This window comes from Nitrosococcus halophilus Nc 4 (genome assembly GCF_000024725.1).
GTDB lineage: Bacteria > Pseudomonadota > Gammaproteobacteria > Nitrosococcales > Nitrosococcaceae > Nitrosococcus > Nitrosococcus halophilus.
In genome coordinates this window covers 2659075-2716745 of record NC_013960.1, presented here as the reverse complement: position 1 = coordinate 2716745, position 57671 = coordinate 2659075, and the positions used below count along the sequence as shown (strand labels likewise).

General features: G+C 48.6%; 57 protein-coding genes (1 of these 57 running past the window's edge). 8 read left to right on the top strand and 49 right to left on the bottom strand.

The features are described from left to right. Positions 1 to 712, bottom strand: partial view of a lipopolysaccharide assembly protein LapB gene (gene lapB / locus NHAL_RS12815; RefSeq protein ID WP_013033579.1) — the 5' portion only. The gene continues 452 nt to the left of window position 1, outside the view; the window shows 712 of its 1164 coding nt (coding positions 1–712); its start codon is at positions 710 to 712; the stop codon falls past the left edge of the window. A gap of 2 nt (positions 713 to 714) precedes the next feature. Continuing rightward, positions 715 to 1008, bottom strand: coding sequence for a LapA family protein (locus NHAL_RS12810; RefSeq protein WP_013033578.1), 294 nt, complete (start codon positions 1006 to 1008; stop codon positions 715 to 717). A gap of 213 nt (positions 1009 to 1221) precedes the next feature. Between NHAL_RS12810 and fdxA the strand changes: the two genes are divergently transcribed. After that, positions 1222 to 1560 carry a ferredoxin FdxA gene (gene fdxA, locus NHAL_RS12805; protein ID WP_013033577.1) on the top strand — a complete coding sequence of 113 codons (339 nt, stop codon included), beginning with the start codon at positions 1222 to 1224 and terminating at the stop codon, positions 1558 to 1560. Between the two features lie 244 nt (positions 1561 to 1804). Continuing rightward, entirely contained in the window at positions 1805 to 2782 is a 978-nt protein-coding gene (rpoS, locus tag NHAL_RS12800) for an RNA polymerase sigma factor RpoS (RefSeq protein ID WP_013033576.1), read from the top strand. Positions 2783 to 2810: 28 nt separating this feature from the next. Here rpoS and NHAL_RS12795 read toward each other — a convergent pair whose 3' ends face one another. The 14 genes from NHAL_RS12795 to NHAL_RS12730 form a co-directional block, all read right to left on the bottom strand. Further along, positions 2811 to 3251: an Mth938-like domain-containing protein gene (locus NHAL_RS12795; RefSeq protein WP_013033575.1), complete on the bottom strand. Its 441-nt coding sequence runs from the start codon at positions 3249 to 3251 to the stop codon at positions 2811 to 2813. A gap of 34 nt (positions 3252 to 3285) precedes the next feature. Then, positions 3286 to 3576, bottom strand: a complete 291-nt coding sequence (locus NHAL_RS12790) for an integration host factor subunit beta (protein ID WP_013033574.1) — start codon at positions 3574 to 3576, stop codon at positions 3286 to 3288. Positions 3577 to 3638: 62 nt separating this feature from the next. Next, on the bottom strand, positions 3639 to 5321 hold the full coding sequence (gene rpsA, locus NHAL_RS12785) for a 30S ribosomal protein S1 (RefSeq protein ID WP_013033573.1): 1683 nt from the start codon (positions 5319 to 5321) through the stop codon (positions 3639 to 3641). Between the two features lie 111 nt (positions 5322 to 5432). Next, positions 5433 to 6134, bottom strand: a complete 702-nt coding sequence (gene cmk / locus NHAL_RS12780; RefSeq protein WP_013033572.1) for a (d)CMP kinase — start codon at positions 6132 to 6134, stop codon at positions 5433 to 5435. Between the two features lie 93 nt (positions 6135 to 6227). Continuing rightward, positions 6228 to 6899, bottom strand: coding sequence for an HAD family hydrolase (locus NHAL_RS12775; protein WP_013033571.1), 672 nt, complete (start codon positions 6897 to 6899; stop codon positions 6228 to 6230). 18 nt (positions 6900 to 6917) lie between these two features. Beyond that, entirely contained in the window at positions 6918 to 8249 is a 1332-nt protein-coding gene (gene aroA, locus NHAL_RS12770; RefSeq protein ID WP_013033570.1) for a 3-phosphoshikimate 1-carboxyvinyltransferase, read from the bottom strand. Between the two features lie 33 nt (positions 8250 to 8282). After that, a complete protein-coding gene (locus NHAL_RS12765; protein ID WP_013033569.1) occupies positions 8283 to 9143 on the bottom strand; it encodes a prephenate dehydrogenase in 861 nt (286 codons plus the stop codon). Beyond that, entirely contained in the window at positions 9140 to 10252 is a 1113-nt protein-coding gene (gene hisC, locus NHAL_RS12760; RefSeq protein WP_013033568.1) for a histidinol-phosphate transaminase, read from the bottom strand. Before hisC ends, NHAL_RS12765 begins: the two co-directional genes overlap by 4 nt. A gap of 21 nt (positions 10253 to 10273) precedes the next feature. Further along, positions 10274 to 11359: a prephenate dehydratase gene (pheA, locus tag NHAL_RS12755; RefSeq protein WP_013033567.1), complete on the bottom strand. Its 1086-nt coding sequence runs from the start codon at positions 11357 to 11359 to the stop codon at positions 10274 to 10276. 78 nt (positions 11360 to 11437) lie between these two features. Beyond that, positions 11438 to 12601 carry a 3-phosphoglycerate dehydrogenase family protein gene (locus NHAL_RS12750; RefSeq protein WP_013033566.1) on the bottom strand — a complete coding sequence of 388 codons (1164 nt, stop codon included), beginning with the start codon at positions 12599 to 12601 and terminating at the stop codon, positions 11438 to 11440. Positions 12602 to 12663: 62 nt separating this feature from the next. Next, a complete protein-coding gene (serC, locus tag NHAL_RS12745; RefSeq protein WP_013033565.1) occupies positions 12664 to 13746 on the bottom strand; it encodes a 3-phosphoserine/phosphohydroxythreonine transaminase in 1083 nt (360 codons plus the stop codon). Positions 13747 to 13785: 39 nt separating this feature from the next. Next, positions 13786 to 16326 (bottom strand): DNA gyrase subunit A, encoded by a 2541-nt coding sequence (gene gyrA, locus NHAL_RS12740; RefSeq protein ID WP_013033564.1) that lies wholly within the window; start codon positions 16324 to 16326, stop codon positions 13786 to 13788. 136 nt (positions 16327 to 16462) lie between these two features. Further along, on the bottom strand, positions 16463 to 17095 hold the full coding sequence (locus NHAL_RS12735) for an ABC-type transport auxiliary lipoprotein family protein (protein ID WP_013033563.1): 633 nt from the start codon (positions 17093 to 17095) through the stop codon (positions 16463 to 16465). A 5-nt stretch (positions 17096 to 17100) separates the two neighbouring features. Then, positions 17101 to 17385 carry a hypothetical protein gene (locus NHAL_RS12730; RefSeq protein ID WP_013033562.1) on the bottom strand — a complete coding sequence of 95 codons (285 nt, stop codon included), beginning with the start codon at positions 17383 to 17385 and terminating at the stop codon, positions 17101 to 17103. A 48-nt stretch (positions 17386 to 17433) separates the two neighbouring features. On the opposite strand from NHAL_RS12730, the gene NHAL_RS12725 reads away from it, so the two are divergent. The 3 genes from NHAL_RS12725 to NHAL_RS12715 all read left to right on the top strand — a co-directional run bounded on the left by NHAL_RS12725 (position 17434) and on the right by NHAL_RS12715 (position 18613). Next, positions 17434 to 17949 carry an adenine phosphoribosyltransferase gene (locus NHAL_RS12725; RefSeq protein ID WP_013033561.1) on the top strand — a complete coding sequence of 172 codons (516 nt, stop codon included), beginning with the start codon at positions 17434 to 17436 and terminating at the stop codon, positions 17947 to 17949. Between the two features lie 134 nt (positions 17950 to 18083). Continuing rightward, positions 18084 to 18293, top strand: a complete 210-nt coding sequence (locus tag NHAL_RS12720; RefSeq protein ID WP_013033560.1) for an antitoxin MazE family protein — start codon at positions 18084 to 18086, stop codon at positions 18291 to 18293. Further along, a complete protein-coding gene (locus tag NHAL_RS12715; RefSeq protein ID WP_013033559.1) occupies positions 18290 to 18613 on the top strand; it encodes a type II toxin-antitoxin system PemK/MazF family toxin in 324 nt (107 codons plus the stop codon). The genes NHAL_RS12720 and NHAL_RS12715 overlap by 4 nt, the downstream gene beginning before the upstream one ends. Positions 18614 to 18794: 181 nt before the next feature. Here the strand turns inward: NHAL_RS12715 and NHAL_RS12710 are convergent, their stop codons facing one another. The 5 genes from NHAL_RS12710 to NHAL_RS12700 all read right to left on the bottom strand — a co-directional run bounded on the left by NHAL_RS12710 (position 18795) and on the right by NHAL_RS12700 (position 23217). Beyond that, a complete protein-coding gene (locus NHAL_RS12710) occupies positions 18795 to 19184 on the bottom strand; it encodes a MarR family winged helix-turn-helix transcriptional regulator (protein WP_162010829.1) in 390 nt (129 codons plus the stop codon). 526 nt (positions 19185 to 19710) lie between these two features. Beyond that, positions 19711 to 20031 carry a quaternary ammonium compound efflux SMR transporter SugE gene (gene sugE / locus NHAL_RS12705; RefSeq protein WP_013033556.1) on the bottom strand — a complete coding sequence of 107 codons (321 nt, stop codon included), beginning with the start codon at positions 20029 to 20031 and terminating at the stop codon, positions 19711 to 19713. 472 nt (positions 20032 to 20503) lie between these two features. Continuing rightward, a complete protein-coding gene (locus NHAL_RS21220) occupies positions 20504 to 20650 on the bottom strand; it encodes a hypothetical protein (protein WP_013033555.1) in 147 nt (48 codons plus the stop codon). An 80-nt stretch (positions 20651 to 20730) separates the two neighbouring features. Next, the gene (locus NHAL_RS22260) at positions 20731 to 20865 is read right to left on the bottom strand and encodes a hypothetical protein (RefSeq protein ID WP_275260968.1); all 135 of its coding nucleotides are present in this window, start codon (positions 20863 to 20865) and stop codon (positions 20731 to 20733) included. Positions 20866 to 21408: 543 nt separating this feature from the next. Next, positions 21409 to 23217 carry a M61 family metallopeptidase gene (locus NHAL_RS12700; protein ID WP_013033554.1) on the bottom strand — a complete coding sequence of 603 codons (1809 nt, stop codon included), beginning with the start codon at positions 23215 to 23217 and terminating at the stop codon, positions 21409 to 21411. A 183-nt stretch (positions 23218 to 23400) separates the two neighbouring features. Between NHAL_RS12700 and nhaD the strand changes: the two genes are divergently transcribed. Then, on the top strand, positions 23401 to 24864 hold the full coding sequence (nhaD, locus tag NHAL_RS12695; RefSeq protein ID WP_013033553.1) for a sodium:proton antiporter NhaD: 1464 nt from the start codon (positions 23401 to 23403) through the stop codon (positions 24862 to 24864). Between the two features lie 81 nt (positions 24865 to 24945). Beyond that, the gene (locus NHAL_RS12690) at positions 24946 to 26073 is read left to right on the top strand and encodes a 3-deoxy-7-phosphoheptulonate synthase (protein WP_013033552.1); all 1128 of its coding nucleotides are present in this window, start codon (positions 24946 to 24948) and stop codon (positions 26071 to 26073) included. Positions 26074 to 26253: 180 nt separating this feature from the next. Here NHAL_RS12690 and NHAL_RS12685 read toward each other — a convergent pair whose 3' ends face one another. Continuing rightward, positions 26254 to 28299, bottom strand: coding sequence for a TonB-dependent receptor (locus NHAL_RS12685; protein ID WP_238985352.1), 2046 nt, complete (start codon positions 28297 to 28299; stop codon positions 26254 to 26256). 210 nt (positions 28300 to 28509) lie between these two features. Between NHAL_RS12685 and NHAL_RS12680 the strand changes: the two genes are divergently transcribed. After that, positions 28510 to 28848 (top strand): hypothetical protein, encoded by a 339-nt coding sequence (locus NHAL_RS12680; RefSeq protein ID WP_013033550.1) that lies wholly within the window; start codon positions 28510 to 28512, stop codon positions 28846 to 28848. Positions 28849 to 28910: 62 nt separating this feature from the next. Here NHAL_RS12680 and NHAL_RS12675 read toward each other — a convergent pair whose 3' ends face one another. The 27 genes from NHAL_RS12675 to NHAL_RS12550 form a co-directional block, all read right to left on the bottom strand. Continuing rightward, positions 28911 to 29234: a cytochrome C oxidase subunit IV family protein gene (locus NHAL_RS12675; RefSeq protein ID WP_013033549.1), complete on the bottom strand. Its 324-nt coding sequence runs from the start codon at positions 29232 to 29234 to the stop codon at positions 28911 to 28913. Next, on the bottom strand, positions 29231 to 29875 hold the full coding sequence (locus NHAL_RS12670; protein ID WP_013033548.1) for a cytochrome c oxidase subunit 3: 645 nt from the start codon (positions 29873 to 29875) through the stop codon (positions 29231 to 29233). The genes NHAL_RS12675 and NHAL_RS12670 overlap by 4 nt, the downstream gene beginning before the upstream one ends. 38 nt (positions 29876 to 29913) lie before the next feature. Continuing rightward, entirely contained in the window at positions 29914 to 31518 is a 1605-nt protein-coding gene (gene ctaD / locus NHAL_RS12665) for a cytochrome c oxidase subunit I (protein ID WP_013033547.1), read from the bottom strand. A gap of 29 nt (positions 31519 to 31547) precedes the next feature. Then, positions 31548 to 32171 (bottom strand): cytochrome c oxidase subunit II, encoded by a 624-nt coding sequence (coxB, locus tag NHAL_RS12660; RefSeq protein WP_013033546.1) that lies wholly within the window; start codon positions 32169 to 32171, stop codon positions 31548 to 31550. A gap of 60 nt (positions 32172 to 32231) precedes the next feature. Beyond that, positions 32232 to 32633, bottom strand: a complete 402-nt coding sequence (locus tag NHAL_RS12655; protein WP_013033545.1) for a hypothetical protein — start codon at positions 32631 to 32633, stop codon at positions 32232 to 32234. Continuing rightward, positions 32623 to 33795: a hypothetical protein gene (locus tag NHAL_RS12650; protein ID WP_013033544.1), complete on the bottom strand. Its 1173-nt coding sequence runs from the start codon at positions 33793 to 33795 to the stop codon at positions 32623 to 32625. Before NHAL_RS12650 ends, NHAL_RS12655 begins: the two co-directional genes overlap by 11 nt. Further along, positions 33792 to 34406 (bottom strand): c-type cytochrome, encoded by a 615-nt coding sequence (locus NHAL_RS12645; RefSeq protein ID WP_013033543.1) that lies wholly within the window; start codon positions 34404 to 34406, stop codon positions 33792 to 33794. The genes NHAL_RS12650 and NHAL_RS12645 overlap by 4 nt, the downstream gene beginning before the upstream one ends. 52 nt (positions 34407 to 34458) lie before the next feature. Further along, positions 34459 to 35004: a DUF3341 domain-containing protein gene (locus NHAL_RS12640; protein WP_041355713.1), complete on the bottom strand. Its 546-nt coding sequence runs from the start codon at positions 35002 to 35004 to the stop codon at positions 34459 to 34461. 80 nt (positions 35005 to 35084) lie between these two features. After that, a complete protein-coding gene (gene nrfD, locus NHAL_RS12635) occupies positions 35085 to 36407 on the bottom strand; it encodes an NrfD/PsrC family molybdoenzyme membrane anchor subunit (protein ID WP_013033541.1) in 1323 nt (440 codons plus the stop codon). 2 nt (positions 36408 to 36409) lie between these two features. Further along, positions 36410 to 39388 carry a TAT-variant-translocated molybdopterin oxidoreductase gene (locus NHAL_RS12630; protein WP_013033540.1) on the bottom strand — a complete coding sequence of 993 codons (2979 nt, stop codon included), beginning with the start codon at positions 39386 to 39388 and terminating at the stop codon, positions 36410 to 36412. 14 nt (positions 39389 to 39402) lie between these two features. Further along, positions 39403 to 40047, bottom strand: a complete 645-nt coding sequence (locus NHAL_RS12625) for a cytochrome c3 family protein (RefSeq protein ID WP_013033539.1) — start codon at positions 40045 to 40047, stop codon at positions 39403 to 39405. 419 nt (positions 40048 to 40466) lie between these two features. Further along, a complete protein-coding gene (locus NHAL_RS12620) occupies positions 40467 to 41558 on the bottom strand; it encodes a glycosyltransferase (protein ID WP_275260967.1) in 1092 nt (363 codons plus the stop codon). Between the two features lie 106 nt (positions 41559 to 41664). Continuing rightward, positions 41665 to 42405, bottom strand: a complete 741-nt coding sequence (locus NHAL_RS12615; RefSeq protein ID WP_013033537.1) for a glycosyltransferase family 2 protein — start codon at positions 42403 to 42405, stop codon at positions 41665 to 41667. A 29-nt stretch (positions 42406 to 42434) separates the two neighbouring features. Next, on the bottom strand, positions 42435 to 43286 hold the full coding sequence (locus NHAL_RS12610; RefSeq protein WP_041354939.1) for a glycosyltransferase family 2 protein: 852 nt from the start codon (positions 43284 to 43286) through the stop codon (positions 42435 to 42437). After that, positions 43270 to 46401: a sulfotransferase gene (locus NHAL_RS19870; RefSeq protein ID WP_013033535.1), complete on the bottom strand. Its 3132-nt coding sequence runs from the start codon at positions 46399 to 46401 to the stop codon at positions 43270 to 43272. Before NHAL_RS19870 ends, NHAL_RS12610 begins: the two co-directional genes overlap by 17 nt. Further along, entirely contained in the window at positions 46401 to 47108 is a 708-nt protein-coding gene (locus NHAL_RS12600; protein WP_013033534.1) for a sulfotransferase family 2 domain-containing protein, read from the bottom strand. Before NHAL_RS12600 ends, NHAL_RS19870 begins: the two co-directional genes overlap by 1 nt. Then, complete coding sequence (locus tag NHAL_RS12595; protein WP_013033533.1) at positions 47105 to 47731, bottom strand: sulfotransferase family 2 domain-containing protein; 627 nt, start codon at positions 47729 to 47731, stop codon at positions 47105 to 47107. Before NHAL_RS12595 ends, NHAL_RS12600 begins: the two co-directional genes overlap by 4 nt. Before the next feature lie 14 nt (positions 47732 to 47745). After that, the gene (locus tag NHAL_RS12590; RefSeq protein WP_013033532.1) at positions 47746 to 48357 is read right to left on the bottom strand and encodes a sulfotransferase family 2 domain-containing protein; all 612 of its coding nucleotides are present in this window, start codon (positions 48355 to 48357) and stop codon (positions 47746 to 47748) included. A 3-nt stretch (positions 48358 to 48360) separates the two neighbouring features. Then, positions 48361 to 49596 (bottom strand): ABC transporter ATP-binding protein, encoded by a 1236-nt coding sequence (locus tag NHAL_RS12585; RefSeq protein ID WP_013033531.1) that lies wholly within the window; start codon positions 49594 to 49596, stop codon positions 48361 to 48363. Positions 49597 to 49607: 11 nt separating this feature from the next. Next, a complete protein-coding gene (locus NHAL_RS12580) occupies positions 49608 to 50426 on the bottom strand; it encodes an ABC transporter permease (protein WP_041355709.1) in 819 nt (272 codons plus the stop codon). A gap of 19 nt (positions 50427 to 50445) precedes the next feature. After that, the gene (locus NHAL_RS12575) at positions 50446 to 51414 is read right to left on the bottom strand and encodes an FAD:protein FMN transferase (RefSeq protein WP_013033529.1); all 969 of its coding nucleotides are present in this window, start codon (positions 51412 to 51414) and stop codon (positions 50446 to 50448) included. Positions 51415 to 51494: 80 nt separating this feature from the next. Further along, the gene (locus NHAL_RS12570; RefSeq protein WP_238985351.1) at positions 51495 to 54053 is read right to left on the bottom strand and encodes a DUF3570 domain-containing protein; all 2559 of its coding nucleotides are present in this window, start codon (positions 54051 to 54053) and stop codon (positions 51495 to 51497) included. Beyond that, positions 54040 to 54288 carry a DUF4266 domain-containing protein gene (locus NHAL_RS20540; protein WP_013033527.1) on the bottom strand — a complete coding sequence of 83 codons (249 nt, stop codon included), beginning with the start codon at positions 54286 to 54288 and terminating at the stop codon, positions 54040 to 54042. Before NHAL_RS20540 ends, NHAL_RS12570 begins: the two co-directional genes overlap by 14 nt. A gap of 125 nt (positions 54289 to 54413) precedes the next feature. After that, positions 54414 to 54929 (bottom strand): TlpA disulfide reductase family protein, encoded by a 516-nt coding sequence (locus tag NHAL_RS12565; RefSeq protein WP_013033526.1) that lies wholly within the window; start codon positions 54927 to 54929, stop codon positions 54414 to 54416. Between the two features lie 135 nt (positions 54930 to 55064). Next, positions 55065 to 55532, bottom strand: coding sequence for a hypothetical protein (locus tag NHAL_RS12560; RefSeq protein WP_013033525.1), 468 nt, complete (start codon positions 55530 to 55532; stop codon positions 55065 to 55067). 21 nt (positions 55533 to 55553) lie between these two features. Next, on the bottom strand, positions 55554 to 56450 hold the full coding sequence (locus NHAL_RS12555; RefSeq protein WP_013033524.1) for a HEAT repeat domain-containing protein: 897 nt from the start codon (positions 56448 to 56450) through the stop codon (positions 55554 to 55556). A gap of 126 nt (positions 56451 to 56576) precedes the next feature. Continuing rightward, positions 56577 to 57311: a hypothetical protein gene (locus tag NHAL_RS12550; RefSeq protein WP_013033523.1), complete on the bottom strand. Its 735-nt coding sequence runs from the start codon at positions 57309 to 57311 to the stop codon at positions 56577 to 56579. Positions 57312 to 57671: the final 360 nt, after the last annotated feature.

Here is a 57671-nt window from a genome sequence, read left to right as displayed (position 1 = left end):
GCAAGCAGCGAATAGCCATCTTATAATCGCTTTGCTCCATTGCCAAATGGGCCTGTAGCAGGGTAGCACGAACACAACGCCAATCTGAAGCCAAGGCTTGCTTGATAAACTGAGCCGCTTCCATTATTTGTTTCCGGGCCCATCGTTGCTCAGCAAGCTCACAATAAAAATGAGCGATCATGGGCCCTGTCGCCTCACCACTTTCCTCATGGAGCTGTTGAGCTATGGCAATCGCCTGGGACCAGTTCTTTTCCTGCTGATAAATATCAAGCAACTGGCGTAAGGCAGTGCCCACATGACTTTTTCGCTTAAGGGCCTCGAGAAACAAGCTTTCAGCTCGATCCAACATTCCCGCACGCATATAATCCAGACCCAGCTCCAAAAGGGCTTGTTCTCTTTGCAAGCTGCTCAAGCAAGGTTTCTCGATAAGATTCTGGTGAACCCGAATCGCCCGGCCAACCTCCCCCCGACGACGGAACAGGTTGCCCAAAGCTAAGTGGGGCTCCACCGTATCGCTATCCACCTCCAAAACATCCAGCAAAGTATCAATCGCTTTGTCAGGTTGCTCATTTAGCAGGTAGTTCAAACCAGCAAAATAGGCAGAATTTAGTTGGGAATGACTGCTTCCATGTGCTGATTCTGCGCTGCGCCTACCCGCTAACCATCCCGAGGCTGCTGCCACGGGCAATAGGAGCAACAACCACTCGACCACGTTTATTGCTCATGCTTAACAGAAATTGCCCTCAGGTTGGCATTCTCTTTCTCAACCCACTTAATTGATTTACGCAACCTCCCATTCTCACGTTTTAGCTTCATGATGGTCCCTAGGCTCGCGAACATGCCGATCATCGCTCCTACCATTAGGATAAGTGCTAGAAGCAAAGATAATGGAACATGTAGTTGGCCAAAATGGTAATCGATCATAACCGGCTCGGCATGACGCCCTGCAAAGGTAAGTCCTAGGACAAAAACCACAACAAAAATCAAGAAATAAAAAAGTCTTCGCATGCCTCCTCCACGTAGACACTATGGCCCAAGTCATACATCATACCTGAATTCTTTAATAAACTGCGCAATGTTTTGGTCTCGTCAGGGTCGGAAATTGAGATTAAAATATTGAAGCTATCACTGAGTACAGACAACACTATTAAATTTTTTACTAATCTTTTGTGAATCTCAGAACACAGGCACGGAATGTTGTGCTGAGAGGAGAGAGTCCTTATGACATTTGTGGTAACTGAAAACTGCATCAAATGCAAATATACCGACTGCGTTGAAGTCTGCCCGGTCGATTGCTTCCATGAAGGCCCTAACTTTTTGGTCATTGATCCGGATGAATGTATTGATTGCACCTTATGCGAACCGGAATGTCCGGCCGAGGCCATCTTTTCCGAGGACGATTTGCCTGAAGAACATCGAAATTATCTAAAACTCAATGCCGAATTAGCAAGGAATTGGCCAGTCATTACCGAAAGCAAGGAACCCCCGTCAGATGCGGACCAATGGGATCGTATCAAGAACAGCGAGATTGAAGACAAATTGCAGCACTTAGAGAAATAGCGCTGATCTTCCATTAAGGGATTCTCCCTATGTCATCCATTGAACACTGAGGTTACCATACGAAGAAATCATAAACCGTTTCTATGCATCCGATGAAGGTGATGCTGTCAATTCAATATCAAGCTGTTAGATAACGACTAACAGCAGCAGGAGTGACAGCCGAGGATGTTTAGGTAACGGCTTCTGTAGTTTTTCTCAGTTAGGGACGGGCTCGCTGCCTACACCGGGTACTAACCTTCAAAAAATGGTGGGCATCGGGCACGTCCGCAGTGAAATAGGGGGAAACGCCTTGTCTACAAGCAAATCCGAGACAATACTGCTGGAACCTGCACCCCAGCAGTTACCCATTGACCCTGAGGAAGTGCAGGAAAACCCACCCTACAATGAGCAAGAGCTTGACGCCACACGCCTCTATCTAAGTGAAATTGGCTTCGCACCTCTGTTGACAGCAGAAGAAGAAGTCTATCACGCACGCCTTGCCCAAAGAGGAGATCCCGCCGGGCGCAAACGCATGATTGAGAGCAATCTGCGGCTTGTCGTTAAGATTGCCAGGCGCTATATGAACCGAGGGTTGGCACTCCTTGATTTAATCGAGGAAGGCAACTTAGGTTTGATCCATGCCGTAGAGAAATTCGATCCCGAGATGGGCTTTCGCTTCTCTACTTATGCCACGTGGTGGATACGGCAAACTATTGAACGGGCCCTCATGAACCAAACCCGTACCGTGCGTCTACCTGTGCATGTGGTAAAAGAAATCAAAAGTTATCAGCGGGTAGCCAGTAAACTTGCACAAGAATTAGAGCACGATCCAACCTTCGAAGAGCTAGCTCAGCAATTAGATAAGTCCGTCGAAGAAATTAAGCGCATGTGGAGCCTTAAAGACAATATTGCTTCGATGGATACAGGCTACCGAAGTGACCAGGAAAAGACCTTGCTCGACACTCTACCCGATGAGGGGACACCTGATCCAACTACCCTACTGCAAAACGACGATATGCAGTCCCGGCTTGAATTATGGTTGAGCCAACTTAATAACAAGCAGCGAGAAGTCGTTATTCGGCGCTTCGGTCTCCAAGGTTACGAGTCACAAACCTTAGAACAGGTGGGTCAAGCCATTGGCGTGACTCGAGAGCGAGTTCGCCAGATCCAGCTTGAAGCCCTCAAACGGCTGCGCCGTATCATGGCTAAAGAAGGCATTTCAGTCGAGGTCTTATTCAAATAAAACGATAACCTGGTAGGGGGAGAGTACCTTAATCATTAGCGATCATTATTAGCGCAGCAATTACCCGCCGCCCTTCACCGACAAGGATATTGTAAGTCCGACAAGCGGCTGCAGTATCCATAAATTCCACTCCTACCTGGTGCCTTACTAAAGGCTCTACCAGGTAGGGGGCGGGAAAACGAAGCCGCTCCCCCGTCCCCACCACCACCACTTCCGGCTTCAGCTCCAGAAGAGATTGGAAATGGGATTTTTCTAGCTCAACGAAGGAGGCAGGAGGCCATTCCTGCAATTGACTCGGCAAAACTACAACACTCTGGGATATCTTTTGCCGGCCCTCATCCTGCTTTAACCCTTCTTTCAAAAGCTCAGCATCTTCTCCAAGATAGTTCGGTATGCTGAACTCCACATATCCAGGACCGTAGGCACTTACCGTATAAACATCTAGTCTCTCATCCAGACTGAATTTCATAAGCCACTGCCAATATCCACCCTTCTAAGCTAACTTAAGCATGGGCACTACGATCAACCCGTTCTCTGAGCTCTTTACCAGGTTTGAAGTGTGGGACATATTTAGAGGGCAATGGCACGGCATCACCCGTCTTTGGGTTGCGCCCGGTCCGCGGTGGGCGATAATGCAATGAGAAACTCCCAAACCCCCGTATCTCAATGCGCTCACCCTGCGCTAAAGCCTGGCTCATCACTTCTAGCAGCGTTTTAACCGCTAGCTCTACATCACGATAAGACAAAAGCGCCTGACGCTGGGCAAGTCTTTCGATTAACTCCGACTTGGTCATAAATATTACACTCCCGAAGCCACACCAGGACCGGATGCAACCATCAATAGAAGAAAAATCTGCTAGCTTTCCTCTTCTTGCTTTTCCATCTGCTCCTTGAGGATATCCCCCAATGTCGTTGAAGCAGCGGCACTCTTACCTGAGTATTCTTTAATAGCTTCCGCCTCTTCCTCTTCATCCTTAGCGCGAATAGAGATAGTAATCACTCGATTCTTACGGTCGATCCCGGTAAATTTAGCCTCTATTTCGTCACCAACATTGAGAAAACTACGGGCATCATCTATGCGCTCACGAGAAATTTCCGAAGCTCGCAAATGCCCTTCTACACCCTCAGCCAGCTCAACAACCACGCCTTTAGCGTCAACCACCTTGACAATCCCTTTAACTATGCTGCCTTTAGGACGGGCAGCGATATAGCTGGAAAAAGGATCCTCTTCAAGCTGTTTGATTCCTAGAGAAATACGTTCCCTCTCCGGATCAATGGCGAGAACAACCGCTTCAACCTGATCGCCTTTCTTATAATCACGGATGGTCTCTTCGCCAGAGGCCGACCAAGAAATATCTGAAAGGTGAACCAGACCATCAATGCCGCCCTCCAAACCGACAAAAATACCAAAGTCAGTAATGGATTTGATCTCGCCAACGACGCGATCACCTTTATTATATTTTTGGGCAAACTCTTCCCAAGGGTTAGGCTGACATTGCTTCATCCCCAAGGAGATACGGCGGCGCTCTTCATCAATATCAAGCACCATCACCTCAACTTCATCGCCCACTTGGACGATCTTCGAAGGGTGAATGTTCTTATTGGTCCAATCCATCTCAGACATATGGACCAAACCTTCTACGCCTTCTTCGATCTCCACAAAACAGCCATAATCCGTCACATTCGTGACTTTGCCAAAGAGACGGGTGTTGTCAGGATAGCGCCGCGCCAAATCTTTCCATGGATCTTCTCCCATCTGCTTGAGGCCAAGGGAGACACGCTGGCGCTCTTTATCAAACTTGAGCACCTGAACGGTGATCTCATCGCCAATATTAACGACCTCAGAAGGATGCTTGATCCGTTTCCAGGACATGTCCGTGATATGGAGCAGCCCATCTAGCCCCCCCAAGTCCACGAAGGCACCGTAGTCGGTGAGGTTCTTGACAATACCCTTGACTGTTTTACCTTCCTCCAGACTAGAGAGAAGGGCCTCTCGTTCCGCGCTGTACTCAGCCTCCATCACTGCTCGGCGAGAAACGACAATATTATTGCGCCGGCGATCCAACTTGATGAGCTTAAATTCAAGCTCTTTGCCCTCAAGATAGGCGGTATCCCGTACCGGACGGACATCGACCAATGATCCCGGCAAGAATGCCCGGACACCGCTTAAATCTACCGTGAAACCACCTTTGACCTTGCCAGTGAGCATACCCGTGACGGTCTCAGCGGCTTCAAAGGCCTTCTCAAGCTCGTTCCAAACCCGAGCTGCTTTAGCCTTTTCATGGGAAAGGCGGGTCTCACCAAAACCGTCCTCAACGGATTCCAGAGCGACCTCGACTACATCACCCTCGGAGATACTCAGATCTCCTTTCTCATCGCGGAATTGTTCAACAGGGATAACCCCTTCGGACTTAAATCCAGCGTTGACAATCACCACGTCGGGACGAATTTCCATGACGGTCCCCGTCACAATAGAGCCCGGCGCCATCGGCGTATTCGCCTGGCTTTTTTCAAACAACTCTGCAAAGCTTTCGCCCATTGACTCACCAAAACCCTTGGTTAGCGGATATCCCCACCAACCAGTTAATACCCCGCAACTTGCGGAGCGATTGTCTATCTTGGCCCGTGGCGTTAAACACCTCGGACTACCCTAATTACGTAACTTGCTCGGCAACCACAATAGCACTTGCTGGAATACATCATTAATAGCAAGTTTTGTAGAATCCAATATTATAGCATCATCGGCCGGCTTAAGCGGCGCAGCATTACGCTCACAGTCGCGTACATCCCGCCCAGCAATCTCTTGCTCTAAACGATTGAGATTAGCATCTATGCCTTTTTCCTTCAACTGCTTATAACGTCTCCGCGCACGCTCTTGAGGGCTCGCAGTAAGAAAAATTTTCAATGTCGCTTCTGGAAATACCACGGTCCCCATATCCCGCCCATCAGTGACCAATCCTGGGGCTTTACGAAAAGCCCGCTGCCGCCTCAGCAAAGCCTCCCGCACTTCGGGTAAGGCAGCAATCTTTGAAGCAGCATTGCCGCAGTCCTCGCTGCGGATAGCGTTGCTCACATCTAGGTCCTCTAGATACACCCGATACACCCGCGCCGAAGTTTCTCCGAGTTCCGAGACAAACCGGACATCCAAATCATGAGCCAAAGTTTTTAGCCTTTTAGGATCATTTTTTGTAATGCCGTGCTTGCTCGCTGCTAAAGCCAAAACACGGTATATAGCACCACTGTCCAAATAGTGCCACCCTAAATGCTGAGCCAATTGCTGAGCCAAAGTGCCTTTCCCGGAACCACTAGGCCCATCTATGGTAATTACAGGGATTCCCTTATCCTCCCCCATGTCCCTTGTCCCTAAGCCGAGAAATGTCAAAAAAGAAAGCCGTGCTGATAGTCATTGCCGGAATCCCATCACCTTTTATCATCCATGGTGCACTTATACATACGCCCTAGGAACCGACTTTAACAACCAGCCTTGTAAGGCCTCAATGGAATCGACGCAATCAATGGGGCCACAGCGCTGCAAACGGGTTTTTTCGTGAACGCCATAGCTTACGGCCAAAGCATCGGTCCCCGCATGTTTCGCCATGAGTAGGTCGTATTCCGTATCGCCAACCATCAAGGTTTCCCCGGCCGAGACCTTTGTCTGGGCCATAATCTCCAGTAACATGCGAGGATCGGGTTTTGACGCTGTTTCATCGGCACAACGACTGGTACAAAAATAATGGGCAACCCCCACCTCGGGTAAGACCCGATCTAAACCGGCACGCCCCTTCCCGGTAGCAATGGCCATTAAATATCCCTGCTCCTGCAATTTTTCCAATAGCAGCTTTGCCCCCTCGAAGAGTTGGCTGGGGGTTGGATCTGCATTCAGATAATAGTGACGATAGCGCTCGACTAAGGCGTTTTTTAACAATCTGTCGCCCTCCGGATAGAGCGTGGCTAAAGCCTCTTGTAAGCCTAAGCCAATCACGTTGCGCAACGCATCATCCTCGCGGGGTGGGAGGTCAAGATCACGGATGGCCGCGCGCATGCTAGCGACGATACGGGCTTCCGAGTCCATTAAGGTTCCGTCCCAATCAAAAACTATCAGCTTGTAAGGTAGCATAAAAATCAGATACTTAACTTATCCAGTGCAATGAATTTTCAGGCCTGCCCCTGAGGCCAGTTCTAAAAATCCGGGGAAAGAAGTGGCCACATTGGCACAATCGTGAACAGTCACCGTATCCTTAGCAGCTAAGCCAGCCATAGCGAAGGCCATCGCACAGCGGTGATCTCCATGGCTATGGACTTCTCCCCCTTGCAACGCGCCTCCTTGGATAATGATTCCATCTGGTGTCGGCTGGGCAGAGATCCCCAACCTTTGCAGACCGTCAGCCATGACTTGGATACGGTCGCTTTCCTTGACCCGCAGTTCTTCAGCGCCCGTCAATACGGTCTCACCCTCGGCACAGGCAGCAGCAACAAACAAGGCCGGGAATTCATCAATTGCCAGCGGGACGAGCTCTTCAGGAATATTAATCCCCTGCAACCGACTAGCGCGGACGCGGATCGCCGCTACCGGCTCGCCACCGACGACACCCGTTTCCTCTATCTCAATCTGCGCTCCCATACGCCCAAGGATCTCGATGACTCCTGTCCGGGTTGGGTTGATCCCCACATGTTCCAGTAAAATGTCCGAGCCTTGACTAATCGCGGCCCCCACCATAAAAAAAGCCGCCGAAGAAATATCGGCTGGAACTTCAACCGCAGTACCGCGCAATACTCCCGTTCCTTTGACACAAACTTTTGCACCCTCTCGCTCAACCGGATAGCCAAAGCCCATTAACATTCGCTCGGTGTGATCCCGGGTCGGCGCAGGCTCGATGACGCAAGTGGATCCGGTAGCGTAAAGGCCGGCCAATAACAGACTGGATTTCACCTGAGCGCTCGCCACTGGCATGGCATATTCAATCCCCTGCAGAGACTGTCCACCATGAATATGCAAGGGTGGCGTGCCTTGGGCGGTCGCTTCAATCAAGGCGCCCATCTGGGCCAAGGGGTCACAGACTCGCCCCATAGGACGACAAGAAAGAGACCGGTCACCCACCAGGGTGATATCAAAGGGTTGCCCAGCAAAAAGACCGGCAAGCAACCGCATTGAAGTTCCCGAATTACCTAGATAGAGGGGTTTCTCCGGCGCCTGCAACCCCTGCAAACCTACCCCATGGATTTTTACCCGGCCTTCCTCAGGCCCCTCAATATTGACCCCCAGAGCCCGAAAAGCCTGGAGAGTTGCCAGGGTATCTTCCCCTTCCAAAAAACCTGTGATTTCAGTGATGCCCTCGGCCAAAGCGCCAAAAATAATGGCCCGATGGGAGATGGATTTATCTCCTGGAACCCGCAACTGAGCCGCCAGGGAACCCCCGGGCTCAACAACGAAGGCTATAGAGTCTTGTGATAATTCGGCAGACTGCATGCTATTGTCCCTGCATCCCAGAATACTCCCCCCTCAAGCGTTATAATGGATATCTCGGGCGGCCTTGGCCCGAGCGAAAATCTCTACCAGCTTGCCCCCATCACCGCGGCGAAGGGCTTCGCCTAAGGTGTGAAGTTCAGCCTCAAATTGCTCCAAAAGCGCGAGCAAAGGCTCCCGGTTGGCAAGACAAATATCCCGCCACACAGTAGGATCGCTGGAGGCAATACGAGAAAAATCTCGGAACCCCCCTGCGGCAAACTGTAAGGTATCTTGCGGTTCCCCCACTTTAGCCAACAGGTCCATTAGAGCAAAAGCTAATACATGGGGAAGATGGCTAACCCCCGCCAGCACTCGATCGTGATAAGTGCTGCTGATTTCAACAACTTCAGCGCCAACCCGATGCCACATCATCCTAACCGTTTCCACTGCCTCAGGACGGTTCTCGGGTAAAGGAGTCAGAATCACCTTATGGAGGTAAAACAGGTCGGCAAAAGCAGCCTCCGGACCACTTTTTTCCGTCCCAGCGAGAGGATGACCTGGCACAAAATCCACAATTCGTGCTCCCAACGCAGCGCGGGCCGCTGTAACCACGCTATCCTTGACGCTACCCACGTCAGTCACCACCATCTCTGGTTTCAAGAGGGGAGCCATTTCTTGAAACAGTCCTTCCATGGCCCCAAGCGGCACAGCTAAAACGACCACCTCCGCCCCCCTGAGCGCATCTGCAAGACCAGATTCAGCCCGGTCGATGATACCCAAGGAAAGCGCCTTAGCCCTACAAAGTGGGTCCCTTTCGTAGCCGACAATTTCACCGACAGCTCCTGACCGCTTAAGGGCCAGGGCCAAGGACCCCCCAATCAACCCGACGCCAAGAACACAGAGACGTTGGATCACCTAAGCTCCTTGAGAATGGCCTCAAGGGCTTGAATAAAACGCCCGTTTTCCGCCTCTTGACCCACCGTTACCCGCAAGTGCCCCGGTAGGCCATATCCTGCCATCGGCCTTACAATGACCCCCTGCCCCAGGAGGGCTTCATAAACTTTCTCGGCCGGCTGGCCCACATTGACGGTTACGAAATTGCCCACCGAAGGAATATAATCCAAGTTCAAGGTCTTAAAAGCCGCCGTTAACTGTGCCATTCCAGCACGATTCACCTCCCGACTGCGTTGTAAATGCCCTTGGTCCTGGACCGCGGCAGTGGCCGCAGCCAGGGCTAAACTGTTGACATTAAAGGGAGGGCGAACCCTATTCATCAAATCAGCTAAATCCCGGTGAGACACCCCATAACCAATACGCAAACCGGCCAAGCCATAAGCCTTAGAGAAGGTGCGGGTCACCATCAAATTAGGGTAGCGGCTAAGCCAGGCCAGGGATTGGGGATATTGGGCCTCATCCACATAGTCATAATAGGCTTCATCCAGCACCACCAGGACGTGCTCCGGCATGGCGGCGAGAAAAGCTTCAAGCTCATCAGACCGCGACCAGGTGCCGGTAGGATTATTGGGGTTGGCAATATAGACCAACCGTGTCCGCTCATTGACTACTTTAGCCATGGCCTCTAGGTCATGACCAAAATCCTTTGCCGGCACGGCCTGACCTCTTGCTCCCAGAACTTGAGTCAACAAGGGATAGAGAGCAAAGCAATATTGAGAATAGACCACTTCATGCTCAGGGGACACCAACACCCGGGCCGCAAACTCCAATAAGTCGCTGGAGCCATTGCCTAGAGTAATCTGATCCGCTGAAACCCCCAGGTGTTGGGAAAGGACAGCCTTAAGGGCAAAACCATTGCCATCGGGATAACGGGCGCTCTCCCCAAGTACCCTGGAAGCCGCGTCCATTGCCAAAGGGCTAGGACCCAGCGGGTTCTCGTTGGAGGCCAACTTAACTGCGCCCCGCACCCCATACTCCCGTTCCAACTCTTCAATGGGTTTACCAGGCTGGTAAGGAGTCAGTCCTCGTACTCCAGCCAGCGCAAGCTGGTAAAATAAGCTTTCAGTCATAAACTGTGATACCTTCAATATTTATATGACTGCCCGCGGGTAGGAGCCCAGTAACTTGAGAAAGGAAGCCTGGTCTTTAAGGGCGGCCAGAGCGGTGGCAACTTTGGGATCGTCCACGTGCCCCTCCACATCAATAAAGAACACATATTCCCAAAGCTTACGCCGCGAAGGACGAGATTCCAGCCGGGTCATACTAATCTCGTTATCCGCCAAAGGACGTAGCAAATCATACAACAAACCAGAACGGTTCGGTCCCGAGAGCAGCAAGGAGGTCTTATCGTTTCCACTAGGGACCACAGCTTGGGAACCAATCACCAGAAAACGGGTGGTATTTCCAGGCTCATCTTCAATATTGATCGCCAAAGCCTGGAGCCCATAGATTTCGCGGGCACGGTCACTAGCGATGGCAGCGCAGTCGGGTTCATTCCCCGCCCGCCGTGCCGCCTCTGCATTACTGCTCACCGGAATGCGCTCACACCCAGCCAGGTGAGCATCTAACCACCCTCGACACTGGGCCAGTGTTTGCTGGTGGGCATATAACCGGTTCACTTCAGCAAGGGTCTTGCTCCTGCTAAGCAGATGATGGTGGATACGCAACTCCACCTCACCACAAATCTGTAAAGGCGAAATTAAAAATTGATCTAAGGTGTGGGTTACCGCTCCTTCCGTAGAGTTTTCTACCGGGACGACCCCATAGTGGGCGGTCCCTGCCTCCACCTCACGGAAAATTTCATCAATGGCGATAAGCGGCCGGGTTTTCACTGAGTGGCCAAAGTGCTTAAGCGCTGCGGCCTCAGTAAAGGTTCCCTCCGGACCCAGGTACGCAATCATCAGGGGCGTTTCAAGGGCAAGGCAGGCCGACATAATCTCCCGAAACAGACGCGCCATTTCTTGGCCACTGAGGGGCCCCGGGTTGCGGGCGATAACACGCCGCAAAATTTCCGCTTCCCGCTCTGGGCGAAAACAATTTTCCCCTAAACCAGCGGCCTGTTTTATCTGTGCTGTCTGACGAGCAAGCTCGGCCCGCTCATTAAGAAGACGCTGAATCTGTTCGTCCAGAGCGTCTATGCGCGCCCGGACTTGCTGCAATTGTTGGCTATCGTCCATTGTCGTTAAAAAAGCTAATAACAGGGCCTTCAGAAATCAGGGGACACAAAATAAGTCTTGCTCAAAGGATCCCCTCGATTACAAGGCCCTTACCGATAGCACCCCCTGAATCGCTTTGATTCCATCGAGTAGATGCTTAGGGATAGGACGATCCACATCCACCAGTGTATAGGCCAGATCACGCCGCGACTTATTCAGCATATCGATGATATTGAGTCCCCCTTCAGCCAGGTGGGTAGAGATTTGCGCGACCATGGTAGGGATATTGGCATTGGCGATAGCAAGCCGCCAGCCTTCTGTGCGGGGTAACATCGCCTCCGGAAAATTGACCGAATTTTGCACATTACCATTTTGCAGAAATTCATGAATCTGCTCCACCACCATTACGGCACAATTCTCTTCAGCTTCATAAGTGGAAGCCCCAATATGGGGCAGAGCAATCACCTGGGGGTGCTCCTTCAAGCGATTACTAGGAAAGTCGCAAACGTAAGCCGCAATTTTACCTTCCCTTATGGCCTCAACCACGGCGACTTCATCAATGATTTCCGCCCGCGCAAAGTTGAGGAGCCTCGCCCCAGGCTTCATGCTTCTTAACCGTTCCCGATTAATCAAACCTTGGGTGGCTTCCAGCAACGGGACGTGGAGGGAGAGGAAATCAGCCTGGGACAGTAAATGGTCCAGGCTAGTGGCCTGTTCCACCTCCGCGGAAAGCGCCCAAGCCCGTTGCACCGTGATCTGAGGGTCATATCCTACCACCCGCATCCCCAGTGCCAAGGCGGCATTGGCGACCTGAACACCAATCGCCCCTAGACCAATAATGCCCAAGGTCCGCCCCGGTAACTCAATCCCCACAAAGCGTTTTTTTTGAGCCTCGACCTGCCGATGGATTTCTTCATCAGTTCCTGCCAAGGCACCAGCCGCTTCCCAGGCCTGACAGAGATTGCGCGCGGCCAACAATAAACCCGCCAGCACCGCCTCTTTGACTGCATTGGCATTGGCACCGGGAGCGTTGAACACCGCCACCCCCCGCTCGTTCAAGTCCGCCACCGGAATATTATTGACCCCGACGCCGGCACGCCCGACTGCCTTTAACGTGGGCGGAATAGTCATCTTGCGCATATTATGGGAGCGTACCAGGATCGCATCAGGATGCTGAATCTCAGAAGCCACCTCGTACTGATCCCGCGGCAAACGTTCCAACCCTGCAATGGAAATATTGTTTAATGTGAGTATTTTATACATGTAGCTATCCGCTACCCCCTAATTTAATGAATAGGGCAACAACCCCAGTTCAAGAATTCATTTTATGCCTGGGTACGTTCAAACTCTTTCATGAATTCGACTAAAGCCTCGACCCCCTCTTGGGGCATGGCATTGTAGATGCTAGCACGCATTCCTCCAACCGAGCGGTGCCCCTTAAGATTGGTCAATCCGGCTTTTTCCGCTTGCTCGAGAAAAACGCCATCAAGCCCCTGTTCAGACAGAATGAAAGGCACATTCATTCGGGAGCGGGAGGCTCGTTCTACCGGATTATGGTAAAAGCCGCTGCTATCGATGAAATGGTAAAGCATATCTGCCTTCGCTCGGTTCACCTCCGCTATAGCCGACAGTCCCCCCTTCCGCTTTAACCAGCCAAAGACCAATCCAGCGATATACCAGGCATAGGTGGGAGGCGTGTTGTACATGGAGTTATTGTCCCCATGTATCTGGTAATCGAACATGCTAGGAGCCCCCCCCAGGGGTTGCCCTATCAAGTCATCCCGCACTATCACCACTGTGAGACCGGCACAGCCGATATTCTTTTGCGCCCCGGCGTAAATCACTCCAAAGCGACTGACATCCAGAGGACGTGATAAAAGGGTAGAAGACATATCGGCCACCAGGGGCACCTCTCCCGTATCAGGAATCCAATGAAACTCTACCCCGGCAATGGTTTCATTAGGTGTATAGTGGACATAAGCAGCTTCTGGATCCAAGTGCCACTCCTGGTGAGGAGGAATATGCTGAAATCCACTTTCCTCAGAGCTGGCCGCCAAATTAATCTCGCAAAACCGACGCCCTTCAGCAATGGCCTTCTTGGACCAATGTCCCGTGCAGAGATAGTCCGCCTTGTTGTTGCCCCGTAATAGGTTGATGGGCACCATCGCAAACTGGCTAGTGGCTCCTCCCTGAAGAAATAAAACCTTATAATTATCAGGAATAGCCAGCAACTCCCGGAGATCAGCTTCGGCCTGCTCGGCAATGGACATAAATTGCTTGCCCCGGTGACTCATTTCCATCACCGACATCCCAGTGCCCTGCCAGTCAAGCATCTCATCGCGGGCCTGCTCCATGACCTCTTCTGGCAGTATGGCCGGTCCAGCGCTGAAATTGTAGACCCGAGTCATATTCTCACCTTCTTTAATATCCCTTGCACACTGACCTCGCTATATTGCAGCTTCTCCATCCTCGACAATACGCTCAACACCCACTAACCGTTCACCTTCTAGGAGGTTAATCAGCTTGACACCCTGGGTATTACGCCCCATAAGAGAAATATCACACACCGGGGTACGGATGAGCGTACCTCGATTGGTAATCAAAACGATTTCATCCTCTTCTTCCACTTGTACCGCCCCCACCACTTGACCATTCCGCGGGGTCGTCTGAATAGAGATAATTCCCTGCCCCCCTCGACCCTGGAGACGATATTCAGCAATAGCTGTGCGCTTGCCATACCCCAACTCGGTTGCCGTTAAAATGGTACCATTCCTAGCGATGATAAGGGCAATCACCCGGTGCTCTGGGGGAAGCTCCATACCCTTAACGCCACGGGCAGTACGCCCCATAGGCCGCACCTTCTGCTCTGAAAAACGAATGACCTTCCCCCCCGAGCTAAACAACATAATTTCCTGCTCGCCATCGGTAAGGTCTGCCCCGACCAACTGATCTCCCTCACGCAGTTCTAGAGCAATAATGCCACTGGGACGGGGCCGAGAAAATACGGCCAGGGAAGTTTTCTTGACCACCCCTGAGGCTGTCACCATAAAGACATATTTACCCTCTTCAAATTCCCGGATAGGCAACACCGTATTAATTCGTTCTCCCTCCTCCAAGGGCAGGAGATTGACAATGGGTTTACCTCGGGCGGTCCGCGTCCCCTGGGGCAGCTCATAGACTTTTTTCCAATACACCTTGCCCCGGCTTGAGAAACATAACAGGGTATCATGGGTATTGGCGATAAAGAGCTTGTCGATAAAATCTTCTTCTTTCATGGCCGTAGCCGACTTACCCTTACCCCCTCGCTTCTGGGAACGGTAAGCATCTAAGGCCTGGTATTTGGCATAACCAGTATGGGAGAGCGTCACCACCACATTTTCTTCTTGAATAAGGTCTTCCAGACGAAGATCCACGTGATTATACTGAATTTCAGTGCGGCGCAGTTCGCCATACTGCTGGCGCATCTCCACTAATTCTTCCCGGATGACGGCCATTAGCCGCTCCGGATTGGCTAAAATTTCCAACAATTCCGAGATAAGTTCTATAACCTGCTGATACTCATCAATGATTTTGCCTTGCTCAAGACCGGTTAAACGGTGGAGACGCATATCAAGAATGGCCTGGGCTTGGGCAGGAGACAATCGATAACCCCCTTCTTGCAGCCCATAGACGGCTTCCAAGCCCTCAGGACGAGAGGATTCGGCACCCGCCCGTTGCAACATATCGATCACGACCCCCGGCGGCCAGCTACGGGCTATCAACCCATCACGGGCCTCAGAAGGACTTGAAGAGGCCTTAATGAGGGCGATCACTGGATCAATGTTGGTCAGGGCAATGGCCAACCCTTCCAGAACATGGGCCCGCTCCCTTGCCTTGCGCAGTTCAAACACCGTGCGCCGGGTCACCACCTCTTGGCGGTGTCGCAAAAAGGCCTCTAAGGCCAGCTTCAGGTTAAGCACCTGAGGCTGACCATCCACTAAGGCCACCATATTAATGCCAAAGACAGTTTGCAGTTGGGTATGGAGATAAAGATGATTCAGCACCACTTCGGGCATTTCATTGCGGCGCAACTCCACCACCATGCGCATGCCCTCTTTATCTGATTCATCCCGCAACCCCACAATACCCTCGATCTTCTTTTCCTTGACCAGCTCACCAATTTTTTCCAGCAAGCGGGCCTTATTGACCATATAGGGCAACTCAGTGACGATAATGCTTTGTCTGCCGCTGGCCTCGTCGGTTTCTACATGGGTTCGGGCCCGCAGGAAGATCCGTCCCCGTCCCGTCAGATAGGCTTCTTGGATGCCACGGCTACCGTTCACGATCCCGGCGGTGGGAAAGTCGGGGCCCGGAATGTGAGCCATAATCCCCGCAATATCCAAGGAGGGATCATCAATAAGCGCAATACAGGCACTCAACACCTCACCCAGATTATGGGGGGGGATATTGGTCGCCATACCCACGGCGATACCTGAAGAACCGTTCGCCAGTAGATTAGGAATCCGGGTGGGGAGAACAGCCGGCTCATACTCGGACTCGTCGTAATTGGGAACAAAATCGACGGTTTCCTTATTAAGATCGGCTAACAACTCATGGGCGATCTTTGCCATGCGCACCTCGGTATAGCGCATGGCGGCGGGAGGATCGCCGTCAATGGAGCCAAAATTTCCCTGGCCATCCACCAGCGGATAGCGCATGGAGAAAGGCTGGGCCATCCGTACGATAGCATCATAAACAGCCGCATCCCCATGGGGATGGTACTTACCAATGACATCACCCACCACCCGAGCGGATTTTTTGTAGGGCTTATTCCAATCATTGCCCAACTCTTGCATGGCATACAACACTCGACGGTGCACCGGTTTCAAGCCGTCACGGGCATCTGGCAAAGCTCTACCTACGATAACGCTCATGGCGTAATCGAGGTATGACTGCTTCATTTCATCTTCGATATTAACCGGGAAGACTTCCTGAGCTATTTCTTCCATCGTTGACTTTCAGTTTCCGTAGGATCTAATCGAACTTTGGGGGGTGGAAGGTAAAAAATTCTAAATTTTAGAGAATTTTACCATATTGCACTATAAAGATGCCGAAGAGTCTGGCAATAACAGGGACTTTCTCTTCTTACAAGGGGTTATTGAACAGTTGGCGCAGGTCGTTTTCAAAGTTCCACAAGATACTCTCTAAGCCCTTGTTCCACCCTTGAACGAGGGCCTGGGGGGTGGCCTCGGAAATCTCCGCCTCAGTTCGAAAACCTGTTTGCAGCAAAGTCTTAGGGGGCTCGACCCGGGGATCAATTAAAAAGAATTGAATTTCCAGCACAGCCCGCGGGGCCCTAGGATCACTAAAATCACCGTACAGGGCAGTCACTGCGCCTTCTAAAAGGTGAGTCACCCGCAATCGGCTCTCCCCCTCCACCACCGCACCAAATAGCCCTGAATGTCTGAGATAGCCACTCACCTGCTCGGTCACTAACACCTGGGGAGGAAGGAGAAAAGCTTGCTCCCCCTCGGCTGGATACCAGGAATCCGCCTCCCGATAGACCCAAACTCGCCCTCGATAGCGAGGGGTAACCCGAAATGGCACCACCTCTAGCACCCGTTCCCGGGCTTGGGCTGAGGGCGGCTCCAGGACCCGCTCGACCTCCAAGGTATAGCCCCCAGGTGAAGCCTCTCTGCCAAAACCAAAGAAAGTACATCCCCCCAGTACGAGGGCCAGCATCCCCACAACATAACCCCAGGGAGCAACGCTAGCCATGGGAGTTAAAACCGCTCTAGGTAGCGGGGCAACTCACGTTCAAAATTGGGAAAATAATGGGAAATGACGGTGATGTCGAACTGCCTGAGAATGGCTTCTTTCGGCTCCCGTTCCAACAAAAATTGGAAGGCGGCCTGAACGCAGTCCGAAGCACTCACCTTACCTCCGGTTAATTTTTGGTAAGTCGCTTGCGATAGGGTAACTTGATGTGTCGTCTCGCCTGAGCCTTCCGTCACGGTGACCGTAAAAGCAAGCGGCTCATTTTCATTTGTCTGTTGAACCTTAATCATATAAAGTCCCTCCCTCATGGATTTCGAGGCTATTTAGGCGAAGTATTGATGGAACGGCTCAAAACCAAAATCCGAGATATTCCTGATTTTCCCAAACCCGGTATCCTCTTTAAGGATATCACCCCCTTGGTTAGAGACCCTGCCAGCCTACGTTTAGCGGTGCACCAGCTCCTCCACCCCTTCCTCGGCCAGGATATCACGGCAGTAGGCGGAATGGAGGCACGGGGCTTTATCTTTGGAGCCTTGGTCGCCTGGGAATTAGGGGTAGGCTTTATCCCCTTACGCAAACCAGGCAAGCTTCCCCATGACGTACAAAGTATTTCCTATCATTTGGAATATGGCTCTGCCAGCTTGGAAGCCCATACCGATTCCTTGGGTCCAGGGGACAATGTCCTGCTGGTAGATGACCTCCTAGCCACCGGCGGCACCGCCAAGGCTAGTTGCGATTTAGTGGAAAGTCTAGGGGCTACCATCGCGGCTTGTGCCTTTGTCATCGAACTAGACTTTCTAAAGGGGCGGGAGAAACTGTCTAATTACACCATCCATTCTCTATTACACTACTAAGCAGCCTATACCGTTATTGCCGGATAATAGGCATTCATAAAAACCTCCGTTGCGGCTTTGCTCTATCAGGAAAACATCTCAACTCAGAAATTAATGATATACTCATGTTACATGTAACATGAGGGGAAGTCGAAATGAGTGAGATTACCGAACGGGTCAACCGACATCGGCAACAGCTGCGCAAAGCCGGCCTGCGCCCGATCCAGATTTGGGTGCCGGATACCCGCCGGCCAGAGTTCCAGGAGGAATGCCGGCGCCAGTCTCGGATGCTCCGGGAGAATCCCCAAGAGCAAAAGATTCTGGACTGGCTGGAAGCGGCTGCGGACCGGGAGGGCTGGGATTGAGACGCGGTGACATCGTGGCCGTTGTCCTACCTAGTGCCTATGGAAAGGCTAGACTGGCACTGATCATCCAGTCAGACCTTTTTGACGAACACCCGTCCATCACCGTATTACCCATCACCAGCCACTTGCGTGATACCCCGCTGTTTCGCCTAGCGCTAGAAGCGACCCCAGAAAATGGCCTGGAAAAGTCCAACCAAATCATGGTGGACAAAGTGCAAACTCTCCCTCGAGACAAGGTGGGGCGAGTGATCGGGCATTTGAATGATCACCGGATGGTGGAGGTCAACCGAGTACTAGCCGTGTTTCTGGGATTGGCTTGAGGTTTAGGAACATCGGCGCCGCCATCTCTGTTCGACACATTACCAACGAACGTGTCATGAGCCGCAATAAGAAATTATTCTAGCCATTGTGAGACCCGGAGCATTCAACCTACCCCGAAAAATTGGCGGTAATCCAGTCAGAGATGACCTGAAATACCCCAAAGTTTTTTATACTCTCGCTCTAATCTCTCTCTTCTAAATAGGGCAACAACTTCCCAAGTATCTGTTTTAATCTTTGTTGATCCTCTCGACTCAGCGGTTCGTCAATAAGATTCAACTCCACCGTTGCGACAGCAGCCATGACACGTTCTGTAAGTAGCTTCCCTTTCTCAGTTAATCGTGCATAACGATAGCGGCTATCAGTCGCTTTGACATGGCGGCTAATCAATTCTTCTTTTTCCAATTTATGCAAAAGCTTGCTCATTCCCCCTGACGTAAACAGGGTCAGTCGATAAAGTTCAGTGGGCGACAGCTGGTAAGGGGGGTTCACAGTGCGCAATGTTGACAGCACATCAAATTCAGCAAATGAAAGGCCCTGTTCCTTAATAGCTTGCCTGATGCGCTCTTTCATTAGACTCACCGACCGATACAGCATAATGACGAGGTCTGAAGTCGGACTACAGGCCTCTGACCAATTGGTGTGGATCTGCGTGATAAGCCATGAAGTTGTAATTTGCGCTTTATCCATTTCGATCTGAAGTTAGTTTCCAAGGAGGGGGTTTTGCATCGAATCAAATAATTAATAGCTTAGCTTGCAAGGAAGATAGCTCTTTGCCACAGCCTACCATAAGATTGCCCTAGGTCCATAAACAGAGGCTATAGGATGGCAAAAACTCCACCTCAAGCACAAGGAAATATAGGACTAACAACTTCAGTAACCTTCCCCCAAAGCCTCTATCTATTTCATAGTAAGGGAGGGCAAGCAAAAATAGATAATTCATGGCCCAGCCTCTCTTGTTAGCGCTCATCCCAAGCAAAGCCGGACTGGCATGTAGCCTCTGCTCACATGAAAGAGCCATCCGGATAAACGCTGCTCCGCTATTTATCCGGATGGCTACCACTTCAATGCCGTGAGTTATACTCCTACAAGCTTTAATTTAATGCGGTGTGACTAACTTAAGGCCAACGATTCCTGCGATGATAAGGCCAATGCAGATAATCCGAAGCATATCAACGGACTCATGGAAGAACACTATACCGCTCAGCACCGTTCCGACTATACCGATACCGGTCCAAATAGCATAGGCCGTGCCAAGAGGCAGAGTCCGCAACGCCATTCCCAAAAACCCCAGGCTGACGATCATTGCCGCGATCGTGCCAAGTGTTGGCCATAGGCGGGTAAAACCTTCTGTGAATTTCAGGCTAACGGCCCAACCGACTTCAAATAGACCAGCAACAATGAGGGCAAACCAAGCCATTGCCCATCTCCTTTGTTGACAATAAGGTCGTCCTCATCAGATTATCGGGAAAACAACGAGGCCGTCCCCCTCATCCCGCCAAATATTAGGATTATTCCTACAGATCTTTAAACTATTGCAGCCTATCCGGCTTGAAGATGATGCCTAAACCAATCCTCGATTGCCGCGAAGAGGCCTCCTTCTCGCTATAGCACTGGTGCCGGCATCCCTCCTGCAACTCCAGTCTGAGTATTTTCTCACCTTTCACCAAATTGTGCACCCAATCGAAAAAGTAACCCTGGAGAAAAAAAAGGAGTGCAAAACACTCCCCTAAACTCGCCCTGCTTCTAGAAGCGATTAATGGGTTCTGATGAAAATAAACTTTAAAAGGCCTAAGATGGGGCCCCTACCCTGCTAATTTTTCACAGTCCCCTTAGGCCGCCTTAGGTACCAGGCAGAATTCAAAATTTAAAAGCGCACAAGCCTTCCCTGTTTAGCTGCCAAAAAAAGTCGATTCTTCTGGCTTATCGGACACCATATCCTCCCGCCCGTCATTGCTCGGATGTCCGCAACCAACTAGCCCTGCCCGCTGCACCTGGTTAGTGCCTGGGCGAGCGAGCGGAGTCTGGTGCTGGGTCATACGAGGGCATAATCCGAAGAGATATCCCTCTATAAAGATGAAGAGGGAGCATGACGCGCCCCCCCCAATCTCACAACTACTTACTCGCGCTTCCCCGCGTTCCCAAGCTTATCGGGATTGGGTGACATATCTGACTGTGGCAGCTCGCAGCCAGCCAGCCCCACTGCAAAGCCCAAAGCACACAGCAGCAATAAACAACGTTTCATTGGTTTCATAAACTCTCCCCTTTTTTAGATGAGACCGACGTGTATCACTTCCAAACCCATTTCATGCGTTAGCCCTGGCCCTATTGTTAAGGTTAGGGCCAAAAGCACTAACAAATTACGTCTTATAAGCTTCTCCTTTTTAGGCTTAAAAATAAGTTTGTTAGGCTTGTCAGATGTTTTTTGAACAAAAAATACCTGACAAGGAAGATAAAAAGATACATAAGAAATAGCTTCCTTGCAAGATATATTTAAAACCCGAAGTAGGGTAAAAAGCACTGCCCTGCCAAGAAGGGCTGCAAAAAGGGCTATTTTTTAATGGCTTAAGAACTAGAAAAGACGCTCCAAGCATCGCGCACCGGGAACGGCGCACACCATTTCGGTGCCCTAAGCAATTTCACGGTAGAGAACCAGATAATTGCCTACTGGCAAGCGAAGCTCTGGCGTAATATCAGGTCAGGCAGAACCAAGGTGGAGATTGTCGATAAGTAAGCGGCATTTGGCGTCAGCATATCAAAAAGTTTACTATCAGGGGTGATCTAACATCGAGGAACCTTAAGCGAGGCCGCCCAACCAAGCTTCCCGAGCCGCCACGGTAGCCGGATCGGCATCCTGTTCAAGGGTCAGCACACAGGTATCCAGGGGCGCTGCCTTCAAAGTAACCTCAAATTCCCGCAATTCATCCCGCCGAAAGGCGTGAATGAGGACTGTCGCTTCCACCGGGTAGGTCTCGATAACCTTTTCCAGGTTGCTGGCGGTGATCCTGATTCCGTCCACGGCAATGAGGCTATCCCCTGCGGAGAGCCCTGCCCTCTGAGCCGCCCCCCCATCAAAGACATGGTTGATCTGAGCCTCTTTTCCATTAGCAGCCAGGCGAACCCCCAGCACGGTGCGAGGCGTTCCCCCTTTGCCAGGTTTCCCCCCTTTGTCTTCGCCGGATTCTGAGGCACGCAACTGATAATTAACCCCGACACTGGCCAAGAGCGGTTTCAAGGGAAGATCCTCCGTCCCCCGCAGCGTAGCCTCAAAGAAAGGGCTTAAATTCAACCCAGAGATTTCAGCCACTAGCTGCTCTACTCCATTCTCAGACACCCCCACGCCAGTTTTACCATAGGATTCCCACAGTGCCCCCATCACCTTATCTAAAGAGCATTTCCCTTGGGTTTCGCGTCGGAGAGTCAAATCGAGAGCCAGTGCCGCCAAGGCGCCTTTGGTATAGTAACTGACGATGGCGTTGGGGGCATTTTCATCCTGCTGGTAAAACTTGGTCCAGGCCTCGAAGCTGGATTCGGCTAAATTCTGCTTAAGCCGACCAGAACCCCTCAGCACCCGGGTAATCGTCTGCCCCAGCACCTCCAAATAACTCTCCTGGCTGATAAGGCCCGAGCGCGTCAGCCCCAGCTCATCATAATAAGACGTGATTCCCTCAAAAACCCAAAGCAGGCGGGTATAATTTTCACCCTTAAGATCATAAGGCATAAAAGCGGCGGGCTTGATGCGCTTGACATTCCAAGTATGAAAATACTCATGGCTACATAAGCCGAGAAAATTCCGATATCCTTCCCCAACCTCGATTTCCCCAGACCGGGGTAAATCACTTCGATTGCAGAGCAAAGCGCTTGAAGCCCGGTGCTCTAGCCCTCCATACCCCTCACCCACGGCGGTCACCAAAAAGACATAATGGTCCATGGGCGCAGGCTCGCCAAAGAAACGGATATGGTATTCGCATAGGATCTTCAAATCCTGGCACAGGCGGTCCATATCGGCTCGGTGACGCCCGGTGACGGCGATATCATGGGGAATACCACAGGCCTCAAAGGTAGCCAAGCTAAACTCCCCCATTTCCACCGGATGATCAATCAATTCCTCATAATCCCCCGCCCGGTAGTCACCAAACCCATAGGGCTCAGCGCCGGCCCGAGGCAAAGCGGTGGCCACTCGCCAGCGGCGGTAAACCTCCCCCTCTGGCGGTAAAATGGTGACAGCGCAGGCTCGATCGCCTTGCCCCTCTACCCTAAGAAAAACACTGGTGCCATTAAAAAAACCATGGAAAGTATCGAGATGGGCCGCCCGCACTGAGCCATCCCAAGCATAGACTTGATAGTGGATGGTTAGCGGTCCCGAGCTCGGCGCGCATTGCCAGGTAGATTTATCCACTTTTTGAGCGGAAAGGGGATGACCCTGGGATTCGGCGCTAAGCTGGACCACATGTTTGGCAAAATCCCGGATCAAATAGCTGCCCGGGATCCAAGCAGGCAGAGATAAGCGCTGGCCTTCGGGATTAGGTTCTGAGATAGTGAGGGTCACCTGGAAGAGATGGGCCTGGGGATTTTTAGGGATAATACAATAATGAATTGACGACATCGCTAAACCGCCTTGCTTAAAAATAGGGCAATGAGTTAACACAATCTCTTAGGGATTCGGCAACTGGCTAGGATTCATTTAAAAGTTGCCTTTCATGCCGATCCTTAACGGTACACACAACTATTTTGACTAAGGTATCATCGACCTGCACAATTTTATTTTCCAAAATTTAAAGGATAAGCAATGTACCGAGCCTTTCCTCAAATTGATTTGCCATGGGGAATACGAACGCTTTGGATGGTATTGGCGCTGTCTATTGCACCGGAATTGAGTTTCGCTGCCGAAGCCAATACAACCCCCGACCTTACCCAGCATTGGGTCGGATACAGCGCCCTACTCATCTTCGTGATTGCCTATGTAATAGTGATCTTGGAAGAACGGTTGCATCTGCGGAAATCCAAACCGGTCATTGTCGCGGCGGGCATCATCTGGGCACTCATTGCCGCTGCTGAAGTCCAAAATGGTACTCCTGGAACCGTCGAAAAAGCCCTTCGCCATAACTTACTGGAGTTTGCAGAACTCTTCCTATTCTTGTTGGCGGCCATGACCTATATTAACACCATGGCCGAACGAGGGGTGTTTGCAGTCCTCCGTTCCTGGCTGGTTTCACAGGGCTTCTCCCTGCGCACTATCTTTTGGCTCACGGGCCTGCTGGCCTTTTTTATCTCTCCAATTGCCGATAACCTCACCACTGCCCTGTTAATGGCGACAGTGGTCATGACGGTAGGGGGAAGCAATCGCCATTTTGTAGTGATAGCCTGTATTAATATTGTCGTCGCAGCCAACGCCGGAGGCGCCTTTAGTCCTTTTGGCGACATTACCACCCTGATGGTATGGCAAAAAGGCATTGTGGAATTTCAAGAGTTTTTTGTCTTGTTTGTCCCGTCCGTGGTCAATTGGCTGGTGCCCGCCGTGTTTATGGCATTTGCCATTCCCAAAGAACGCCCTCCTGCCTTAGATGAGCACGTGGAGCTAAAAAGGGGTGCTTTGGTCGTGGTGGGCCTATTTCTGGTCACTATCAGCATGGCCGTTTCCTTCCACAACTTCCTCCACTTACCTCCCGTATTGGGGATGATGACAGGCCTTGGACTGCTCAAGTTCTTTGGCTACTACCTCAAGCGCCGCGACCAAGCCATGAGCAATAGCATGGATCGGCATAACGGCAGAAAACTAGAGATTGAAGGATACCCCCAGCCTGCCAAACCCTTTAACATCTTTGAGCAGTTAGAACGGGCCGAGTGGGACACCCTGATGTTTTTTTATGGCATTATCCTTTGCGTGGGGGGGTTAGGCGCTATTGGTTACCTGGCCCTGGGCTCCCAATTCATGTATGTGGATTTAGGCCCTACTACCGCCAACATCCTGGTCGGCATACTCTCCGCCATTGTGGACAATATCCCGGTAATGTTTGCCGTACTCTCCATGCAACCGGAAATGGGGCATGGCCAATGGTTGCTGGTCACCCTTACCGCCGGGGTTGGAGGCTCGCTGCTCTCCATCGGTTCAGCGGCAGGGGTGGCAGTGATGGGACAGGCACGAGGAATTTATACCTTTTTTGCCCATTTAAAGTGGCTCTGGGCTATTGCGCTAGGCTATGCCGCTAGCATCTGGGTTCATTTAACCCTCAATGCCAGACTGTTCCAGTAACCTTTCGCGGATTATAGTGGTCGCGATCGGACTTAGATACCAAGTAAAATATGGGCGCTTATCGAGACGGAAATATTGACTATGAGCTTTCCTACCGAAGATCTTAGAATTAAGGACATTAAAGAAGTTATCTCACCGGCCCAGCTCCATGAAGAATTGCCTATCACCAATGGGGCCTCAGAGACGATTTACCGAACCCGGCAAGCCATTCAGCAGGTGCTTGGCGAGAATGACGACCGTCTACTGGTCATCGTGGGTCCCTGCTCCATCCATGATCCCCAAGCTGCGCGGGATTACGCCAAAAGGCTCAAGCTGCTCATTGATGAGCTTGCCGATGAGCTACTGATCGTCATGCGGGTCTATTTCGAAAAACCCCGCTCTACAGTGGGTTGGAAGGGGCTTATTAACGACCCCCATTTGGATGGCAGTTTCCAGATTAATGAAGGCTTGCGCCTAGCCCGCAAACTCTTGCTAGATCTCGCCAAAGCTGGGGTGCCGGCAGGCACCGAATACCTGGATGTGGTCAGTCCGCAATATGTCGCTGATCTTATTTCCTGGGGTGCCATCGGCGCCCGCACTACCGAAAGCCAAGTCCACCGGGAACTTGCCTCCGGCCTGTCTTGCCCCGTCGGATTTAAGAACGCCACCAATGGCAGCCTAGACGCTGCCATGGCCGCCATCATCTCGGCCTCAAAACCCCACCATTTCCTTTCTCTCACCATGACTGGCCATTCGGCTATTTTCTCAACCACAGGAAATCCCGACTGCCATCTCATTTTAAGGGGCGGAAAAAAACCCAACTACGATGCGGAAAGCGTCCATGAAACTACCACTAAACTGGCACGATCTGGACTCCGACCCCAAGTGATGATCGATTGCAGCCATGGCAACAGCGGCAAGGATCCCAAACAGCAATTCCTGGTGGCAAGAAACATCGCAGAACAGATCGCTGCGGGCAACAAGGACATTATTGGTGTCATGCTTGAAAGCCACCTGGTGGCAGGACGCCAAGACGTCACCCCCGACACACCCCTCATCTATGGCCAAAGTATTACCGATGCCTGCATGGGTTGGGAAGAGAGCGAACAACTGCTCCGCGAACTTGCCAAGGCGATTCAGAAACGGAGGCAAACCACAGCAAAACCGGCAAAACAAGCCATTTCGGATCTAGAAGCCTCGGGACAAAAGCAGGCCAGCAGCTTGCCCTGAAGCGACGAATACTCATCCCAATTAATCCTCTCTTCTATCCCCTCTCCCCTGGCGGGAGAAGGTGAGGATGAGGGGGTTGATAGAATTGGAATAACTCCTGCACCTTTATCCTACATTGTGGAAAAAGAGGCAGGAGTTTCCTTTTATACCAAGGAGTTTTTTAAGAATGGATATTAGAGATTAGAAAGTGGCTGTTATTCCCACCATCGCCGAGCGACCCGGTAAAGGGGCTTGATTCTTTAAAAATGAGGTATGGCGACGGGCTTCCTCATCTAACAGATTGGTGCCTCGCAAGAAAATGGTATATTGCACCGGCCCCAAAGCAAGCTGGTACCCCATATGGACACTGAGCATGCTGTAACCCTTGGTCTCTGTCTCCAGCAATGCGGTATCCTCTTGCCTTTGAACCCGCATGATATTGATTCCGGTATACCAAGGTCCCCGCTCATAATCCAGTTCACTTCCAAAGCGCAAGGGTGTGATTCGGGGTAGATTAGAACCCTCACTTAATTCACCGCTGACATAATCGGTCCATAAACGAAGATCCAATTTGCCCCGGTGGTCGTCAAATAAACCCAGCACTGTTTCGAACTCAACCCCGAAAAACTCAGCATCCGCTTGCCTCTGATTCACCAGTAACAGCGCCTCCGGATCTATCACCAATTCCCCTTCCAAGTTGACCCGATCGGCAACCCCATCGCCATTTTGATCCCTCTCCTGTAAGAAAATGAAATCATTGATGAAATTAGCGAAGAGGTTCAGCGTCCAATTCCAATGACCATGGGTTTTGCGGAAAGAAAGATCAAAATTATTAGAAATTTCCTTATCCAGGGAAATATCCCCAATCTCAAAAGTATTGGTAGCCAGGTGGGGCCCCTCCGAGAACAGCTCTTCCAGTGCAGGTGCGCGCTGAGAGTGGGAAATATTAACCCCGACCGAATAACCTTGCCAAAATTCCCAGATTGCCCCGCCCGATAGATTAAAGAGATCATGGCTTGCTTGCTGCCTATCCCTGGCTCTCTCAGCTTCCTGGTGCTCAAACCGTCCTCCCACCTCAAAATGCCAGCGTTGCCAATCACGCTTCTCTAAAACAAAGACACTGAGGGAATCCAGCTGCGAAGAAGGCACAAAGGCTTCCTCCCCCGAGGTGGAAAGATCCCGGTTGCGGTACTGAAGCCCCAAGACCCCATCCCATAACCCAAAAGGCACATGAAGAAATTCAACCCGCCCCTCCCATTCTTTATTGTCTAAAATCGTGCTTGCCACTCCGGAGGGTTCGAACTCTTTATGGGTATGATCGTTATAACCCCAACGAGTTTTGACGGTTTGAATCCCCGGTAAAGGTTCGTAGAGGGCTCCCTTAATATCGAAACGGGTCTGGGCTTGATCAATACGTACCCCACCTTCCGCCTCTTCATGTTCATGTTCCGCTTCCCCTTCGTCTTCTTCATGCTCATGCCCTCCAGGGACGCCATATTCATTGGTGAAACGGCTTATGGCAAATCCTAGAAAACCCGGGTCCCCCACCAGAGAAAAACCACCGGCAAAATTCTCGGTCTGGACATCGCTGTTTGCAAGCGTTCCACTTCGAGCACCGGGTTCAGGCTGGATATCCGAAAATCCTGGAATGTCATAGTCATTCGTATCCCGCAGGAGACCATCCACATGAAACGCAAAGTTACCTATCCCACCATTAAAGCGAAAAGCGCCAGTAGCATCATCGGCCACTGAATTATAATGGCCATAGAGATCCCCTTCGATGCCTTCGGGTACATAGTCAAGAATACGGTGGTTGACAACATTAACCAATCCCCCGCTTGCGCCACTGCCATAAAGCAAGGTAGCCGGTCCCCGGAAGATTTCAATCTGGTCTGCGAAGAGGGGTTCGATAGCCACTGCATGGTCCGGACTGATATTGGATACATCTAAAGTCCCGATGCCATCCTCCAATATGCGAACGCGGGCCCCTCCTAAGCCCCGGATAATGGGGCGTCCCACAGCAGGACCAAAATCGCTGGAGGTCACACCTATTTCATCAGCCACGGCCTCTCCAATATTTTGCTTGTCCTTAATAAGTAATTCCTTCCCCTTCAATACCGAGTTGGGTTGCACTATATGTTCTCCTGTACTACCCAACGGATCAGCAGTTACAGTCACCGCCTCAAGCTTCATCACTTCTTCTTCTGCTTGCTGTGCCTTAACAGAAGGTAACAAGAGTAATGTCATTAGTAAGACATATAAAAATCTCAACATCACCATAGAGGAGCCCTAGCTTAGCAAGATCACGATAATTTTATTATGTTATAACATAACATAATCCGTCAACAACAAAAAAATATCAAAAGTACTACACTTTTATAGATTAATTCATAGAATTTTAAATACTAGTCGAGAGGATTGATAGAGCAACAAATATGATTTAAGGAATCAAAGGATATGCTGCAAAGGTGGAAACGAAAATGGAAAAAAGATGTATCGCAGCTTGCTAATGAAGAACCTGGCAAACGCTTTACCAGACATCATAAACGTCAACAAGATAAAAATAATGACAAATCCTGGGAAACTCCTCTTTATATAACATTGGGTATTTTGTTGGTAGCCATTGGAATCCTTATCTCCATTCCCCCTATAGGAGTGCCAGGTTTTATATTAACATTAGTAGGACTTAGTCTGCTTATTAGTCGCCTAAAAAGTATGGCTATTTTCTTAGATAAAATAGAGCTTATCTTTTACCGAATTATAAAATACTGGAAGGAAAGAAAGAACAACAAATAAAGAGTTAATATCTTTATCTTTATCTTTATTAAGCAATTTTTGAAGATCATGGAGGAGGCGTATTATTCTTGGTATAGATGTATCATTTTTTCGAAAGAGATTGATTGAGAGCGAGCACTATAATCACTCATCATGAGTCCAAATAATAAAAGCAACCAAAAAAAACCAGCTGCTGCAAAGACCTTAGTTAGAGGGCCAGCATATTTCAAATGCATAAAAAAAGACAATACCAGTAACGCTTTACCCACTGCAATCAAAAAATTAATGACAACATTAAAAGGCCCTAAGGAAACATAGGCGCTACCCACGCTTACCAACAACAAAAAGAGCAAAGCAGCCCATACAAGTAAATAGGTTTTTAACGAAACCACATCTTGTCCGGTCATCCACGCGACACCAAATAAAGAAAGGGATACAAAAATATCCAAATAATATCCACAAAATGCCAGTACAGGCCAACCAACTCCACTGGTGTGAAATAATCACTGGAAAACCACTCACGCCAAGCCATCACTGCAATAACTGCTAATGTCCCTATTCCAAGAATTACATGTATAGCATGTACCCCTGTCATTATAAAATACAAATAAAAAAAGAGTTTTATTGATTGTGCATTATCACCTTCATAGGCAAAGTTTAAACCCGGTACAAGTTGCTTCTCATACTCTCCGTAATACTCTACTCCTTTTATTCCAAGAAACAATATTCCTAAAAGGATGGTAAGTAGCAAAAAACCTGCTGTTAATTTATGCTTACTGAGTTGGGCACTGCGTATAGCAAGTGCCATAGTTAAACTACTTGTTAATAATATTGCGGTATTAACCGTTCCCAGCAAAATATTCGTATGCCTACTCGCTTCGGCAAAGGCTTCCGGATAATTAAAGCGGAGAACGGCATAGCTGGCAAACAGGACCCCAAAGAATAAAACTTCAGTACCAAGAAACACCCACATCCCAAGGGTGGAAGCCTCGTGTTCTTGCTCAGGGTCGTCAAACTGCTCTGCCGTCAAGGCATGCTTATCTGTCATTAGTCGATCCTACAGAAGCAATAATGAGCCACCCCATATCAATGCTCTGGAATATAGGCGTAGGCCTTTTCCTTTACTACAGGAGTGTCTTCAAAATTATCTCTTATGGGCGGCGACAGCGCTTGCCACTCCAATCCTTTTGCTTTCCAAGGATTACTATCGGCAATTCTCCCATAGCGTAATGACCATAATAAGTACAAAAGAGGCAATAAATACCCTACGGCCAGAAGGACAGCTCCCGCGGAAGAAATTTCATTTAACCATTGCAACTCTTCTGGATACTGATGGTAACGCCTCGGCATACCAAGATAGCCGAGCAAAAATTGAGGAAAAAAAGTCAGATTGAAACCTAGAAAGATTACTATTGCAGAGAATCGCCCCCAATTTTCTGGATAGATTCGCCCACTCATCTTAGGCCACCAAAAATGGATGCCTCCAAAGTAGGCCATAACTGCCCCACCTACCATAATGTAATGAAAGTGAGCAATAACAAAATAAGTATCAGTTAAATGGACGTCCAAAGCTAAGGAGGCTAGAAATAACCCCGTTAAGCCACCGATCATAAATAAGCCTACGAATCCGAGCCCATAAAGCATCGGCGCTTCAAAGGAAATGGTTCCGTTATAAAGCGTAGCCGTCCAATTAAAAACTTTTACTGCAGAAGGTATTGCGACCAAGAAACTAAGAAGTGAAAACATCATTCCTGCATACATGGACTGACCACTGACAAACATATGATGGCCCCAGACCAAAAAGCCGATTACCGCAATACCTAGGATGGCATAAGCCATAAATCGGTAACCAAAAATAGGATTCCTAGAAAAACAAGTAATAATTTCACTGGCTACTCCCATAGCAGGCAGAACCATGATGTACACAGCAGGATGGGAATAAAACCAGAATAAATGTTGAAATAATAAGGGATCTCCTCCCAACGCAGGATCAAAAATTCCTATCTGAAGTATACGCTCAATGGCCACTAAGGAAAGAGTCATTGCAAGCACAGGCGTGGCCATTACTAGGATGACACTGGTAGCATAGTTGGCCCAAATAAACAATGGCAAACGAAACCAAGTAAGACCAGGCGCCCGCATTTTATGGATGGTAACAATGAAATTAATTCCCGTGAAAATAGAAGAAAAACCAACAATGAAGACCCCAACAATAACTGCCACCACATAACTATTCGAAAACATACTGCTATAGGGAGTATAAAATGTCCACCCCGTATCCACACCACCGGCAATAAGTGCACCAATAGTAAATCCTCCCCCCAAAGTATATAGATACCAGCTCGCCAGGTTGAGTCGTGGAAAGGCTAAATCACGGGCGCCAATCATAAGAGGTACCAGGAAATTCCCAAGTACAGCCGGAATAGAAGGAATCAAGAAAAACCACACCATGATCACGCCATGCATCGTAAATAATTTGTTATAGGTCTCTGCAGAGACGAGATCGCCGGAAGGGGTAGCAAGCTCAAGACGGATCATAGCAGCTGCCATACTGCCAACAAAAAAGAATAGTGTAATGGATATTAAATAAAGTAAAGCAATACGTTTATGATCATGGGTTATTAGCCAAGATTTCAAACCATAGCCTTCGTTAATATAACTTCTATGCTGTAACACCGTGCTCGTGTTCATAGGAACTCTATTTCCCTTTATTAGGATGCTTACTGCTGCAGCCACTGCTCATAGGCAGAAGGCTCCATTACTACGATTCTCCCTCCCATTCGAGAATGATCCATCCCACAATATTCAGCACAGAAGAGATAATATTCCCCAGTTTTTATAGGGCGAAACCAAATCCTGGTATATCGACCAGGTAAGACATCATGCTTGATCCGAAAAGCCGGCACAAAGAAACTATGGATAACATCCTGTGAGATCATAGTGAGTTGCACTGTACTTCCATATGGGACATGGAGCTCATTAATTTCCTGCTTTCCTTCTGGATGTTTTAGCTTCCACATCCACTGTTTACCTACTACAGCGATTTCTATAGCCTCTTTCTGAGGTGGTCTAAAAAGTTCTGTATAAAGTTTTGCAGCCCAAACAAAAATAACTAAAAAAAGCCCCAGAGGAATAAAGGTCCATGCAAATTCTATCGCTCGTGCTCCACGAATTCTAGCTCGCTTTGCCTTGGAACCACGACGATACTTAATAGCAAAGAAAACAATCAAAAAAGTTATACTGAGTGCAACCACACTGCATAGCACGAGCAGTGAGATAAAAAGCAAATCAAAGGATGCTGATAAACTAGAGGCCCCCTTCAAAAGTAGCGCAAAGCTTTCCATAAGTTTACTTTAAAGTCTCTATTTTGGAAGCAAATTTTCTTCTTACTCTTCACCCTCCTATTACTGCTGTCTAGAAGGCTTCTCTCTATCCATTGGCAATTCTTTTTTCACAAATAGTTCCATCGCACGCTCAATAGGGATATGCACAATGCCCTTCTCTTTATTAACCCAGCCATAGCTATGTAACAAACTTTCCTTTTCCTGCTGTAACTTTTTCATAGAGACACCCGATTTTGCTTGCAAATGGGGTAATGATGGAGCTCTTTTTTCTTCGGCTTCTCCCTGAAACAAACCAAAACTATCTGACCGGCGGCCGTCAAAATAGGCAAGTAACCCGAGGAGGATAAATCCAATAAAAACTAAAATGACCACCAATATCGAAGCGACCCAGACAATAGAGCGTCCACTTACATCTGTGCCTTCATGCTGATAGTGCTTTTGTTTGGGGCTATTATTTGCCATGCCTCCATGTTTCCTTTATATTTGCATCCCGAACTAGTATAAATGGCCTTTTTTGAAACTGCCAAAGCACAGCCGCTAGCCAAACACCGCCGATACCAAGGGGAGCCATAAAATCAGTCCAATATAATTGGAGCTCTTGGGTGCGTAGCGATGGGACTACGAGCCAGAAAGAATCAATCAGATGGGCTAGCAAAACAATCATTGCAATAGTTCCGAGAATACTTATTGTACGCTTAGCATATCGGAACAAAAGTACAATCAATGGCACGAGGAAATGAAAAGCAATCAACATAACCGTTAACTCTTGCCAGCTTCCCTGCACACGGGGCAAATACCAAGAGATTTCATGGGGTAAGTTTCCAGACCAAATAATCAGATACTGCATAAAGGCTAAATAAGCCCAAAGCATAACCAGCATTAATAACAAATTACCCAGGTCATGAAAACGATTAAAAACAATTTCTTTCGATAACGAGCAAGGTCTGTAAAAAGCGGCTGCCATGAGGATTGCAAAGGCTAGGGCAGAAAGCATTTGGCCTACCCCCCAAAGAAGGCCAAATACTGTTGAATGCCATTGGGGCACCAAAGACATAATCCAGTCTGTAGCAGCAAAAGTGATGCTCAGACTATACAAAATGATACCTCCAATACTGAGGCGATAGAGACGAATAGCGACTTTTGGCTGCGGATTCCTTTCCTGCTCAATAGACCATTTATGCAACCAATAGGCGATACCGATCCAAACCACAAAGTAACCAGCAGCCCGAATGAGGAAGGAAGAAATATTTAGATAGCTGCTTTTTTCCCCTAGTAGGGGCTCGTCAGCTATCATCTCAGGGCGGGCCCATGCATAGAGATCCGATAACCCAAAGATGAGCGGTACAAATAATACTGTCATAAGGGGCAGAGCCCGTGCTGCTGCTTCCAAAGGCCGACAAATCAAGACTCCCCAAGCACCCCCTGTCAAATGATGGATCATCACTATCACCATCCCTCCTAAGGAAATCCCAATCCAAAAGAGATAAGCAAAAAGATAGGACAGAAAAAACTCTTGGCCTTGAAAATAAGCCCCTATAAAAGAAATCGCAAATCCCGCTACTCCTACTAACAAGGCAATTTTCTGAATTCGACGAGTCAGCGACGAGAACACCCAACTCATCATCCCGATTCCAGAGATTGCCGCACATTTTTTGGAACATCGGCTAAGCGGGTATGCTGACTTAATTGTAGGGCACGAATATAGGCTACGATAGCCCAGCGATCCTGGGGCTCAATGCGGTCAGCATAGGAAAGCATCCGGCCAAACCCCCATGTCATCACATTATAGAAGTGTCCATCTGGAACGTTGCGCAAGCGTTCAGAATGATAAGACGGCGGACGGGGGAAACCACGACGTACCACCATTCCGTCGCCGTCGCCGACCAGGCCGTGGCAGGGTGTACAATAAATATTGTAGCGTTCTTGTCCACGCTGCAGGATCTTAAGGGTAACAGGGAAAGGGATATTTACCCCAGAAATATCAACTTTCTTAATCCCGACTCTGCCGCTAGATGAACTTGCAAACCCGCCAGAAGCATGCACAACGGTATTGTCCATAAGGGGGCGAGCCGATTGCCCCTGGGGGAAAAGCTCACTTTTTTCAAACGGTTCATATTTCGCTTGGTCATACATGTCTTGCATTAAATTTTCACAGCCAGATGACAAGAAAAGTACGGCGACAAGAACTATGCAACCCCAGAAAACTTCTTTTTTCAAGCAATGCCTAAAGCCCATTCCAAGATCTCCTATGGACCTCAACCCCACCTTTCTGACGACCGCTTTGACATTATTTTTCAACCCTATGAACATTAACAGGCTTCAAACTCTCAAGAAAACGCCTAGTTTCAATCTTATCAAAGCACGAATCACTGGCCTTGACACACAAAAAAAATCGATCCTGTGTTGCCAGATCAAACTGTGACACATTAAAGACGGGATGATTTAACCTTGGCAGACCATTGAGTAAAAACAGGCCTAAGACAATAGCCAGAACCGCTCCCAGGATCGTTAATTCCACTGTAGCCGGAATAAAAGCAGGCCAACTGTGGTAAGGGCGGCCACCCACATTAATAGGATAGTCGATAACTGCAGAATAATATTCCAGGAAGTAACTGCTAATAGCCCCTATGCAACCTCCCACTAGGGCAAATAGAGAAAGTCTATTGCGGCGCTGGCCAAGGAATTTCTCCAGTCCTTCAACAGGGAAAGGCGTATAAATCTCAATGACCTGATAACCAGCATTGGAGGTTCGTCTTGCAGCTTCTACCAGAAAGGTAGGTGTTTCAAATTCAGCCATGAGGCCATACATTATAGAGGTATCGGAGCCATTCATTTTTGGGTAATGCTTAAAAAGTAATACTTTTACTTTTGAAAAGGCGGAGCGAATCCGGTGTAATAGAAACAACCAAACTTTCATTTTTTTTCCGTCCCAGAGGTAGCCCTACGTATCTCAAATATGGAAACCACCGGTAGAAAACGAACAAATAAAAGAAAAAGCATGGCAAAAAAACCCATTGAGCCCACAAGAATGATCCAATCCCACAAAGTGGGAGAAAACATACCCCAGGCAGAGGGCAAGAAATCACGATGCAAACTGGTGACAATCAGCATGAAACGTTCTAACCACATGCCCACCACAACCGCGGTTCCTACCAAAAATAAGGCGATGCTGTTTAAACGGACCCGTTTGAACCAAAGGGCCTGGAGCACCAGAACGTTACAAAAAATCATTCCCCAGTAGAGGGGGGCATAGGCTCCAACCATGCGATTCTGCATAGTATAAATCTCATAGGGATTGGCACTATACCAAGCCATAAAAACTTCTATGACATAACTATAGGTAATGATTAAACCAACGGCCAGCAAGACTTTCGCCATACTGTCCAAATGCTGTGCCGTAATAAAATCCTGCAGACCAAAAATAGCCCGTACCGGGATCACCAGCATCAAGACCATGGCAAACCCTGAAAATAGGGCCCCGACAACAAAAAATGGCGGGAAGATCGTGGAATGCCATCCCGGCGTGTTTCCCTCTGCAAAGGCAAGGGCCACCATGCTGTGAACGGAAAACACAAGGGTCACGGCAAGACCCGCCAATAATAAAGAGGCCATTTGGTAGCGCCGCCAATGTCTCGCTTCGCCACGCCAGCCAAGGGCTAGGAGACCGTAAAAGATTTGGGCGGGACGCTTGCGAGCCCTATCACGCAAGCAGGCAAGGTCGGGTATCATACCGACATACCAAAACAGCACTGAAACAATAAGATAAGAAAAAATGGCAAAAAAATCCCAAACTAAAGCGCTGCGCCATTGGGGCCAAATATTCATGGTGTCGGGATAAGGCGCCAGCCAATAAGCAAACCAGGGTCGTCCGAGATGGAGCAAAGGAAAGAGGGCGGCAATAGCCACGGCAAAAACAGTCATCGCCTCCGCAGAGCGACTGATCGAGGTTCGCCACTGTTGACGGAATAGCAACAGGGCTGCCGAAATAAAGGTTCCTGCCATACCGATCCCGATCCACCACACATAATTGGTGATTGCAAATCCCCAGGCCACGGGAATATTGATTCCCCAAATGCCGACGCCGACGACAAAGAGATAGCCGATGGCCAAGAAAAACAACACCGATAGCACCGCGGAAATACCAAAAGCGCCGTGCCACAACCAACGGCGCTGGGGAATCAAAATGAGGTCGCTGACCTTATCCCCCACCTCGGCATTAGATGATTCAGTTGGCATCGCTACTCCGCTTTAAGATCCGGGTTGGGGTTGGTCAGTTTGGCAAGATAGGTGGTTCGTGGGTGGGTGTTGAGATCACCCAAAAGCGCATAATGAAGTGGCGACGCCTTGGCTTGGCTAACCCTGCTTTCTGGATCATTTAAGTTACCGAACTGGATAGCCTCGGTGGGGCAAGCCGCCTGACAGGCCGTTAATACTTCACCCTCTTGAATACGCCGACCTTCTATCTCGGCTTGGGCTCGGGCACGGCTAATTCGTTGCACACAATAGGTACATTTCTCCATAACTCCCCGCATCCGAACTGTAACTTCGGGGTTTCTTTGTGCTGCCAAACCCGGTGTGTCTTTAGCATATTGTAGAAAATTAAAACGCCTGACCTTGTAAGGGCAGTTATTGGAGCAAAAGCGGGTACCGATACAGCGATTATACACTTGGAGATTGAGTCCTTCTGAATCATGCACGGTGGCTGCCGTGGGACAGACCAATTCGCAGGGTGCATTTTCACAATGCATACAGGGCACTGGCTGAAAATAAGTTCGGGGATTTTCCAAAGAGCCACTGTAATAGCGGTCGATGCGCAACCAATGCATCTCCCGGCCTAAACTGACCTGTTCCTTACCCACTACCGGGATATTGTTTTCTGCTTGGCAAGCCACGACACAAGCGTTGCAGCCGATGCAAGCGTTCTGATCAATAGCCATCCCCCAGGCATAACCTGAGTATTCAAACCGGGGATAAAGACTTTCAGAGGGCAATTCCTGATGTGCAAAATTGGGATTTTCTTGAAACTCAGAGAGGGTCGCAATCCGCACGATATCCCGCCCCTCCATACTATGGTGGTGCTGGGTCGTCGCCAAAGGATGACGCTTGCCGGTCTTGACGACTTCCAGGCCCAGGCCAAACCAAGGCGCATCGGCGGTACGCAGTACATAGGCATTAAAACCTGTTCCCGTTCCCACCTGCCCCGCTTGCTCGCGGCCATAGCCCAAAGTCACCGTGACGGCTTCATCAGCATGTCCAGGCACGATCCAAATAGGGGCTTGGACCTGACGCCCCTGGTAGCGAAGCTCCACGATTTCTTCATTGGCAAGCCCCAACCTTTCAGCCGTCCGGGGACTTATCAAGGCAGCGTTGTCCCAAGTAAGTTTGGTGATTGGCTTAGGCAATTCCTGCAACCAACCATTGTTGCTAAACTGACCATCCCAAATGGTGGGATCAGGCATAAAAATGATTTCTATACCTGAAGCATTCTTAACCTCGGGCCGAGCCTTGGAAAGAGAGTCAATGAAATCACTTCTCAACTTCACCCTCTTTGATAGTAAAGCTGTTCCTTCAATCACACCCGCTTGTAATGCTCTGCTCCAGGCATTTTCGAAATCAGACTTGGACCACTGCTTTTGCCAGTACTCACGTAGGATTTCATAACTGCTGCGGCCATCCTCTCCCAGCAATACCGCTATCAATTCGTGGCTTGATTTTCCCTGATAAAGCGGGGCAATCAGGGGTTGCAAAAGACTGACCGTACCCTCATAGGCGCGGGCATCACTCCAACTCTCTAGATAATGGGCTTCGGGGATATGCCAGTCACTTTGGGCCGCGGTTTCATCCTCATACAACCCCAAATAAACGGATAAATCTACTTTGGAAAGCTGTTCGGAAAAGGCGAGATCGGCAGGAGCGCTAAAGACGGGATTGCCCCCCAACATAATGAGGGTGTCCACCTCCCCTGCCGCCATCTTAGCCCTCAGGTGGCGCAAGGATTTATTTTGATGCAGTGGATTGAAGACTACGGGCGCCGTGTAGGTCAGCGTTTTCCCTACATTCCCCAAGACATGATTCATCGCATGGGCCAGCCCGTGGACAAAGGGAGGTTGTCTTTCTCCGGCCACCACCAAGGAGGCTCCACCATGCCGGTGCAAATCTCCCACCAAGACTCTAATCCATTCCTCGGGGACCGGGAGCGGCGCCTCTATCTCGGGTACGGCAATCCCCAGTTCTTGAGCCACATACCAAGCCAAGATGCTCACCTGGCTCGGGCGCAGCGAGAGGCGATGATCCGCCATCGCCCCCGTAATCGTAGGCGTACCTTCCGCTACATACAGGCGGTTTATGGTCGCTTGCCCTGAGTCAATGCGCCGCCGCTTGGCAAAATCCCGAGCATGGCGCAAATGGCCCGGCAGTGAACCCAGGAAGTCAGCATCGAGGGACAGAATCACCTGGGCCCGATCCAAGTGAAAGTGGGTCTCAAGGGGCTCCCCAAACACCAAACGGGCACCTTCATACCCATTATCTCGATGAACCGGCTGATAATGATGCCAACGGGCATGGGGAAAACGCATGCCTAATGCCTGTAACTGGGATATCAGGGTCGGCGAGCTAATGGTTGGCGTCAATAAATAAAGCCCCTTGCCTTGATTGTGCTCGAAGGTCTCGAGTTTTTCGCCGATCCCAGCGAGAAAGGCTTCCCAAGTACTCCTTTCTCCCTGATGCCTTACGGCTTGGGCCCGATCAGGATCCCACAACTGCAGCACGGAAGCCTGACCAAAGATATCAGTGCCCCCCAAGCTGGCAGGATGGCGGGGATTACCTTCCACCTTGATGGGACGGCCCATCCGACTTTCCACCAACACTCCCGTTGCAAAGCCATCCAGCACCATGGCGGTGGCAAAAAACAGGGACTCCCCTGGCACCACCCCTTCTGGTGCCCGCACATAGGGCAAGATCTCTTCTAAGGGGGGCCGACTGCAAGCGCTAAGGCCAGCAAGAGCCAGGGAGGCCCCCATCAGCCGCATGAAATCTCGACGACTGAGTGAGGCCTGACTCAATTCACGAAAGTATGGAAATTCCTCATATAAAAATTTCTTGAATTCCTCGCTTCCCGCTAATTCTTCCAGACTTTTCCAAAAACTGCGCCCTTCTGTCTCGGCAAGGCGTGCACGGATGGATGCTAAATCCAAGGGTTTCATCTCCGATTTCGCCATATCTCCATCCTTATTCAACGGTGACAAACAGAGCAATCCGTCTTACTCTGAATGTTGTATTCCTCTACTAACCTCCTCCCCAGAACCTCTTGGTCTTCCCTAGGCTTCCAATCCATATCGAAGACATACTCCCGCGGTCGCACAAAATGCTCTGGTGCTCGATGGCAACTCAAACACCATTGCATGGTCAGGGGCTTAGCACGCCAGGTTAGTGGCATTTCATCTACTGGCCCATGACAGGAAACGCAACCGATACCCTTATGAATATGAATACTGTGATTAAAGTAAACAAAATCAGGTAAATCATGGACTCGTTTCCAACGCAACGGCTTATTCTCTTGATAACTCTCTACCACCGGTGCAAGCATCGGTGCATCCGTAAAAATCTGGGAGTGGCAAGTCATGCAAATTTCTGTTGAAGGAAAGCCAGCAAAAGAAGATTTCTCTACAGAAGTATGACAGTAGCGACAATCAATGCCATCATCTTGGACATGATGCTTATGGCTAAAAGGAACAGGTTGTTCAACAGGTGTTCCAATTGCCGCCATGGGGTCCAAAGTAGCTCGCCAAATCACTGCTATACTTGAGAAAAATAAAATAACCCCCAGAATCACTAACTTTAAAATCAGAATAAAAGGAGATGAGAAAATCTGGGGCATCGCAAAAACTTAGTCCTATATCTTAAATCTAAAGCTATTATCCATAGTAACTTTATTACCCTACCCGGCATCTCCCAGTAATCGTCCGATAAAGCTAAAAAAAGCCACTACTTATGGGTATAGACTAGAAAATAGAATTTGCATAGCCAAATAGATTAAAGCAGCGAGTCTGCTATATTGAGCCTCCTATAAAGGGATTCTCCAACCACCTCTGAACATAGTAACTACACGGGAGGATAGCCGAAACTATTCACTAGTCAGGCAATGGCTAGCCAGAATATTTATGAAATCCGGAATAATTACCTCTCTGCTGAAAGGCACTCCTCTTCCCCAGAGAGACTAATCAGTCACATGGGCAGGATTTTATCTTACATTACTAGCAGAAACTGGTCTTGCCAGGTTCTCTCTCTCGGAGAATTTTAATATTTTTTGTCGCTATTTTTTTCCGAAAGTAACCGCTCATAGAGATTAACATAGTTAGTAGCCATCTGTTTCGAGGTAAACAGCCGCCAATAACGAGCTTCAGCATTTTTGCCCATTCTCACCGCAACCTCGGGATGATGCCAAAGAAACTCCATGGCCTCCCTAAATGCGCGGGGGTTACTCGGGGGAACCACCAGACCAGTCTGGTTATGGATATTGATATAACTGGTACCTGTACCAATCTCGCTAGATATCATAGGCTTGCCAAACATGGCCCCTTCCAGCAAAGAAATTCCAAAGGCCTCAGAGCGAAGATGGGAAGGAAACACAATGGCTAGACTCAGTTTAATCAGCGCTACTTTATCTTCATCGGATAGGGCCCCAAGAAAATAAATATTTTTCAAATGCAAACGTTTTGCATGCCTTCTCAATTCTTTCTCAACGGGCCCAGAACCTAAAATAACCACCGGAAAATCAGTGTCCTGAACGGCATCTAGAAGAATATGCAAGCCTTTGTAATAGCGAATCATACCCACAAACAAGAAAAAACGATCACCGACTCGTGTTTGCCAGTGCCGCAGTAATGCCGGTCTTACTTCAGGATAAGAAGTTTTATCCAAGCCTATGGGGATGACCTGAGTTTTAGTCTGATAACGATCCAACACCCGACTGGTAGCAAAATAATTAGGGGAAGTCGCCACGATACGGTCCACATGAGCCAAAAAGCAATGCATGAGTGGCCGGTAAAAATTGAATAGAAATTTCTGCCGGATAATATCAGAATGGTAAGTAACAACAGCCGGTTTCTTGACCAATGAAAGAAAATGCACAACATCCATAAATGGCCAAGGAAAATGATAATGAATCAGATCGACTTGTTTAGCTAATTGAGCAAACTTTAACAGGGCTGATACAGAGAAACTTGTTGATGCCACTTGAAAATCAAGTTGGGCACGATGAACAAGATGGTTATCAACAAAGAGACTCCCTTCGGATTTGATTTTAGTCAAGGTAAGAATTTCTGTTTCAACGCTGTAAGCGGAAACACCACGAGCAATTTGGTAAATAACTTGCTCAACACCTCCCACCGTATCTGGAAAATAAGTTTTATAAAAGTGCAAAACCCGCATAGGAATTTTATTGGAGGGCTTTTTATAAAAACAGTCACTAAGACTAAAGCTATAAATTTAAAGGCTATCTGAGTAACGTCTTCAACCAGACTGCATAAGGTTGGGCGAGCCACCATTTTAAAGGCACACGTCCATAATGTTGGCGGACGACCCTGATGGCCTCTTGGTAATGCAAGCGGCGCTGAGTCTTTGTTTTGGTCGCTCTATGATCCCGATTCACGGCAATAAATTTGTCTACAAAGTGTAACTGTCCGAAATTTTTAAATAAGCGCCACCATAAATCGTAGTCCATCGCCAGATGAAGATTTTCATTAACTCCGCCTATGGCTTCCCAAACAGAACGTCTGATCAGCGTTGCAGGCTGAGAAATAATGCAGCGTAATGCCAGGCGGTGCTCGCTAAAAGGTTCAACCCAAACAGCCCGAAGAGTTTGTTTTTTTTCAACAAAGTTCCATGAGCGTCCATAAGCCGCGGGAACTTCTAAAGATTGCTGCAATACCTTATATAAATGGATTAAGCCTTCCGGTAGCAGCCAATCATCGCTGTTAAGCCAGCACACAAAAGGCGCCTGTCCTCGCGCGATCCCTTCATTGATAGCCGCAGCTTGCCCTTGATCAGGATGGCTACGCCAGCCAGCCAGACGATATTCCCATTTACGAATCACTGCGAGGGAGTGATCCCTAGAACCACCATCCACCACGAATACCTCAATAGGCAGTTGCTGGCTAAAAATAGAGACTAAAGCCTGTTCAAGATAACAGCCTTGGTTGTACGAAGGCACCGCCACCGTGATTAACGGTTTCATTGCCACCAATTATATACCAGTTGTATTCTTCACAGGGGATCGGTTGAGTCTCCCCATAACATGTCTAAATTAAAGTTTAATCCCGGAGGTAATCCCGGGAAAGTTTCCCCTCTTCGTACAAAAAAAGCAGATCGTAATTGCACCCAAAGAGAAAAGAAATTCCCCATCAGGGGTGGTAAATTAATATTGTTGTGTTGCTGAACTCGCGCTACTTCTTCCTTGCCGATAGTCGCTAATTGAGTTGTGGTTTTGGAATCTTGGTGAACGCGGAAAGCGGCGAGAAAACGGTTTACACGCTGGAATCTACCAATACTCATGTAGCGGACAAACAAATCGTAGTCCATGGCAAAAAGAAAGCTGGTATCAATATTGCCCTTTTGTTCAAATAAACGACGGCGCCAAAAACAAGATTCCTGGGGAATGAGGTCCCAACGCCGCATCAGAAAGCTACTATGTCTAGGTAAAATCCAGTGCCCAACAACTTGATTTACTTCGTTGATAATACAGCGATGCCCGTAAAGGCAGTCCACTTCAGGATGACGGCGGAAATAATCGGCAACGAAATTAAGCGTACCAGGCAAAAGCACATCATCACTGTTTAAATAAGCCATAATTTCGCCAGAACTCAAGCTAAAGCCCTTGGCTATAGCCGCGCTTTGGCCATCATCTGGTTCTGACTGGAAATGGAAAAAATGATCACGATAGGGGGCAACCCGTTCCAAAGTATTATCAATAGAGCCACCATCCATAAAAATATATTCTAATTTTGGATAGCGCTGCTCAAATACCGAGCGCACGGTATCCGCCACGAAATCACCCTGATTAAAAGAGGGCGTTATAATACTGATAATTGGAAGTACAGAGTTAGTCACCCTCTCCATCCTTCATTGCAAAGAAACAATAGTCGCCTTTACCTAAATAATTCCAGAAGAGTTGCTGCCAAAAATTAATTCTTTGTGCTTGCATACATAAGGAACGGTCAAAGTTAACTGCATGAGAGACACTACCTCCCAGACCCAGGAAGTTTTGCATCAAAGAGATGGCTGTCCAATAGCAATGGGAGAATGTTTTAAAACAAACAGGTTGCAAACCAACTTGGCTGGCAAGTGCAAATAGGCCTTTCCGTGAAAAAATATAACGATGATAGGGAGGATGCCAATGGGCCCAGGTGGGACCAAACCAGTCAACCTGACGGGAATCCAAGTTAGGTGTACTCACGACCACTACACCGCCAGGTGCAAGCAGGAGACGGAGTCGGCGTAGAACCCGCACAGGGTCGTCCACATGCTCAATGCTTTGCCCCATGAATATGACATCAAATTGGTAGGGGGCTGGGATAATTTCAACGGCATTCTCCGCGTGCCCTTGCCAAACACAATGGCCTTTACCCCGGGCTACTTCTACCGCCTGGGCATTAGGCTCCAAACCATAAGCTCGCCAGGGCTTTTCGGCAGTAATATCATCCAGCAGGTGACCTTCAAAACAGCCGGCATCAAGCACCCGAAGAGAACTGTCGAGCTCTACCCGTGCCGCTCGAAGCACACTCGTCAACTCGGACAATGTGTTGTTTGACCAAACGTTTGGCAAAAAAAATGCAAATTTTTCCACTGGTAAATGCAATAGTATCCTTTCCCACAAGGGTTTACCATTGAACTGGCGATAGGGGGAAGTGTCCACCGGATTTTTAATAGCTACCGGTGGTGCAGAATAGTTTTGCTGATATAGCCTATCCAATTCAGAGGGTTGAACAGGCGGATGGATAATAGCAATAGCGTGCCGCGTATCTAAGTAAATGTGGTTGATGGCATTGTCGCCAAACCGGGTGTCGGGAGTGCTGAATAAGAGTCGTTCCGCCGGTTTGCCGTCAATGGGACTTAAGGCTTGGCCATATTCTGTACCAGTGAGAGTGACCAAGGGTGGCGGCATGTTGCCAAAGTCAATAGGAAAAAATAAACGGTCTTTTTTTACGCACGCAGCCAGGTATTTACGCAAGGAACGGTATTTAGACTGAAGTTGCCAGCGCAATTTTTGAAAATGCGAGGCATTAGCCAGAAAGTCGTTGCGGGAGCGGTCGACTTCCTGGTAGTAGCGTTCCATGTTTTCGCTTAGTTGTCCCTGGCGAACACGAAAACAACTCACATGTCCGGGTCTACGGATAAATTTAAATTGCGCAGATAAACGTAACCAAAGATCGTAATCACCCGCCAGTGTTAAATCCCGCCGTAAACCGCCAACAGATTGATAAGCGCTACGCCGAAAGAAAACACCATCCTGAAACAAAATGTGTTTATTCAATAGATCCCCAGTAGTGATGCCTTTCGGCTGCCGAACATTAGGATATTTCCAACCGCTCACTAGAACGGTATCTTCATGGTAGATCACAGCGACTTCCGGATGACGGGCAAAATACTCACCAATAGCAACTAAAGCTCCGCCTTCGAGTAAATCATCGGCATTCAGATAGGTCAAGATCTCACCCGTTGCTTGAGAAAAACCCTTAGCAATAGCATCATACATCCCTTCATCAGGCTCTGAGATAACCTGAGTGATTTTATTGGGTAATATGGAATCATTCTGAATACTGCCAATGATCGATAAAGTATCATCCGTCGAACCACCATCAACAACAATAAATTCCAGTGCAGGATAGGATTGCACCAATACGGAACGCAGCGTCGCCTCAATAAATTCAGCGCCATTGAGTACTGGCGTCACTACGGTAATCTTTGGTAATGGCGGCACAGCTGGCCCCTGTGCCATACGCCAAAGCCCCTGTTGAATCGTTTGTTTAAAACGTTTTTTAATATACCCAAAATATGCTCGCAACCGCCCTCTCAAATTTATGTTTTGCAACCTATAAAGTTGCTGATTAAGTTCTTCTTTTTGTGTTTCTAATAAAACCAATTGCTCGTTAAGTATTTTATTCTGAGCTTGTGCGGAATTTAGTTGTTTATCAAGGGTGCTGTTTCGCGTTTGCACAGAAGCAAGCTGCTCATCAAGATCCGCACTCTCTTTTTTGGCGGCCTCAACCTGTTGTCTTAAGCACTCAATTTGCTGCTCCAGCACTCCCCGTGACCAAGGGCTATAACAACGTTTTTTACGTTGCTGGACATACCTTTCCGCCACTTCAAATAATTGCGAAAACATTTCATTTGAAGGGGTAATATCGAATTCTGTACAGGCATTGGCATATTGTGTAGCATACCCTAATCGAGAAAAGCTTTCTTTACCCAAAGCATCCAAAAGAAGAGCAGCTTCTTCTTTTACAAAAACAGTTTTATAAGCTTCAACGGATTGGGTATGTATATAGCGTGTGGAAAGAATTTTCTTATCGCCAAAAGAACTCCTAGCATAGGAGGTATCCTGGATATCAAGATCTTTACCAGATGATTGCGATGGCAGCGACAGATAGTCAAAAATACGTGCCATTTCTGTCTCGGGGTTAGCCACTAGATTCTCATAATAGACTCTAAGTACTGGATGCTCTGTCTCAAAGGCCAATAAATAATTAAAGCCTAGAACATAATCAAATAAAAAGGGAGTGTCCGCCTGATCGGAAATAATTTTTGGAAGATTAACCGACCAGGAGGTTTTAAAAGAAGCTGCTACATCAAGTGGATTGCGCAGAAGAAAAATAATTTTTCCTTCAGGCAGAAAATTTTTTACAAAATCAAGCACATGATAGTAACGAGGAGTTTTATCAACAAAAACGGATTTTCCCGTCTCCTTCAAGGCTTGTTGATAAATAGACAAAGCCGCCTGCTTAAGCGCTTCTAACCGCCTACCCCCTAGGAATTCTGTGATTGCAGCAGACAAAAGAGGCGGGTCCGCAACATGGTCGGCGGGAGCTTGCCCGAGCGCTTCCAACCCCAATAACAACCAAGGCTCTGGGGGACAATAAACACTCTGATGCTGATTGAGCAGCCAAGACAACAAAGTTGTCCCCGAACGAGGCACTCCTAGTAAGAATACGACTGAAGAATTATCAGTCATCATCACAACCCTGCTTTCAGGAATTTAGATTTTTGCGCAGAAAAAATTTTCTCTGCTTGGCCATACAAAGCATAATCCAACTTGTTACGCCGCATAAATTCAGACGCCAAATAAGGATCGATTTCATAGCTTGCCCCAACAGTATTTTGAGGGTTACTGTTATCAGCTCTAACCGGTAAATCATTTAGCAATGGGAAAACACGGCCCAACATTTTTATGCTGTCGTCGAAATGCTCCGTTAAGCCAATAAAACTAAACTGACTCAAAGGAAAGCGCCAAAGAAATTTAGCTTGAAAGTTAGTATGTTCTTCGGATAACAGGAACCTTTCTAAACTCCAGTTTTCCCGACAGAAACGCTTCCAGACCCGGTGTCCATCAATAACTGTTCTTTTCCAGAAAAAAAAGTGGGATATTGCCCTTTGTAAAGGATCACGAAGAAAAACTGCGTAATCTATTTTCTTGCGAGGCCTAAAATAACATCCATTAAATCTGGCGTATTTTCCAGCAAGAAAATGACCAAATATAATTGCTTCTGCGCTTGGTCTAGCCGTAACACTTGAAAATAGACAACAGGCTTTACGGTGCAAATCCGTCTTAGCAAGAGGACGATTATAATCAAAATAAAGATTATCGTCGCCCACCTTTTCCAAAATAGCTTCCTTTAATGATGTCCCTGCCGCCTTAGGGATATGAACGAATACGATTTTCATGCTGGCTTTCTATTGCAGGGCTCAAATTCATAGCCAAAAACCTCTATATCTTCCCGAAAGCGGTCCGCTACTATTTGAACAAGCTCAGGATCATAATAATCAAAATAAGGCTGCCGACTCCCTTGGTTAAGGATAGGAAGGCTTCCCCCTGCAATGTCTAAAATATCGCACAGCCTAGAGAAATCCTTATTTAATTGTTCGTAGCGAATAATTAAATCAAGATTATGATCAGGTCTCGTGCCAGCTGTATCAATGGGTAACCGCAAGTAGGTAGTCATCGGATGGATTTCATCCAACAGACGGATAAATTCATTTCGATCCCAGGTATCGCATCCTCGATGTGGTGAAAAATAAAAAGAAATCGCACGCTCCCAGGGGTTACGAACACAAGCAAATTTTCGCTTTGACCAAAATGATTCAGGTCCAAGAGCGGCAAGATAATCAGCCAGGGTTGAATGCTTAACCGTACCATAAGCGCTATATAGTCCGAAGCGGTGAACACCATCCTTGTTATCGCCCACGACAATAGCATCTTCTGAATAGGAGCTGAGAACACTTTGCAGTGCATTCCCTGCTGTTTTTGGAATATGCACAAAAATGAACTGATGGTATATCCCTATCATATGCTTAGCCTCGACTAATAAAAGCAATAGCCGTGCAAGGCAATTTCAACCGCGAAAATATCCCGAATCCGTTCTGCTTGAGTAGATGTTAGAACCTCCTGATAAGGCCGCCGATCAGTTCGGTACTCTGATTTGGCATGAACTCCAAGCGAGCCATTAAAAGGTATTCTTAGCCCCTGAAAAACTTCCCTTAAGCCGCCTATGAGGTTATCAAAGTCAAGAACCCGATCAACAATGATTTTGGAACTATTATCTGGTTCTGTATACCGGGGAAAGTTGATGGGAAACTCTTGACCGGCAAGAAATTCGTCAAGAGAAAGATTTCCATTAGCTCTAAATTTTGCCATATAATAATAAGAAAGAGTCTTATCCCAAGGGTTACGCTCCACGCAAAACTTAAAATAATTTCTCCAGGTTTTTTCTCCTATTCGTTCCCGGATCTCCGCACTTGTCATACGATTATAAAAACCTTTGTGGTTACGGGGACAGTGGGGCTCTACAGGAGGGTAAATGGGTGTGACAATATCAGAGGATGCACAAAATTGAGAAAGGAACACCTCAATGCTGGTTCCTGCGGTTTTCCCATTTTTTATAAAAATAAACTTATACTTGTGAGAAATAATCATTGCTTACTGTTCGCACACAAGCTCTAAGTCATTAAATCCCAACAAACAGTTATCGGATCGTGGCAGTACGTCAAATGTTAATGCGCCTGGAATTTTATGTAAAATATAGTATTGTTTCTGATCTTTACGTTCTTCTAGTCTTAGGGTAATAAAATACTTTCCTTCATTAAATTTTGCTGTAAATCTTATGGTTAGGGTAGCTAATTTTTCTTCTAAATCAGCCTGCTCGATCCGAAACCACTGACCACCTATACCGACTAGATTAACTGCTTGGATTACTACCGCTAGACAGGGATATTTAATATGGGCTGCGAATTGACAAATCACTTTTAGCTCAATGGTTTCCCCATAGTTGAAAAAAGCATTATTCTGGCCAGTCACCGAGAAAACAGCAGATAAAATTTCTCCTTCGCTGGTCCCATAACCACCATAGGCTTTTTCCCTGATAGCCGTATCCATGCCTTTATTTTTTTTGGGTGCGCTACGGGCTTGCTCGGCACGTACATCCATGAAGTAGTACTCAGAAATATGCTCTGGTTCACCCTCTGCTTTTTTTTGGCCATTTTCAAGATAAATCGCACGATGACAAAAAGATTTAACCGCACTCATGTCATGGGAGACAAACAGTAGGGTCGTACCTTTGGAAATCAAATCCTGAAGCCGCTCTCGGCATTTGAACTGAAATACCGCATCGCCTACCGCTAAAGCCTCGTCAATAATTAATACTTCGGGTTCGAGACAGGCGGAAACGGCAAAGGCAAGCCGCATGGTCATCCCTGAAGAATAGGTTTTAACCGGTTGTTCAATAAAATTTCCAATCTCTGCAAAGGCGGCAATTTCATCAAACCGGCGTTCGATCTCAGTACGGCTGAATCCAAGGATAGCACCGTTGAGAAAAACATTTTCCCGTCCTGTAAATTCGGGGTTGAAGCCACTGCCCAATTGCAGTAGGGCAGCGACTCTGCCTTGAACGGTAATCCTTCCGGCAGTAGGTGTCAAAGTACCCGCAATCAGTTGAAGCAAGGTGCTTTTGCCAGCACCATTACGCCCGATGATAGCTACGGCTTCCCGCCGCCGGACTTGTAAGGAAACATTGAGCAATGCCCAGAATTCACGATAAAATTTCTTACGTCCCCTAAGAAAAGATTGCCATAAACGATCCTGTGGACGTTGATATAAATGGTAACACTTACTGACGTTGTCCACATCAATCAAAATTTCGGGATCAATTTTCATCATCGAAATTAACGTTATATTACATCAGCGAAGCCAGGGCGTGTCTTTTGAAAGCAGACATAACCCGACCAGGCTACAGCAACAGAAATTAATAAATAGATTAGGTATCCCTTCAGCTCTGGAATGTCTCCTCCAATGAGGGTCGCACGTACCCGCTCGATGACATAAGTGAGGGGATTAAATTCCAAGCAAGCGCGAAAAGGTTCGGGCACTGAGCTTACAGGATAAAAAATAGGGGAAAAAAAGAGCAAACCACTGCTAATAAAGGTAACCAACTGAGCTAGATCCCGAAAATACACGGTAGCCGCTGCGATGAACCAACTGACCCCCACAGCAATCAGACTCAATGGCAATATCAGCATGGGAATAAAGGCAGTAGCTAACGTCACCCCTTCATGGGCAATACTCCAAATAACGATCAGCAATAAAAAACTGATAGCCGCATGCAACAGGCTCGATCCCAAAACGACAACCGGCAGTATTTCAAGGGGAAAAACCACTTGCTTGACATAACCAGGGTTACCAAGGATGAGATAAGGGGCCCGGCTGATGCACTCGGATAATAGCCCGTGAACGATTAAACCAGCGAATAACACTAGCGCGAAATCAAAAGTATTTTCCGTTGAGAGACCCCAGCGTGCTTTAAAAACCACGCCAAATACGAAAGTGTACATGGCTAGGGAAAACAACGGATTGATAAAAGACCACAAGAATCCGGCAAAAGAACCCCGATAACGACCCGCTACTTCGCTCCAAATAAGCTGGGCAATCAGCTCCCGAACTTTGATGAATTGCCTGATCGCAGTGATAGGGGAAATGGAAAACCTCGGCATTGTAAAATGGGCATCTTCTTCAATGTTCATCAAGTACCATGATTGCCGCTTGCTGTTTGCCATTCCCAATCGAAGCAGCGGTCTCAGTGGACAATTCCTCTAGCGAACCACCAGTTTCACCCTGGATATCTACCCAGAAATGAGGTAAACCCAAATTTCGCAACCAGGCCGGGCCATCAGTTTCTTTCAACATGGTGATGGTAGAGGCACTCCCCGCCACCACGCACAAATCACTGACCACGGTCACCGATGCCAAATGCCGCACTGGCCAACCCGTCTTAGGGTTAAGAACATGGCCGTAACGGACGCCGTTTAATACGATGCAACGCTCATAATCACCGCTACTGGCAATAGCCCCTTCCTGCAGCAGGAGCATTCGGGTTGCTGCGCCTTGATGATTTGGGTGACGGATGCCAATCCGCCAAGGTTCGCCATCGGGGCGGGGACCAATAATTTTAATATCGCCGCCTAAATTCACTAGACCATGCCGAACCCCCGCTTGCAAACTCAGCGAGGCTGTGCGGTCAGCGGCATATTCCTTGACGATACCGCCAAAATCAATTTCCATTCCGGGTAAGGGAAATTCCAATACCGGCGGCGCCCAGCGCAGCTTACTCCAGCCAATTTTGCTAAGCAGCTCTTGCACTTGCGTTTTACTCGGCAATTTGCCTGATTTAAAGTTCCAAGCGCGCCGCAAGATGCCGGAAGTAATGTCAAACAATCCTTCGCTCTGCTCATAGCAAGTGGCCGCATAATTGAGCAATCCTGCTGTTTCCTCATCTACCGAAATACGCCCCCCAGCCATCGCCACCCGATTGATCTCAGAAAGAAAACTATCAGCACGGTAGCGGGAATACAGTGCTTCCAGTCGGCGTACATCGGCGATGATGAGTTCCGCCGCTCGTTGGGCTTTAGCCTGGGTTTGGGCATAGAGTTGGATCTCGCAGGGTGTGCCCATGGCATGGAAAGCATCGCGGTAAAGCTGCACTCTACCCCCAAAAAATCAGCCGCCAGAACTGGAGTCCGAACCTCAGAGAGAAAATACCCCTCTGCTCACTCCGTTGTTGATTAGAACGCCAAATCCCAAGTGACAAAAAGTGTGCCCTCCCGTTCCAGTTGAAAGCCGTTGACATCATCCCTCACCGGTTGTATCCACTCGAAGCTCAATCGATTCCCCTTAAGCCCCCCCCCTAAAGTAGAGGCATTGAGGCCAAAACCCACATCCCAGAAGCGTCCGCCGTAATTGTCCGGGAAATCCACCGGCGCCGAGTTCGGGGTCGGTCCGTTGAATTGACCGTTAATCCCACCTTGTATCGTATAGATGCCTCGGACCGAAGCAGAGAGCCAATTGAACAGGCTATAACCGCCCCAGGCCGTGGCCTGAAATATATCGCCAAAAGAGAAACCGGAGGAGTTTTCGCTTTCCAAGCGCAGGGTGCCGCTCAGTTGGCCGCCCCAAGACCAGCGCTCTAACCCACCCGTGTAGGTCAGGTTAGGCAAAAAATCCCAGGTACCGCTGCCAAGCTGCATTCCATAGTGAAGAAATAAGGGTTTGCCAAAATCCGGGCTATTCTCGTTAATTTCCATACCCTCGACTTTAATATCCACATCACCGGTCGGGGCGCTGATGCCTAAGCCCAGGTGCAAGTGGTGCCGGGGAGAATCCAATAATTTAACTAGCGCAAACAGCCTCGTATCACCCAACCCACCAGTGGCATGGCCGCCCCCCTCGATGGCATGGCTGTGCCCGCCAACCGCATCCGGATCCGGAGGGGGCGCCCCCTCAAGCTCCCGCAAGCCCATGTCCATATCCATGAACATGGGCATCAGCATCACATTCAACCAATCTGTCGGCGCATACATGAGATCGAGCATATGCATATGCATGTTCATATGCTCCGACGTCACCTGGCAGGGATTGTCCCCGCAGGCGTTATTGACGATGGCAAGATCATTGACGGCTTGGGCGCCATGGAGCGTGTCGCCACCGTGGCGGCTATACCGATACCGGTAGCCCACCATGAAATGGCCGGGTATCTTTAGCATATGGTCAAACATTACCCCTGCCGGGGCATAATCACTGTGCTCAGCGTGACCGCTCGGGTGTTCATGTTCCCCATAACCGCCGCCAGAATGGCTAAGGGCCGAGAGATCCACCTTCAGCAGCGCATTGGCCAGGAAATAGTTGAAATCGGCAAAATCGCCGGTCCCTCCCCCCCCCAGCTTTAAGGAGCCTGCGTGGGTATAATATTCAAAACCCGCCTCCAGGGTGACCCCTTTGGCGAATTGCTTACTCAAGGTCACTCCACCGCTTAGGGCCCCAAAAGCGGATAGCCGATGGTCACTGGAAAAATGGTCGGGAGTGGGCAATTGGCTTTGATTGGCCAAGATCTCTCCTACCGAAAACGGCCCCTGATCGACTATAAAAAACGGACTGTAAAAGTCCGCGGCGCTTTGACTGTAATACCTGACTGTCGGGGTGATGGTCCAACCTCCGCCTATAGGTTGGCCCCAGGACACGTCAAAAGTATGGGCGTTAATCCCCCAATCATCATGAAAAAAATTGTAATTAAAATGCAAAGCGGCATCCAACCCAGCAAGATAACGGGAATAGCCTATGTTCCAGTTAAATTGCTCCCGCTCTTCAGGGCGTTTATCGTAGCGGGTAAAAAGCCACGACATTCCTGGGGTCTCCAAGGGCACGAAAAACACGGATTCCTTATAAACATTTGAGAGAAAACCCGAGCTATGGGTATAACCAAAGCCTGCCTTGAATACTGAGTTTTTATCCAAAACCTGGGTGAGGCCAAGATTGACCGAAGTATCCGTTCGCCGGTCATTAACCCTCACCGACCAATCTGGAAAATCTGGGTTGACTTCACCCTCGGGATCGACTGGAACCGACGTTACTCGAAATGGAAAACGCAGGGCATCGATGGTGCTGTTAATATAACCGACTCCCCCCGTCAAGGTGGTAAGCTTCTGGTTGAAATCCCAGCGCCCACCCAGGCTGAAATAGCGGGATTCATAGTCATCTTCCAAGGAAATACCACCTCCCAGGTCTAGCGCCGCCTCATCCCATTCGTAGCTGAGGTTGAAATCTCCCTGCTTACGGGTTTCCGGCGAGGCCTCAGCCATCACGTGCACAGTTTCGGCAGTAATCACGGATTCAAAGGTTCCCGGAATGGTTGCTGACCCCTGACCCGTGTCGATGTCAAAATTAACCACCCCTCCCCTGAGATCAAAGAAAGGTGACGCCCCGGTTTGGGCGTTGGGGTTAAATCGGACAGCAGCGGCTGGCGCCGTGGTGATGGGGGTAGCCCCTACCCAAGTATCCTGAATAAAATTGGCACGGAATCTCAAGCGGTCAGTGAGGTCAATTTCCCCAGAGGTTTCCAGACTATCCACCTGAATGTCATTGTCTTTATTCCGAAATTGACTTTGAGTGCCGCCGCCCTCCTCATAACGGCCGTATTGGAAGTTGAATTCCCCCCCCTCAAAGGCGGCATGGGCCGGTGGCAACATTAAACCGGGCAAGGCCAGTGCCGCAGAAGTTAATGCCAACAGCGAAGGGCTGGCTCGGCACTTGGAAGGTCTGGCGGTAAACTTCGGCTTAATAGCAGCCACACCCCGCCCCTTCAGCAGAGCCACTGCCGGCAGCCGCCTCGCGGCTATTGTAGCCATGGGCACGCAAACCGCTCTGCATGGGATGGGGATCTAGCGCCATATGAGGCTTAGCCAGGTTACCCCGTTCCCAGGGAGCCACCGAGGCGCAACCTGACAGCCCTACCGTCAAAAATAATAGCAGCGCGCTTATTATTTTTATTCTTTTTATCTTGGTTATTCGCTTGCCTCTCATCATTACGGTATTTCTCTTCAAGTCCGGCACCCATCAAATGAATTTTGGCGTTTGGCAAAACGCTTTTATCAATATAGTAATATTATCGAAAGGGGCAGGAAAAGCAGTCCGCACACAACCCTAAAAAATTAAGGGTTAGCCGCTTTTTCTTTTAAAATCTTTTGGACCTGTACCCGCAGTTCTTCAACATCTCCAGATCGGAACCCCAAGTGGACATAACGGATCATTCCGTTTCGATCAACCAGAAAAGAAGACGGCATGGCTTGAACATCGAATGATCGGGCACACTGCTGATCGGGATCAGTCACGATATCAAAACGGGTAGGAAATTTCGCTAAAAATTTCTGGGCATCACTTAATTTCTCATCCAGGTTAATCCCTAGGATCTGCAATCCCTGATCACCAAAACGCCGATGTAGGTTATTTAGGAATGGAAATGATTTTACACATGGGGGACACCAAGAAGCCCAAAAATCCACATAAATAACTTTTCCTTGCCATTGCTCAATAGTGACCTGTTCCGCTGTACCGAAAGTATTCAGCATACAGTTGGGTGCCTCCCGTTTGATTTCAGAAGCGGCAAGCGTTTGCAGCGGAATAGCAACCAGTAGGAAATAAAAAAGAGCCGGTCTTAGTTTATTCATGCTTAGGTTCTTAATAATGAGGCGTTATGGTGTTAAAACTCCAATTTTTAGGACAGCCCCTTGAGCTTGCTCCCTCTCAAGAAGAAAGCTCACTGAAATCCTTTTAAACAACAATAGACACACAACAAGCCATTATTACTGGTCTTGTAAGACCGTCAATGACGTCCCCGTGTGGATGCCAGAATTTGTTTTACAGTGGTATTCAAGCAAATAACTTTTAGGGCTAGTTTTAAGTTTATGCACCATGACATTATAAGCTCCGTTTCCTCCAGAGACAGAGGTCAGGGGACCAAAATTCTTATCGTGGTTAAAATCCTTATCCACTCTAAAAGGGTCCGAGGCAGTTCTAACCACTGTTTCCCTCTGGACTACTGCGCTTATTTTACCCCCGCCCTGGGCTTCGGTAGCATCAAACACTCGAACCTCAAGCACGTCAGAGGCCTCACCTGCCTCAGTAGAGCAAATAATTAAGTAGTGATCGGTAGCGCTAGCCTCATTGCCCAAGGCGCCGACTTGATCATGGGCGGCCCCATTAACAGAATATCCCAATGCAGCCACCATGGATGCGATGACCCACTTATTTTTTAAAGTTGCATTTTTCATAAATTCTTTCCTCTCATCATGCTACTCGTATTGGCGTGGATTCGTTTGCAAGATTTGCTCAAGCTTCATGCTAGCTAAATCTCGCACTACCTTATCCGTATCATGGAGCGCCGTTTCAAGTAAAGCCACATTCTCTCCTGCATTGCTAACCGCCATCAATCGTACCCCCACATCACTGTCATGCAAAGCTTCTTGTAACACATCGTCCCTTTCAGGATCATTGCGCCGGGCAAGCCCGGACACAGCCTGCGCCCTGACGCTTGGGTTTCGATCTCCTAAAGCCTCCGTCAAAATATTTCTGATACTTTCATCATCAGCCTCATCTAGCAGCGCAAGACGGGACAAGGCTTCCTCCCGTTGTCCGGAATTGGGTGATTGGGCCAGTGCCACAAGCTTTTCCATTTCATTCTGCTTCAAACTTGATAGGGCCGTTTGCCCTTCCCCAGACACCGACTGCTGCTCATGCTGAATGGGATTATTCAAATTTTTTGTGGTATCGCAAATAATTTGCTGCTCAGTCTCCTGGGGCAACCGATGCCCACTTGGATTTGAACTCAGTACCCACACTTCTTGAAGCAGGGGCGTTGGGCTACTTGTAGATGACTTATCCCCATACCGATAAATAAGACTGGCTTCTTTGCCTAGGACGCATTTTAGCACCTCCAGAGTTGCCCCTGCGCAAGTTGCCGTCACCCGTTTCTGGGGCATAGGAGAGGCATGTAAGCGGATGCCGGTTTCATTTTCAATGATTTTAAATATTTGCTCTAGCGGTGCTTGCTCCACTTCTAAATGCAAGCCGCCGTTGTTCATGGAGAGGGATTCAAGTTTTTGACTCTGATCATGAAAAGTCTCGCCTGCAAAGACAAATGAGTGGATAAAAGAAAGTGGGATTAATAATAAAAATTTACCCGCAGACATCTCGACCCCCGAATATTAGAGAAGTCCAGAAAAAATAATTTTGGCTCAGGCATCTCAAGAGCCCACTGTTAAGCAAGCGCGAGGCACTATGCGCCTCGCGAATCTTACCCTTTACAAACCCCCTACCTAGAGTCCGGGAATAAACCCCGACACGGGCAGATACTCATCAATTCCCTCCGCCGAGGGTTCCACCGCTACCTCATAACCCTCATCGCAACTTTCGGGAAGAGGATTAGCCGCTAAATCCCGGTTAATGGTCAAAGTGGGCCAAAAGCCTACAGAAACCACTCGCTCGTCATTGAATACCGGGGTCAGTTTCCCTATCCATGCATCCACCCGGCGTGCGCCTTCCCTTTCGTGGCACCAATTGGCTATCCCAATACGTGCCCTTACCTTGGTCGCACAGGACTCTTCCACAAAGGTGACTCCTGAAACGCGAAAAGGGATAACACCTGCCAAATCAGCCTGCAACTCACCGTCAGTATAATGAATGCCTCTCACCACCCCCGTCTCATCGGTGAACTGTTCGATCATATTGAAAATATCCCGGTTTTGAATCGCCTTGGGGTTAATCAGACCGTTTGAATGGGCGCCGCCAATGAGCACCTCCCCTAAGCTAATGGCTTCCTCGGTATCCAAACGGGTGACAATGGCATTAGGTCCATTGGGGAAAACCACCGACTGAGAGATGACTGGAAGACTGTCTTTATCCTCAAAACCACAACCATGGCCGATGGAAAACCCCGTAAACAGAGTGGTTCCTTCGTTAGCTTGATCTTTAATGACAGTATGGGCAAACACCAGGGAACTGATGCTATATACAGCAAAAAGCAGAAAAAATAAGGTTATTTTTTTTATCAAGGCAGCCTCCTCGTATCCCTGTATCGTGAATGTTAAAACATAAAGAGAACTTAATCGTGGGCGACAAAGTTAAACTTACTGTCGCTATAAATACGGCTAGGGTAACCATCTTAAGGCAAAAACCATTCCATGATTAATTTACGTTAAAATACATATACTTATAAGCAGGAAGCTTATCCGGTAGCCAAAAATTACGCCAAATAACGCAATTTTGATAAAAAATTATGCCAAATAACGCAATTTTGATAAAAAATTATAATTAAATCAAAAATTTATATTAAATTCGCTAGGGCTTGGAGCAGAGAATTACCAGCCCGTCAAATGCCCTGCTGCACTCGCTCCTAGGGCCTTAGAGCTCAT

Bases quoted from the DNA above. Each gene is read 5' to 3' on its own strand.
- ctaD (WP_013033547.1), bottom strand. From the start codon at position 31,518: ATGAACACGAGCACGGTGTTACAGCATAGAAGTTATATTAACGAAGGC.
- NHAL_RS19870 (WP_013033535.1), bottom strand. From the start codon at position 46,401: ATGATGACTGATAATTCTTCAGTCGTATTCTTACTAGGAGTGCCTCGT.
- NHAL_RS12580 (WP_041355709.1), bottom strand. From the start codon at position 50,426: ATGCCGAGGTTTTCCATTTCCCCTATCACTGCGATCAGGCAATTCATC.
- NHAL_RS12685 (WP_238985352.1), bottom strand. From the start codon at position 28,299: ATGACATTACTCTTGTTACCTTCTGTTAAGGCACAGCAAGCAGAAGAA.
- NHAL_RS21220 (WP_013033555.1), bottom strand. From the start codon at position 20,650: ATGACCCAGCACCAGACTCCGCTCGCTCGCCCAGGCACTAACCAGGTG.
- NHAL_RS12565 (WP_013033526.1), bottom strand. From the start codon at position 54,929: ATGAATAAACTAAGACCGGCTCTTTTTTATTTCCTACTGGTTGCTATT.
- sugE (WP_013033556.1), bottom strand. From the start codon at position 20,031: ATGGCTTGGTTTGCCCTCATTGTTGCTGGTCTATTTGAAGTCGGTTGG.
- aroA (WP_013033570.1), bottom strand. From the start codon at position 8,249: ATGCAGTCTGCCGAATTATCACAAGACTCTATAGCCTTCGTTGTTGAG.
- NHAL_RS12585 (WP_013033531.1), bottom strand. From the start codon at position 49,596: ATGATGAAAATTGATCCCGAAATTTTGATTGATGTGGACAACGTCAGT.
- NHAL_RS12595 (WP_013033533.1), bottom strand. From the start codon at position 47,731: ATGATAGGGATATACCATCAGTTCATTTTTGTGCATATTCCAAAAACA.
- nhaD (WP_013033553.1), top strand. From the start codon at position 23,401: ATGTACCGAGCCTTTCCTCAAATTGATTTGCCATGGGGAATACGAACG.
- NHAL_RS12750 (WP_013033566.1), bottom strand. From the start codon at position 12,601: ATGTATAAAATACTCACATTAAACAATATTTCCATTGCAGGGTTGGAA.
- cmk (WP_013033572.1), bottom strand. From the start codon at position 6,134: ATGGGGGAGGATAAGGGAATCCCTGTAATTACCATAGATGGGCCTAGT.
- NHAL_RS12790 (WP_013033574.1), bottom strand. From the start codon at position 3,576: ATGACCAAGTCGGAGTTAATCGAAAGACTTGCCCAGCGTCAGGCGCTT.
- rpsA (WP_013033573.1), bottom strand. From the start codon at position 5,321: ATGGGCGAAAGCTTTGCAGAGTTGTTTGAAAAAAGCCAGGCGAATACG.
- NHAL_RS12645 (WP_013033543.1), bottom strand. From the start codon at position 34,406: ATGGGCTTTAGGCATTGCTTGAAAAAAGAAGTTTTCTGGGGTTGCATA.
- coxB (WP_013033546.1), bottom strand. From the start codon at position 32,171: ATGGAAAGCTTTGCGCTACTTTTGAAGGGGGCCTCTAGTTTATCAGCA.
- NHAL_RS12610 (WP_041354939.1), bottom strand. From the start codon at position 43,286: ATGGAGAGGGTGACTAACTCTGTACTTCCAATTATCAGTATTATAACG.
- NHAL_RS12590 (WP_013033532.1), bottom strand. From the start codon at position 48,357: ATGATTATTTCTCACAAGTATAAGTTTATTTTTATAAAAAATGGGAAA.
- NHAL_RS12670 (WP_013033548.1), bottom strand. From the start codon at position 29,875: ATGACAGATAAGCATGCCTTGACGGCAGAGCAGTTTGACGACCCTGAG.
- NHAL_RS12560 (WP_013033525.1), bottom strand. From the start codon at position 55,532: ATGAAAAATGCAACTTTAAAAAATAAGTGGGTCATCGCATCCATGGTG.
- NHAL_RS12735 (WP_013033563.1), bottom strand. From the start codon at position 17,095: ATGGCTAGCGTTGCTCCCTGGGGTTATGTTGTGGGGATGCTGGCCCTC.
- NHAL_RS12640 (WP_041355713.1), bottom strand. From the start codon at position 35,004: ATGAATGGCTCCGATACCTCTATAATGTATGGCCTCATGGCTGAATTT.
- NHAL_RS12615 (WP_013033537.1), bottom strand. From the start codon at position 42,405: ATGAAACCGTTAATCACGGTGGCGGTGCCTTCGTACAACCAAGGCTGT.
- NHAL_RS12655 (WP_013033545.1), bottom strand. From the start codon at position 32,633: ATGGCAAATAATAGCCCCAAACAAAAGCACTATCAGCATGAAGGCACA.
- serC (WP_013033565.1), bottom strand. From the start codon at position 13,746: ATGACTCGGGTCTACAATTTCAGCGCTGGACCGGCCATACTGCCAGAA.
- NHAL_RS12700 (WP_013033554.1), bottom strand. From the start codon at position 23,217: ATGTCGTCAATTCATTATTGTATTATCCCTAAAAATCCCCAGGCCCAT.
- NHAL_RS12795 (WP_013033575.1), bottom strand. From the start codon at position 3,251: ATGAAATTCAGTCTGGATGAGAGACTAGATGTTTATACGGTAAGTGCC.
- NHAL_RS12675 (WP_013033549.1), bottom strand. From the start codon at position 29,234: ATGACCGGACAAGATGTGGTTTCGTTAAAAACCTATTTACTTGTATGG.
- NHAL_RS20540 (WP_013033527.1), bottom strand. From the start codon at position 54,288: ATGATGAGAGGCAAGCGAATAACCAAGATAAAAAGAATAAAAATAATA.
- NHAL_RS12730 (WP_013033562.1), bottom strand. From the start codon at position 17,385: ATGATTAAGGTTCAACAGACAAATGAAAATGAGCCGCTTGCTTTTACG.
- NHAL_RS12725 (WP_013033561.1), top strand. From the start codon at position 17,434: ATGGAACGGCTCAAAACCAAAATCCGAGATATTCCTGATTTTCCCAAA.
- NHAL_RS12625 (WP_013033539.1), bottom strand. From the start codon at position 40,047: ATGCCCCAGATTTTCTCATCTCCTTTTATTCTGATTTTAAAGTTAGTG.
- NHAL_RS12690 (WP_013033552.1), top strand. From the start codon at position 24,946: ATGAGCTTTCCTACCGAAGATCTTAGAATTAAGGACATTAAAGAAGTT.
- NHAL_RS12555 (WP_013033524.1), bottom strand. From the start codon at position 56,450: ATGTCTGCGGGTAAATTTTTATTATTAATCCCACTTTCTTTTATCCAC.
- NHAL_RS12720 (WP_013033560.1), top strand. From the start codon at position 18,084: ATGAGTGAGATTACCGAACGGGTCAACCGACATCGGCAACAGCTGCGC.
- hisC (WP_013033568.1), bottom strand. From the start codon at position 10,252: ATGACTGAAAGCTTATTTTACCAGCTTGCGCTGGCTGGAGTACGAGGA.
- gyrA (WP_013033564.1), bottom strand. From the start codon at position 16,326: ATGGAAGAAATAGCTCAGGAAGTCTTCCCGGTTAATATCGAAGATGAA.
- NHAL_RS22260 (WP_275260968.1), bottom strand. From the start codon at position 20,865: ATGAAACCAATGAAACGTTGTTTATTGCTGCTGTGTGCTTTGGGCTTT.
- NHAL_RS12650 (WP_013033544.1), bottom strand. From the start codon at position 33,795: ATGATGAGTTGGGTGTTCTCGTCGCTGACTCGTCGAATTCAGAAAATT.
- NHAL_RS12775 (WP_013033571.1), bottom strand. From the start codon at position 6,899: ATGCTACCTTACAAGCTGATAGTTTTTGATTGGGACGGAACCTTAATG.
- fdxA (WP_013033577.1), top strand. From the start codon at position 1,222: ATGACATTTGTGGTAACTGAAAACTGCATCAAATGCAAATATACCGAC.
- NHAL_RS12810 (WP_013033578.1), bottom strand. From the start codon at position 1,008: ATGCGAAGACTTTTTTATTTCTTGATTTTTGTTGTGGTTTTTGTCCTA.
- pheA (WP_013033567.1), bottom strand. From the start codon at position 11,359: ATGGACGATAGCCAACAATTGCAGCAAGTCCGGGCGCGCATAGACGCT.
- NHAL_RS12680 (WP_013033550.1), top strand. From the start codon at position 28,510: ATGCTGCAAAGGTGGAAACGAAAATGGAAAAAAGATGTATCGCAGCTT.
- NHAL_RS12710 (WP_162010829.1), bottom strand. From the start codon at position 19,184: ATGAAAGAGCGCATCAGGCAAGCTATTAAGGAACAGGGCCTTTCATTT.
- rpoS (WP_013033576.1), top strand. From the start codon at position 1,805: ATGGTGGGCATCGGGCACGTCCGCAGTGAAATAGGGGGAAACGCCTTG.
- NHAL_RS12600 (WP_013033534.1), bottom strand. From the start codon at position 47,108: ATGAAAATCGTATTCGTTCATATCCCTAAGGCGGCAGGGACATCATTA.
- NHAL_RS12630 (WP_013033540.1), bottom strand. From the start codon at position 39,388: ATGGCGAAATCGGAGATGAAACCCTTGGATTTAGCATCCATCCGTGCA.
- nrfD (WP_013033541.1), bottom strand. From the start codon at position 36,407: ATGCCAACTGAATCATCTAATGCCGAGGTGGGGGATAAGGTCAGCGAC.